Annotated in this window: 45 protein-coding genes and 3 pseudogenes (1 of these 48 running past the window's edge); 7 read left to right on the top strand and 41 right to left on the bottom strand. The window is 43.7% G+C overall.

Annotation, left to right across the window (positions count from 1 at the left end):
• From BC351_RS41300 to BC351_RS41265, 8 genes are all read right to left on the bottom strand, one after another.
• On the bottom strand, positions 1-1529 hold a 1529-nt coding region (locus BC351_RS41300; protein WP_167388061.1), incomplete at its 3' end, for an S-layer homology domain-containing protein.
• Positions 1530-1894: 365 nt separating this feature from the next.
• On the bottom strand, positions 1895-2746 hold the full coding sequence (locus tag BC351_RS41295) for a sugar phosphate isomerase/epimerase family protein (protein WP_079421501.1): 852 nt from the start codon (positions 2744-2746) through the stop codon (positions 1895-1897).
• A 44-nt stretch (positions 2747-2790) separates the two neighbouring features.
• On the bottom strand, positions 2791-3645 hold the full coding sequence (locus BC351_RS41290) for a sugar phosphate isomerase/epimerase family protein (RefSeq protein ID WP_079421500.1): 855 nt from the start codon (positions 3643-3645) through the stop codon (positions 2791-2793).
• A gap of 22 nt (positions 3646-3667) precedes the next feature.
• Entirely contained in the window at positions 3668-4828 is a 1161-nt protein-coding gene (locus BC351_RS41285) for a Gfo/Idh/MocA family protein (RefSeq protein WP_079421499.1), read from the bottom strand.
• A 46-nt stretch (positions 4829-4874) separates the two neighbouring features.
• Positions 4875-5717 (bottom strand): carbohydrate ABC transporter permease, encoded by an 843-nt coding sequence (locus BC351_RS41280; RefSeq protein ID WP_079421498.1) that lies wholly within the window; start codon positions 5715-5717, stop codon positions 4875-4877.
• The gene (locus BC351_RS41275; RefSeq protein ID WP_079421497.1) at positions 5707-6585 is read right to left on the bottom strand and encodes a carbohydrate ABC transporter permease; all 879 of its coding nucleotides are present in this window, start codon (positions 6583-6585) and stop codon (positions 5707-5709) included. The genes BC351_RS41280 and BC351_RS41275 overlap by 11 nt, the downstream gene beginning before the upstream one ends.
• A gap of 16 nt (positions 6586-6601) precedes the next feature.
• Positions 6602-7936 carry an extracellular solute-binding protein gene (locus tag BC351_RS41270; RefSeq protein ID WP_158082404.1) on the bottom strand — a complete coding sequence of 445 codons (1335 nt, stop codon included), beginning with the start codon at positions 7934-7936 and terminating at the stop codon, positions 6602-6604.
• An 82-nt stretch (positions 7937-8018) separates the two neighbouring features.
• The gene (locus tag BC351_RS41265) at positions 8019-9026 is read right to left on the bottom strand and encodes a zinc-dependent alcohol dehydrogenase (RefSeq protein WP_079421519.1); all 1008 of its coding nucleotides are present in this window, start codon (positions 9024-9026) and stop codon (positions 8019-8021) included.
• Positions 9027-9232: 206 nt separating this feature from the next.
• On the opposite strand from BC351_RS41265, the gene BC351_RS41260 reads away from it, so the two are divergent.
• Complete coding sequence (locus tag BC351_RS41260; protein WP_079421495.1) at positions 9233-10168, top strand: AraC family transcriptional regulator; 936 nt, start codon at positions 9233-9235, stop codon at positions 10166-10168.
• 4 nt (positions 10169-10172) lie between these two features.
• Here the strand turns inward: BC351_RS41260 and BC351_RS41255 are convergent, their stop codons facing one another.
• The 5 genes from BC351_RS41255 to BC351_RS41235 form a co-directional block, all read right to left on the bottom strand.
• Positions 10173-11207, bottom strand: a complete 1035-nt coding sequence (locus BC351_RS41255) for a TIM barrel protein (RefSeq protein ID WP_079421494.1) — start codon at positions 11205-11207, stop codon at positions 10173-10175.
• 183 nt (positions 11208-11390) lie between these two features.
• Positions 11391-11588: a hypothetical protein gene (locus BC351_RS41250; RefSeq protein ID WP_079421493.1), complete on the bottom strand. Its 198-nt coding sequence runs from the start codon at positions 11586-11588 to the stop codon at positions 11391-11393.
• A 102-nt stretch (positions 11589-11690) separates the two neighbouring features.
• Positions 11691-12575, bottom strand: a complete 885-nt coding sequence (locus tag BC351_RS41245) for an AraC family transcriptional regulator (protein WP_079421492.1) — start codon at positions 12573-12575, stop codon at positions 11691-11693.
• A gap of 142 nt (positions 12576-12717) precedes the next feature.
• The gene (locus BC351_RS41240; protein ID WP_079421491.1) at positions 12718-13089 is read right to left on the bottom strand and encodes a Rieske (2Fe-2S) protein; all 372 of its coding nucleotides are present in this window, start codon (positions 13087-13089) and stop codon (positions 12718-12720) included.
• Between the two features lie 2 nt (positions 13090-13091).
• Positions 13092-14216: an amidohydrolase family protein gene (locus BC351_RS41235; RefSeq protein WP_079421490.1), complete on the bottom strand. Its 1125-nt coding sequence runs from the start codon at positions 14214-14216 to the stop codon at positions 13092-13094.
• A 181-nt stretch (positions 14217-14397) separates the two neighbouring features.
• On the opposite strand from BC351_RS41235, the gene BC351_RS41230 reads away from it, so the two are divergent.
• Positions 14398-15381 carry a helix-turn-helix transcriptional regulator gene (locus tag BC351_RS41230; RefSeq protein WP_079421489.1) on the top strand — a complete coding sequence of 328 codons (984 nt, stop codon included), beginning with the start codon at positions 14398-14400 and terminating at the stop codon, positions 15379-15381.
• Here BC351_RS41230 and BC351_RS43775 read toward each other — a convergent pair.
• From BC351_RS43775 to BC351_RS42650, 4 genes and pseudogenes are all read right to left on the bottom strand, one after another.
• Positions 15288-16148 (bottom strand): annotated as a pseudogene (locus BC351_RS43775) (FGGY-family carbohydrate kinase); the annotation flags it as partial. The gene BC351_RS41230 and the pseudogene BC351_RS43775 sit on opposite strands and share 94 nt — an antisense overlap.
• A 233-nt stretch (positions 16149-16381) precedes the next feature.
• Positions 16382-16752, bottom strand: a pseudogene (locus tag BC351_RS43765) (FAD:protein FMN transferase); the annotation flags it as partial.
• Between the two features lie 76 nt (positions 16753-16828).
• Positions 16829-17545, bottom strand: a complete 717-nt coding sequence (locus BC351_RS41215; RefSeq protein WP_079421487.1) for a glycosyltransferase family 2 protein — start codon at positions 17543-17545, stop codon at positions 16829-16831.
• A gap of 169 nt (positions 17546-17714) precedes the next feature.
• A complete protein-coding gene (locus BC351_RS42650; RefSeq protein WP_158082403.1) occupies positions 17715-17882 on the bottom strand; it encodes a hypothetical protein in 168 nt (55 codons plus the stop codon).
• Between the two features lie 198 nt (positions 17883-18080).
• On the opposite strand from BC351_RS42650, the gene BC351_RS41210 reads away from it, so the two are divergent.
• Positions 18081-18428 (top strand): EamA family transporter, encoded by a 348-nt coding sequence (locus BC351_RS41210; RefSeq protein ID WP_079421486.1) that lies wholly within the window; start codon positions 18081-18083, stop codon positions 18426-18428.
• Positions 18429-18501: 73 nt separating this feature from the next.
• Here the strand turns inward: BC351_RS41210 and BC351_RS41205 are convergent, their stop codons facing one another.
• Entirely contained in the window at positions 18502-20451 is a 1950-nt protein-coding gene (locus tag BC351_RS41205) for a heavy metal translocating P-type ATPase (protein WP_079421485.1), read from the bottom strand.
• A gap of 301 nt (positions 20452-20752) precedes the next feature.
• Positions 20753-21412, bottom strand: a complete 660-nt coding sequence (locus BC351_RS41200; RefSeq protein ID WP_079421484.1) for a M13 family metallopeptidase — start codon at positions 21410-21412, stop codon at positions 20753-20755.
• A gap of 595 nt (positions 21413-22007) precedes the next feature.
• Between BC351_RS41200 and BC351_RS41195 the strand changes: the two are divergent.
• Both BC351_RS41195 and BC351_RS41190 read left to right on the top strand, forming a co-directional pair.
• A pseudogene (locus tag BC351_RS41195) lies at positions 22008-22190 on the top strand (hypothetical protein); the annotation flags it as partial.
• A gap of 126 nt (positions 22191-22316) precedes the next feature.
• Complete coding sequence (locus BC351_RS41190; protein ID WP_079421483.1) at positions 22317-22679, top strand: hypothetical protein; 363 nt, start codon at positions 22317-22319, stop codon at positions 22677-22679.
• 57 nt (positions 22680-22736) lie between these two features.
• On the opposite strand, the gene BC351_RS41185 is transcribed toward BC351_RS41190, so the two are convergent.
• A complete protein-coding gene (locus BC351_RS41185) occupies positions 22737-23171 on the bottom strand; it encodes an Rrf2 family transcriptional regulator (protein ID WP_079421482.1) in 435 nt (144 codons plus the stop codon).
• A 123-nt stretch (positions 23172-23294) separates the two neighbouring features.
• Positions 23295-23750 (bottom strand): GNAT family N-acetyltransferase, encoded by a 456-nt coding sequence (locus BC351_RS41180; protein ID WP_079421517.1) that lies wholly within the window; start codon positions 23748-23750, stop codon positions 23295-23297.
• Between the two features lie 209 nt (positions 23751-23959).
• On the opposite strand from BC351_RS41180, the gene BC351_RS41175 reads away from it, so the two are divergent.
• Entirely contained in the window at positions 23960-25696 is a 1737-nt protein-coding gene (locus BC351_RS41175) for an Imm51 family immunity protein (protein ID WP_079421481.1), read from the top strand.
• A gap of 32 nt (positions 25697-25728) precedes the next feature.
• Here the strand turns inward: BC351_RS41175 and BC351_RS41170 are convergent, their stop codons facing one another.
• The 8 genes from BC351_RS41170 to BC351_RS41130 all read right to left on the bottom strand — a co-directional run bounded on the left by BC351_RS41170 (position 25729) and on the right by BC351_RS41130 (position 32919).
• Positions 25729-26532, bottom strand: a complete 804-nt coding sequence (locus tag BC351_RS41170) for an ABC transporter permease (protein WP_244209358.1) — start codon at positions 26530-26532, stop codon at positions 25729-25731.
• 36 nt (positions 26533-26568) lie between these two features.
• Positions 26569-27363, bottom strand: coding sequence for an ABC transporter permease (locus BC351_RS41165; RefSeq protein ID WP_079421479.1), 795 nt, complete (start codon positions 27361-27363; stop codon positions 26569-26571).
• Positions 27356-28396 carry an ABC transporter ATP-binding protein gene (locus BC351_RS41160; RefSeq protein ID WP_079421478.1) on the bottom strand — a complete coding sequence of 347 codons (1041 nt, stop codon included), beginning with the start codon at positions 28394-28396 and terminating at the stop codon, positions 27356-27358. The genes BC351_RS41165 and BC351_RS41160 overlap by 8 nt, the downstream gene beginning before the upstream one ends.
• Before the next feature lie 893 nt (positions 28397-29289).
• On the bottom strand, positions 29290-29718 hold the full coding sequence (locus tag BC351_RS41155; protein WP_079421477.1) for an SMI1/KNR4 family protein: 429 nt from the start codon (positions 29716-29718) through the stop codon (positions 29290-29292).
• A gap of 539 nt (positions 29719-30257) precedes the next feature.
• Positions 30258-31070 carry a DUF4261 domain-containing protein gene (locus BC351_RS41145; RefSeq protein WP_079421476.1) on the bottom strand — a complete coding sequence of 271 codons (813 nt, stop codon included), beginning with the start codon at positions 31068-31070 and terminating at the stop codon, positions 30258-30260.
• Between the two features lie 73 nt (positions 31071-31143).
• The gene (locus tag BC351_RS41140) at positions 31144-31581 is read right to left on the bottom strand and encodes an SMI1/KNR4 family protein (protein ID WP_079421475.1); all 438 of its coding nucleotides are present in this window, start codon (positions 31579-31581) and stop codon (positions 31144-31146) included.
• A complete protein-coding gene (locus BC351_RS41960) occupies positions 31568-32644 on the bottom strand; it encodes a hypothetical protein (protein WP_144028709.1) in 1077 nt (358 codons plus the stop codon). The genes BC351_RS41140 and BC351_RS41960 overlap by 14 nt, the downstream gene beginning before the upstream one ends.
• 44 nt (positions 32645-32688) lie before the next feature.
• Positions 32689-32919: a hypothetical protein gene (locus BC351_RS41130; protein WP_079421474.1), complete on the bottom strand. Its 231-nt coding sequence runs from the start codon at positions 32917-32919 to the stop codon at positions 32689-32691.
• Between the two features lie 165 nt (positions 32920-33084).
• Here BC351_RS41130 and nfi point away from each other — a divergent pair, with 165 nt between their 5' ends.
• The gene (gene nfi, locus BC351_RS41125) at positions 33085-33804 is read left to right on the top strand and encodes a deoxyribonuclease V (RefSeq protein WP_079421473.1); all 720 of its coding nucleotides are present in this window, start codon (positions 33085-33087) and stop codon (positions 33802-33804) included.
• Positions 33805-33896: 92 nt separating this feature from the next.
• Here the strand turns inward: nfi and BC351_RS41120 are convergent, their stop codons facing one another.
• The 12 genes from BC351_RS41120 to BC351_RS41060 form a co-directional block, all read right to left on the bottom strand.
• Positions 33897-34415 (bottom strand): toxin-antitoxin system YwqK family antitoxin, encoded by a 519-nt coding sequence (locus BC351_RS41120; protein ID WP_079421472.1) that lies wholly within the window; start codon positions 34413-34415, stop codon positions 33897-33899.
• Complete coding sequence (locus BC351_RS41115; RefSeq protein WP_079421471.1) at positions 34408-34722, bottom strand: hypothetical protein; 315 nt, start codon at positions 34720-34722, stop codon at positions 34408-34410. Before BC351_RS41115 ends, BC351_RS41120 begins: the two co-directional genes overlap by 8 nt.
• Before the next feature lie 371 nt (positions 34723-35093).
• Positions 35094-35552: an SMI1/KNR4 family protein gene (locus BC351_RS41105; RefSeq protein WP_079421469.1), complete on the bottom strand. Its 459-nt coding sequence runs from the start codon at positions 35550-35552 to the stop codon at positions 35094-35096.
• A 13-nt stretch (positions 35553-35565) separates the two neighbouring features.
• On the bottom strand, positions 35566-36000 hold the full coding sequence (locus BC351_RS41100) for an SMI1/KNR4 family protein (protein ID WP_079421468.1): 435 nt from the start codon (positions 35998-36000) through the stop codon (positions 35566-35568).
• Entirely contained in the window at positions 35991-38918 is a 2928-nt protein-coding gene (locus tag BC351_RS41095) for an HNH endonuclease (protein WP_079421467.1), read from the bottom strand. Before BC351_RS41095 ends, BC351_RS41100 begins: the two co-directional genes overlap by 10 nt.
• A gap of 18 nt (positions 38919-38936) precedes the next feature.
• Positions 38937-39374 carry a DUF4280 domain-containing protein gene (locus BC351_RS41090; RefSeq protein WP_079421466.1) on the bottom strand — a complete coding sequence of 146 codons (438 nt, stop codon included), beginning with the start codon at positions 39372-39374 and terminating at the stop codon, positions 38937-38939.
• Positions 39375-39399: 25 nt separating this feature from the next.
• Positions 39400-39927, bottom strand: coding sequence for a hypothetical protein (locus tag BC351_RS41085; protein WP_079421465.1), 528 nt, complete (start codon positions 39925-39927; stop codon positions 39400-39402).
• Positions 39924-40547, bottom strand: a complete 624-nt coding sequence (locus tag BC351_RS41080) for a hypothetical protein (RefSeq protein ID WP_079421464.1) — start codon at positions 40545-40547, stop codon at positions 39924-39926. Before BC351_RS41080 ends, BC351_RS41085 begins: the two co-directional genes overlap by 4 nt.
• 17 nt (positions 40548-40564) lie before the next feature.
• The gene (locus tag BC351_RS41075) at positions 40565-41971 is read right to left on the bottom strand and encodes a type VI secretion system Vgr family protein (protein WP_079421463.1); all 1407 of its coding nucleotides are present in this window, start codon (positions 41969-41971) and stop codon (positions 40565-40567) included.
• Complete coding sequence (locus tag BC351_RS41070) at positions 41968-42567, bottom strand: hypothetical protein (protein WP_079421462.1); 600 nt, start codon at positions 42565-42567, stop codon at positions 41968-41970. Before BC351_RS41070 ends, BC351_RS41075 begins: the two co-directional genes overlap by 4 nt.
• A gap of 45 nt (positions 42568-42612) precedes the next feature.
• Positions 42613-43389: a DNA and RNA helicase gene (locus BC351_RS41065; protein WP_079421461.1), complete on the bottom strand. Its 777-nt coding sequence runs from the start codon at positions 43387-43389 to the stop codon at positions 42613-42615.
• Between the two features lie 42 nt (positions 43390-43431).
• Positions 43432-43888 carry the end of an acetate and sugar kinases/Hsc70/actin family protein gene (locus tag BC351_RS41060; RefSeq protein WP_079421460.1) on the bottom strand. It continues 2198 nt past the right edge of the window, so the window shows 457 of its 2655 coding nt (coding positions 2199-2655); the start codon falls outside the window, past its right edge; its stop codon occupies positions 43432-43434.

Below are 43888 nucleotides of genomic sequence, written 5' to 3'. Positions count from 1 at the left end.
TTATATACCTTCACGACATCTCCTGCGGTTACTCCGTTTACAGTAACTGTATCTGCTGTTCCGACAGGGTTATTCACCACTGCAATTTGTGCTGCACCCGGGGCAGATGAAACTTTGTCGCCATTACCTGAGTTATTAGAGCCACCTGAGTTGCCTGAATTGCCAGAATTTCCAGAGCCGCCATTTCCTGAACCACCGCTGGTGTTTCCGCTGCCAGTTGATTTATCTACTTTTTCGTTGCCTATAGTTACAGTAACACCTTCACCAAGAGTAAGAGTATCTGGCTTTGTAACCATCGATACGCCATTCACATTAATTGTTGCTTGCTTGATACTCCCTGGTCCTGATATCTGGGCAGCACCCTGCAGTGTGAGGCTATCAATACCCGTGCCTGTGCCAAGGGTTATCGCTGAGCCATTTCCGGAAGAAGGAACCGTCAATTTGCTTATCGTACCTTCTACTAATTCAAGCAACGATTTTCCCGTAAATTGAATAGCTTCAAAAGCACCAGCGAGTTGAACATTTCCAGAAGTAGAGATGTTTACATCCATAAATCCTTTTCCGGTTGAAGATAGATTACTTTCTTCTAATCTGGCCGGAGAAAATAACTCCGTTTGTTGAATAGAAGTGGAGCCCGTTGTAACAATGCGCACATTGGGTTTAACTACTTTTAATTGACCAATTCCACTATCAATAAAATGTATAGAATGAGCTCCGCCGCCCTTAATTACTGTCTTTCCTTTAACAGCGGTCTTGCTGAAATTAACGTTGCCTTCGCCAACTTCTTCGGCTACAACTAGGTTGCCGCTTATCTCAAAGTTTTTCAATTCTACGCCTGAAGTTGCAACAATAACATTGCCTTTAATCGTTTTATCAGAAAGAACTCCCGCTTTATCATAAACCGTTGTCTGGGACGACACATTTCCTGCACGATCCAAGGAAACAATTGCTTCTGCACGAGTAATGAGTCCAGCTGGCTTAAACAACTGTCCTGGATAGCCGTTCATATACCCTGCATTAACGACCGACTGAATCGAATCCTTACTCCAATTTGCAATCTGTGCAGCATCTTCAAATGTTGTTGGAACGTCGCTTGTACTAGGGAGCTTCTTAATCCGACTTAGGATGATCGCAGCCTCTTGCCGGGAGATCGTTTCCAGCGGTTTCATACTGCCATCTTCATAGCCTTCAATATATCCAGCAGCCTGTGCTTTTGCCACCTCTGCATAGTACCAGTCTGAAGTGGTTACATCTTTAAACTTAATATCTGCTTTCGTCGTATAGTTAAAAGTTCTATTTACTAATGCCATAAATTCTGCTCTAGTAACACTGTTGTCCGGCTTAAAGGTTCCGTCCGGGTAACCATCAGCTAAATCAAGAGCTGTCCAAATAGCAATTTGATCCTTAGCCCAATGCTTGGATACATCTGATACCGGTGCAGCGAAGCTTACATGGGGTAAGGCTACAACATTAGGAACGATAAGTGCGGCAGCTAGAGAAAAGTTAAGCGCCCTTCGAAATATTTTCAAGTGTATATCCCGCCTTCGAAAAATTTTGTTATGCATGCTCTAAAAAGTTAATAAGAATGATAATAGTTGCAGTCCTATTTAAGTTCGTGTGTTTGCCAGTTCCTCCTTATCAAATAAAATAGGAGTTTACATTTATCTGTCCATATGCCTTTTTAGAGATACTTATGGATTATACCAAGGAATAAACATAACACACGTTAAAAGTTTGTAAATAATTGTCGAAAATTGTTGTCAGATTAGTCACAATAATCTGGTTACATAGGCAGTAACACTCAGGCAGTTTCATTGCTTTTATAACCTAAATAAAACCGGAACCCCATTTCCTCTTGGAGTTCCGGTCTTATTCAAGCCTTCTTTTTCTGCACTTAATTCCTTATGTCTAAAGCAGCAAATACTTTGGCGAATCCATCTGCGGAACGCTGCAGCAGATTCTTATTCGGTTCTTTTGGCCGTTCCGGAGTCAGCACTTCCTGCGCGACGACACCTCGGTACCCAATCTGTTGCAGTGCCTTCAAAAACCCGGCCAAATCGATCACGCCTTCACCCGGATACAGTCGATCATTATCGATTACTTCTGAAATGGGTACATTCCTTGCATCGTTGAGATGAACGTGAACAATTTGCTCTGCGCGTAGAGCCAATATATCTTCAATAGTCGCTTCATTCGTATACCAATGATAAGAATCGAAGAGCAGCCCCACATTCGGCTCACCAATAGCGTCAATGAAATCCAATGTTTCCGCAATCGTCCAAATGAACGGATGCTTCCAATGCGTTCGATAATGGTGCGGGCCGACGAATTCAACTCCGAGAGAAATGCCGAACCTATTTAAAATTTGAGCGCAAGCGCGAAGCCGGCGGGTGGCTAATGCCATGAAATGTGCTGGGTTATAATCCGTTGAAGGTAAGATATAAGTGCAACAACGCGTACATCCCAGGTCAGCAGCAGTAGCAGCGTAAGTAGCCAGCTTGACTACACTGTACCTAAAGTCATCTTCTGAGGCTTGCCATTCAACCGGCAGCGATATTGCTCCTATGACAACTTTCCGTTCACTTAAATGTGCCTTTGTTTGCACGACTCCTTCTTGTTTAACCCAATTGTACAATTCTTTGGCGTCATAATCGATGGCCTCAAATCCGTACTCGGCCGCATGATCGACAAATTCGGCCAGACTAGGGAATGGAACAAGACCCGCTTGTGTTAATCCTTTCAACATTGCCTCACTAACCACCTTTCATTGATGTAAACTCCCCCAAATAATCAGCGAACGGGGATGCCTAATTGTTTCTCAACAAAGTCTCTGCAGATGGCAATACTGTTGTAGGGTGTACTGGTCGATTGATCAATTTCGACTGTCATCCAGCCATCGTAGCCTATCTCATTAATGGCTTCGAGGATCGGCTTGAAGTCAACGGTGCCGAGTCCCAATTCACAGAAAACGGGCAACGCTTCATTCCCAAGCAGCATGGGGAAATCTTCGACACGCGCTTCCTTCGAGGTCAAATCTTTCAAGTGAATATACGCGACCTTCTCTTTATACTTTCGGATGATTGCGGGCACATCCATATTGGCTCCGCTTAAATGAGCCGTATCAGGAGCAAAATAAACTTCTTTGTCCAACAGTTCCATCAAGTATTCCAGTTCGTCTTGTTCCTGTAATTCCGTCCAGAGATGCGGATGGACGCACGCTTTGACGCCAAACTCTAATGTTCTCTTCGCAGCTTCATTGATTGTGATGGCAGCCTGCTTCAATTGATCGCGGTCCGTTGGACCTTTCCGCGGTCCTCCAGGTCCAAAGACGATATGAGAAGCGCCTGTTTTACTCAGGATTCGGGCAAGTTTGGCATTATAGTCTATAATACTTTGTCTCATATCCGGATCTAGGAAACGTCTGCCGGGTCCTCCCGCAGCTCCTCCATAGACACCGGTCATCGTTAGGCCATATTGCTCGAGAATCTCAATCAACTCGTTCTCCCTGTTCTCGAACTCTTCGACGAAGGCCGGCCAAGGCTCAATCGCTTTGTAGCCGAGTTTGGCTGCCTCCTCGAAACCAAGCAAATAATCGTGCCCCCAAGTAATGGCATGGACAGCTATTTTCCCCTTGAATTCACTCATCGTTGTTCCTCTCCTCTTTCTATTATTCACTGATTGAAACCCATTTTTTTAATACTGCCGAATCGGATACCGCTTGCAGAACGAGTTGATTGCGATACCCGTCATCAAAGTTGGGCGACGGACTCTCTCCATGAGCGACACCTCGCATCAATTCATGAGCGAGATTAATAAACGTATGCTCGTATCCGATAATATGACCTGCCGGCCAATAAGCCTCGCTGTATGGGTGAACGGTTTCTGTACATGAAATTTTACGAAATCCCTGAATGCCTTGCGGATCTTCTTCAAGGTACAGTTCTAATTCATTCATTTGCTGCACGTCCCAACGGATTGAACCCTTCGAACCATTGATTTCAAAACGGTTGCTGTTGCGGTTTCCTTTACCGAATCGCGTTGCTTCGAATACGCCGACAGCACCGTTCTCAAATTTCGCCATGAAAGCGACTGCATCATCTACGTCTACAGTGCCCATAAGATCGCTCTCCGTCTTGGCAAGCAATCCGCCACTCATTTCGCCTAGCGGCCGCTGCTTGATGAACGTTTCCATCATACCCGAAACTTCGGAAATTTCTCCGACAAGATACCGGGCCAAATCAATGGAATGTGCCATGAGATCGCCATGTGTCCCTGATCCGCAAGCTTCTTTCCGCAACCGCCAGACAAGCGGAAACGCGGGGTCCATAATCCAATCCTGCAAGTAATTCGTTCGGATATGATAGATGTGTCCCAGTTTGCCTTGATCGATTAATTGCTTAGCATAACGAATCGCAGGGACAAAACGGTAATTGTGGCAAATCATATGCACGACGCCCGCTTTCTTCACGGCATCACGCATTCTGCGCGCTTCTTCCACATTCATGGCCAGCGGCTTCTCGCATAAAATGTGTTTGCCTGCCTCAGCAGCTGCTATAGCAATCTCAACATGCATGTTGTTAGGTGCTCCGATATCGATGAGATCGATATCCTTGCGTTCCAGCAGCTTCCTCCAATCCGTTTCGAAGGAGGCCCAGCCCATTTTGTTTGCCGCCGTTTCGACGCCTTCACGATCGCGTCCGGCAATTGCCTGCATGACCGGCTCCGCTTCCGGGTCAAAATAGAATGGCAAATCACGATAAGCATGGCTGTGCGCTTTTCCCATAAATTTATAACCGATCATCCCGATTCTCACTTTAGGTTTAAGCAATGGTATAGCTCCTCTCTCTTATCAATGATCCACGTTCCGAATCACTTCAGCCTTTTACGGCTCCGCTTGTCATACCAGTCATAATCTTATTACTGTAAAATAAGTACAGTAAGATCGTGGGCAGCGACACCATCACAAGTCCTGTGATTTTCCCCGTATAGTCTGTCGTGAATTGGTTGTTGAAGAAAGTTAACCAAATTGGCAGCGTGAAATAAATATTGGTCTTATTCAAAACAAGTGCAAACGAAAACTCGTTCCAAGTGGACAAAACACTTAATATGGTGATGGTGGACGTAATAGGAAGACAGATCGGAAAAATCACTTTGAATAAGGTATGATCGAACGAACTGCCGTCCATATAAGCCGCCTCTTCAATCTCTGAACTTATATCTTGAATGAAACTATCGTACAAAAATATGGCTATCGGCAAATTAAAACAAATATAAGGAAGGATCAACGTGAACCGGTTATCCAACATCCCGATCCATTTGAATTGTACGAATAATGGGACCAAAAGCGAATGGAGCGGAATTGTCATTCCTGACAGGAAGATGACATATAAAAGTTTTTTCCCTGGAAACCGGAATCGGGCAAAGAAGTAACCCATTATAAAAGAAACGATAACGATGATCGGAACTGTGATTACCGTATTGAAGAAACTACTGAATAAGGCGTAATTCATTTTTCCGATCCGAAACGAATTAATGTAATTTTGCAGGGAAGGATGGTGCGGCAAAGACAAAATGCTCAGACTGAATTCTTGATTTGTTTTTAAGGACGTATACAGCATCCATACGATAGGAAATAGTGCTGTAAGGGAAAATAAGATCACAGTCATATTCATAAGGATCTTCAGTACATTTACCAGCGGATTTGTCTTAGTCAGCATGTTTCTTACCACCGTCCATCAGTTTGAACATTACAAGCAGCGTACAGCCACTAAGGATCAGCATGCCAATTGAAATCGCGTTGCCATAGTTTATTTTGGCCATAGTGAAAGCATTATTATAAGCGTATTGCGCCATAACCATTGAGCTTGTGCCAGGTCCACCGCCGGTCATCACATAAATGTGATCAAATACTTTCATCGTCCCAGAGACGCAAAATATGAGAGCTACCCGTATCGTATTTTTCATAAGTGGAAGTGTAATAAGGAACGTCCTTTGCAGCCAGTTGGCGCCATCGATTTCGGCAGATTCAAAGATATCCTTGGAAATATTTTGCATGCCAGCCAAAAAGATAATCATGTAAAGACCGATAAATTGCCAGATTAACGGCACGGACACGGCGTACAGCACAATATTCGGTTTATCAAGCCAAGTCACGGGAGCGTAGCCCACTAATTTCAGCAGCCAGTTCAACAACCCAAAGCGATAGTTATAAATCAATGACCATATATAACCAGTCACGACTGGCGCCAATACGACCGGCAAAAAAATCGCAATTCGGTGTATATTCCGCATCAGTAAAAACTTGGAGTTTAACAAGGCCGATAAGAAAAAGGCAATGCCAACCTGACCCAGTACACAAAACAATACGATGACCATATTATTTCGATAGGATAACCAAAAATCATGGTCTTTCGCTAAATGAACATAGTTTTCCAAACCGACAAATTTCGTATTGTTAAAGTTCATTACGCTGTAGTATAAGGAAATCACCAAAGGAACAATGACAATGAAGATATATACGATCAAAATAGGAACCATATAGCGCAAAACCGGTCCTGCATTCAATCGAAATGCTTTATTCAGCATGGAAACCTCCCTGTTGTTATTTCATTGAGTCGCGAACCGTTTGAATCTTCTTGGCCAAAACTTCCGGTTTCACGGCCCCAGCCAGTAGATCCTGAATTCCCTTGTAGATCGCTTCTACTAGAGCGGGAGCTAATTGAATGTCATAAATTGGCGTGAACGTCTTGTCACTTATAAACTCTCTGTATTGCTGGCCGAGAGGAGACAACTTGCTTTTATCATAATTGGAAACTTTCACAGCAGGCTGGTCGTTGATCTCGACTTGTTGTTTGCCGTGTGATTCATCCGAAAGCTTTTTGATCAACTTCATTGCCGCTTCCTTTTTGGCTCCGTCCAATTTAGCATTGTAGGCGAATGACCAGCCTGAGCCACCAGCTACTGCATTAGGAGATCCTTTGCCCCCCGGAATTTGAGGCAATACGGCTAAAACCGTTGACTTCTTCACATCTTCCGGGGCTTGTTCAGAAAGCGATCCAACGGCCCAAGCGCCATCCACGATCATTGCCGCTTGTTTATTGTAATAAAGCGTATGTGCTTGATCCTGGTCGATGCTGTTAATATCCGGATTGAATGCACCTTTCTTGTTGAGGTCATCTAGGACGGTAAGCGCCTGAATAAATTCTGGATCTGTGAATTTAGCCTTGCCCTCTTTCTGCGCTTTGAACCAATCGGTTCCGGTAATACGATCAGCCAAAGTGCCGAATAAGGTAGAGCCGACGGGAACATTCGATTTATTCCCCATGGCGATCGGAATATATTTATTTTGCTTCAGTGTTTCAATTGCGGCCAAGTATTCGTCCCATGTCTTAGGAAAAGACTTTATTCCTACTTTGTCAAAAATGTCTTTGTTGTAATAGATCAGATGGACGGTGAACATCGCTGTTGGCACACCATAGATTTTGCTTCCCTCTGTAAATTCGTCAAAGCTGTTTGGCAGAAATCCGTTCTTCCAGTTTGAATCCGCTTCCAAATTATCGTTGAAAGTCCCTACCAATCCTTTAGGAATATAATCGATCAACATTGAACCATTGGCGACGAATAAATCCGGAAGCTCGCCGGATGCCCCCAGCGTCGTCATCTTGACGCGATACGGATCATGAGGAATGGCTTGTTCTTCCACTTCGATATTGGGATTTTCCTTACGGAAATCCGCAAGGGTTTGCCGGAACAATTTGTTGCTCGCCGTATCATCGACCCAAAAGTGTCCGAACGTTAGTTTTAACTTTGATGAATTCTTATCGGCATTAGCTGACTTGCCAACATCTTTCGTATCGCTGCTGCAACCAGACAGCACTAGCAAGACCACAAGCATGATGGACACAACAGCGTAGGATACTTTTCTTTTATTTCCCATTGAGGCTCCTCCTTGGTATGCAATACTATGTTTCCTTAATCTAGCTTTATACTGAACCAGAACTATCCTGTATGCGGTTTCATTATGACCAGTCGAACAGGACTCCGAAATACTCATCCTTGTAATTCCGTAGCCCCTCATAAGCTAATGCCGCTTGTTCCGGTGCCAGCACGTGACTGATAAGCGGCTCAACCTGAAGCTTAATTCGATTCATCAAATCGAATACGATGTTCGAGTTTCGCACTAAAGAGTGTTTGACGAACTCATTTGGTTCAATAGGAAAACGCCATTCGTGGGCACCCTTAAAGGTAATACATCCTCGATTGTAAAGATGGCAATAATTCAAAACATCCGTAATATCACCATTGAACTCCCCACGTGGACTTCCAAGGAAAACAATCTCCCCCAATTTCGCAATCCACTCTAGGCTGCCCACCCCTACTTGGGGAATGCCTGTCGCTTCGATATGTGTAGATACGCCCGCTCCGTTCGTCTTTTCCAGTACATGTACTTTGGCGCTGGACACATCACCGTTATGGAGATCGAATACTCCGCAACGCTCAGCAATCTCGAGCCTCTTGCCGGATAAATCGATGCCAATAACGTTTGCTCCTTGCAACTGAGCCAATTGCGCAGCCATATTACCGATTAATCCGAGCCCAGTAACACCCACATCGTCTCCAAATTCGATATTGGACACACGAATCGAAGTAGCCGCCACAGTTGCCATCCGAGTAAACGGGACCCATCGGAGATTCATCGTTTCTGGAACTTTCAGGACATTCCCTCGCACCGAAACTTTCTGATACTTCGAATGATCGCCGTAATGAAAGACAATATCCCCTTTTCGGAACGAATGCTCATCATCACCGACATCAACAATCTCACTAACTGCCGCATATCCGGGAGTGCCAGGCATTGAGAACCAGGATTCATTGCCAGATAAACAGGCTAATTCCGTTCCAGGACTGATTAGGGTATACAGCTTTTTTACTACGATTTCATCTTCTCGCAGAATCTGCGAATTGAAATCTTCCTCCAGCAATTCGACCTTCCAAGGACTACTGAAAACTACTCTCTTATTTTTCACCCAAAGCACTCCCTTATTCTTTTTTTTAATTATAGCTAATCGCTCAACAAGAGTATTTAACGAGAACTCTGATTTTTTATCAAAATCAACGTAATTAGTCTCATCCTCTACAAGCTTGACTTTCGGTACATCGTCTATGCTAAACTTACTCATAAATCTTAAGTGCTCTTGTACATGTCATTTCTAACAAGAATGGATGGTTAAACATGGATAATGAATTCGAGATCATTGCACACCCAAGAATAAAATACTTAAATCCGTTTCTCGTGAGTTTATCTTATCGCAATTCTCACTTGCACAATGATTTTGAAATCTGTTTGCTATTGAAAGGCAATTTGACCGTGTACTCCAAAAAAGAAATGTATCAGATCCCCCAAAATTCCATTATCTTATTTAACCCCATTCAACCCCATGAGCTTCATGCTCATGATGGAAACGCTTTAATTTTATCCATTCAAATTTCCAATAAATTTTGTCAAAGTTACTTTCCTTCCATGACCAATATCGCATTCGATTCCGTATTCGTTTCGGCTCTTCTATCAGAGGAAGAACATCAGCTTCTGACCTCCATCTTGCTTGAGATTACAATCTCTTACTTAAATCAAGATTTCGGATATGAGTTGATGTGCTTAAGCTCGTTGAACCGTCTTTTCTACCACCTATTGAAATTCGCGCCATATCATATAATCAGTGACGAAGAGCGGATCAAGAATACGAACCGTTTTCATCGCATGAACCGAATCCTGAGTTACATTGAGGACAACTTTTCAAGCAAGCTTCTTCTTTCAAGCATAGCTGAACGGGAAAGTCTCTCTCTCCCCTACCTCTCCCATTTTTTCAAAGAAAATCTCAATACGACTTTTCAAGACTATTTAAATCAAGTACGCTTTGAAAAAGCAAAAAAGCTCATTACTCAAACCGATAAAAAACTAATCGATATCTGCTTGGAAAGCGGCTTTTCAGATGCGCGTTATCTCAACAAGATGTTCATGAAACAATTCGGCTGCACACCCAGCCAATTCCTGAATCAGAAGGATCCAACGAATTCACAATCTACGCATACGAATCTAAAAAGCATTCAAAAATTCTATAACGATAGTGAAAGTCTTGAAATTCTCAACAAGTACCAAAGTGGAGAATGATGAACTATTCGATTCCCATCAGAAGCTTCATGACATACATTTCCAATCCTTCGAAGTCTCTTCTTTCGACGCATTGTTTCTGATAATCGTAATCGAACTTATTAACCTTTTCTTCCAAAGCTTTCACAATATTCAGACTGTTTTCCAAATGTTTGTAGCTATCCTTATCGATCGTAGATCGCATCGCTTTAACATCCAACCCAACGTATTCCCCGTTAGCGCCGTAATTATTTTCGACCAATACTTTAATTTGATTAAAAGCCTGACGAAGATTCTCTACGCCGAAGCTCTTATCCTGGTCAAATTTGAGTCCATTTTGATCGTTTAGATGGACGCTCCATAATTTGTTCATCGCCAGCGCAAATCCAATTTCATGAGAAGGATCAAGGCCAGCCAAGACAGCATGTGCCGACTCCAATAAACCACCGACTCTGGAAGGATCGATTGTAGCGGCAGATACAGCAAGTACGTGGCCCATGGTTCCGCAAATGCTTCTATCAATCGGTTCGTTCGGTTTGGGTTCGATCAGAATTTTGATCTTGCTGTCATATTGGAGCATCTTGTTAATGGCATCCACCAGTTGTTTGGTTGCCTCTACCGGACTTTTGCTTTCCGCGCAAAGCGTCCCTTCCCTAGCTAACCACAGTACAATTTTGTCGCAGCCTAATTCGTTGGCGATATCGATCGAACGATAAGATCTCCACATTGCAAATTGTCTGTCTTTCTCCGATGTCGACATGTAAGCGCCGTCAATCGTGTGCGGATCCATCCATAACCTTGGAGCAACAAATTCAGCTGCAAGATGATATTTATCCAAAATCTCCTTCACTTTTCTGGCTTCAGCCTTTATTTCTTCTTCTGTCAATTCATTGATATTAGGAACAGCATCATCATCATGAAATTGAATCGCGCTGAAACCCATTTCCGCAAATTTCTTAATTTTGTCCTCAAAAGAAATGGTCGTTCTTACTGCAGGTCCATACGTATCGGCACCATCATGAACATTCCAAGGACCTACTGAAAACTTAAATTTCGACATGCGATTAAGCTCCTTTACTGAGTTTTTCCTTGCATTCCTACTGTAATACGCCATTGCCTTTGACACATGTACAGTTTTACGATTTTCCAACTACAGTTTTAATGTGTTACAACATCGTTAGAGGGCTCCTTGGAAATCATCACAAAAAAACCGTCAGGGAAAACCTGACGGTCCTTTTGCATGTTATCCAATTTTTTTCATTTGAATGGTTCCGCATTTGGGGCATCCATAAAGTTCAACTGTTACTTTGCGTGAATTTTCCTTGATCGTAAAACGAGCGTAAGAATCATTAGGCTCAACTTGTACATGTATAAAGGGTTGATCTAGTTCTGTTTCAGCACCATATCCACACGCAAAACATTTAAGTACACTTGGATTCATAAACTAATTCATCTCCAGTTCCATTTAATTAATACATTTTAAGCAAGATAAACAATCTTACTGGTTGAAGTAAATTACTGTGGACATGGGGCTTGCTTCGGATTATCCCTCTCTACCTGGATGGGAATATGTAGCTTGGAATTGACTAGGTGTAATACCAACATTAGCTTTGAAAGAACGGCTGAACAGATGGATGCTCGAGAACCCCACTTCCTCTGCAATAACCGTCATCTTTCTTGTACCTTCAACGATCAATTGCTTGGCTTGTTCAATTCTTACATGTGTTACATACTTATGAATGGATACGTCCAACTGTTCTTTGAACAAAAACGATAGATGGTTTGTCGAAATGCCAACATGGTCGCTAATGGTAACATTATTTAAATTAGGGTCACCGTATTTCTCATTGATGAAATCAATGGATTTTTCAATGAGCGCCCATCCTTTGGTTTGCCTGCCTTCAGGATGCTTGGCATTGGATTGGCTTTTTAAGAACATGTACAAAAGCTCTATACATATAGATTTTAGATGCAGGAAGTAACCCTCATGTTTATCCTGATAAATTTTGTGCATCAATAGAAACCTTTTCTTCAAATCTATTTGATCCGCTGGCCGCAAGCGGGATATAGGCTGAATGGAAGCCAGCTTCATTTCTTTCTCGTAAACTTTCTTATGCTTTTCTTTGGTCACGTTGATGTCCTTCCATTCGCTTCTTTCCTCGTCAAAAAAAAGATCAAAATGAAAAATATATTGAATCATCGGAATGGTCGATGTCGTTCGGATAATATGGGGTGTAAAAGGGGGCATCAAAATAGCGTCTCCTTCACTTACATGATATTTAACCCCATTCAGCCAGAAGTCCGCGTCCCCCTGCTCGATATAAGTAAAGACATGATCATAATCGATCCACTCTCCAGAAAGAGAGGTAGTTTTCATAATCTTCACAATCCTAACAAATGGGGAAATGATGTTCATCCACGTCTCCATCGACTATACCTCCAGGCATTTGACTTCTTTCCTAATTTTAACCCGCTTCTTAAAAGAAGTCGATATCCCGTGCGCATCCACGAGAATACGTTTGTCATTTTGTAAGGTCTGCCCGTTCTCGGATAAGATCTCTTTGGCATTGCTACATCTCAATGTATACTTTTCCTTGCTCTACCGACAAATCAAACGTTTCTACGACAACCTCGTAGGTTTTTGTGCGGACTTTATGATCTACAACAAGATTGCCGGTTTTAATGTCAAATTCCCAATGGTGCCAGGGACAACGAACGATTTCCCCTTCTTGTTCATAAACAAATTGCCCGGGCAGCGGCGATGTGACCCATGAAGCAACCGGCCCTTCGCAAAGACTGGCCCCCTGATGAGGACAATAATTAAGAATGGCATGAAGCTTTCCGGATAATTGATAAATTCCTATACTCCGCCCTTTGACATCAACAATCTTCGGCCCACCCTCCGTGAATTCATCAACTGTTCCCAAATAATGGAGAGCCATCGTTATTCCTCCGTTTTGTCCGGCATAGGCAGCCCGTAGTATCTGGCAGCGTTATAGTAAAACACATGATTTGTTGTTTCTTTGTCCATTTTCGGGAAAACGAGCTTCGGCGAATCGAAATCCCAATGCGGGTAATCGCTGCAGAAGAGCAGCCTTTCCTTGGCGTGCATAGCTTCGAACAACGTATCGAAAGCTTGACGGTTCGGCGCTTCCTCAATCGGCTGGGAGCCGATGTACATGTTGGTGAGCAGATATTCGCTAGGCTTTTTCTTCACCCAAGGCGTCTGCTCGCGCAGTGCTTTCCAATCCTGGTCGAGACGCCACAAATACGGAGCGACCCAGAAGACGCCGCCTTCGATAAACGCCACCTGCAGCTCTGGGAATATTTCGAATACGCCTTCGAAAATAAAGCTGGCCATATGGGCCATATAAGCTTGCGTACGGGCAGCGCGGTATTCGATATAGTAAGAAGGATAACCGACATTCGTAGCGGGTGCGTTCATCCCATCGCCGATAGCTCCGACATGCATGGTGAAATTGATTCCATGCTTCAAGCAAGCCTCGTAGATCGGATGATACATTTTATTTCCGTAAGGATGATTCGAACCCGACGGAACATAAGCCTGAACCATTCCGGGATGGGAGCCGAGCCGTTCGATTTCCCGAACCGATGCAGCTACATCGTGAATCGGCAAGTAGATGGAGCCTCTGAACCGGGGCTCCTTATCGAGCCAATGCTCAATCGTATAATCGTTGAAAGCGGAACACAAGGCAGCCGAGTAATACGTATCGGCCGTGTTCGTGCACGCTATAAATTCACCGGTCAAAATCCCGTAGCGGATGTCGAAAGGATTCAGAAGCTGCTCGATCATGAAATCCAGATCTGAACCGGCAGGACCGCCGTTTGGAGGGAAAGAATCGGCTCTTTTTCCGATGTTGCCTCCGTTCAGCGTACCCGGCCCCCCGCCAAGACTCGGTCCCCACAGTTCAATACGCTCCCTGTATTTTCGCGGCAAGTAAGGGAACAGCTGCTTGATGTCCTTGAAAGTATGATGAATATCGCAATCGATAATTCCAACGCCTTTGCGTCCCTTTGTCTTCTTGGCCGCTGCTTCTAGTAAACTCATGTTTCATCTCCCCTTCTTTGTTTCGGCACGATCTGCAAGCGCATGTTTTACATCTCTATCATAAAACCTGAACGCCCCAGCCGAAAATGGTATTTCGCAAGCACGATTTGTCATTTTGTAAGGTCGATGCTATACTTTTTTCTACTGTCAACAGACCGATTACAAGGGGGCGGACGAAAACATGGGCAAGCGGCAGCATCCTGACAAATATGAGGAATCACGCCATTATGTTGTAGACGAGTTGGCCTTGAACGGCGGCTTATGGCCAGTGCGAATGGGACGCATCAAAGCAGGTCCGGATTATCGCTTCCCGCAGCGAATGATCGATTATTACGCATTGCATTTTGTTATGAACGGAAAGATTCGTCATCGCTACGGAGATCAGCAGGTCGAGCTAGCTAAAGGTGATGTTTTTTGTGCATATCCGGGTATCGTATACCACCATTTTATTATTCCGTCCGACGAGCCCTTGGACATGATTTGGGTTTCCATCGATGGCGGGCAAACTCCGCAGCTGCTCGAAAAAGCCGGCTTTCGTCCATCTGCTCCTTATGTCTCAGGTGTGATTGGGAAAGAGCTCGAAACTTCACTCGTTCATCTGTTCAGTCAACAAGAAGACAACAGCAGTCGGAGACAAGTCGAATTGATTGCGGCTATCTACCGTATATTCGGACTTATGATTCCGCAAAAAAACACCGACAAGTCGGATGCAGGACCTGTCGGCTGGATTCCCCGAAGCATAGAGTACATGAATATGCATTACACCGAAAATATTAACGTGCAAGATGTCGCTGCTTATATTTCGGTTCACCGAGCTTATTTCTCCAAAATATTCGCCGAACAGACCGGAATGACGCCCATCCAATATTTGCAAAAGCTCCGCATGGAGAGAGCACTTCAGCTTCTGCAGCAAACAAGCCATTCGATCACGGAAATCGCAATGACGCTTGGCTATCCCGATTTATATTCGTTCAGCCGGGCGTTCAGCAAGCATTACGCAGCATCTCCGAGTAAACTGCGCGCAAATGCAGCAAAGCAGTCTTATACTAACCTACCCTTTTTCAAACATATATCGACGAGCACGGAACGATTGCCGTTCCACCAATCCAATGCAAGTAAACCTGACTGTCCAGGTTTCAACTCACTTGCCAATTTTTCCAAATAAGCATGTACGCTGATGCCTTCATTCGCAGCTTTATCCTTAACATAACCTGGTACCCCCTGCTCAATGAACCAACGGAATACATCGCCAACTGCCGGTTGTCCCGCTTCATAGCCATACAACCCAGGAACAATCCCATCCTCTACGACTCCGCAAATTCCTTCCGCATATATTTCTTTATCACTCAGCAGCATGTGACATAAGGAAGTTCCCATTGCCATTACCATTTGGCCGGCGTGCACTGCCCCTGACCCCGCAACACCCACATGTGCGTCAATGATTCCTACAGCTACCGCTGTTCCAGGATAAAGCCCCATCATTGCAGCAGCGTGGACGGTCAGTTCACCCGCTTTAGAGCCAAGCATCGTAATGTCTCCTCGAAGTTTGGTTTCAACAAATGTTTCAAGCCTAGGGTCCAAGGTTCTAAAGAAATCCTTAGACGGATAGCCGTCTGTTGTATGCCAAAATGCTTTATATCCCGCACAGCAGCTGCTTCGAATGGCATTCGACGTTAGCTGTAGAACAACCCAATCCGCCGCTTCCATCAACCGATGTGTTTGTTCATAAACCAAAGGGGCTTCATTCAGAATCTGCCATGCCTTGGCCACCATCCATTCGGACGATGTTTTGCCGCCATACCGACTTAAGAAGGTCGCTCCCAGGCGATCCGCCGTCTCATTAATTCGATTTGCTTCTTCCTGCGCCGCATGGTGTTTCCACAGCTTGACATAAGCATGAGGCTCATCCCGAAACTCTTCTTGAAAACATAATCGGATGAAATCAAGATTCCCTTAAGATCAACTTGTTCTAGCAACGTTCTCCCCTGATCCAAACCCATTAAGTAGAAAGCCGTCGAGAAGGCGTCCGCCATCATCGCGTAAGGGGCAATAACACTGCAACTGATCCATTCGCTCGGTGAGTGTTTAGTTCTAGGGTCGATAACTCGTTTGCTGCCAAATCAATGGCGAATCCTTTAGCCACGGCACCTAAATCAATCACCAGCGGCTTCCGCAAATACAACGTACGATCCTGTTCATTTAAAATGATATCCCGATAGGTTGCGGAATCCGACGAGTAGCTTAGGATGATTTCCTCAGATAAATAATGCTGATTGAATCCTATATCTTCCATCGCTTTTCCCACCGCGGGATCAAATAAGCCATTCGTCCATTTCGCCACTTCCAAAGCAAATTTCAATGGCTCAAATAAAAACGGACTTATCCGTACGGGAGTCTTGATTTGTCGGCATGCCTCCATTAATTCACTGTCCAGGCTGAAACGACTGCAGGCATGTTCGACTTTCCGAAATGCTTTGAAAGCCCGATCAAGGGCTGCTTCTGTATGATCCTCTGATTTCCTCGTGACAACCTGTATTCAACATCTGATATTTTATCGCAAACACAAAAAGGCTTCCTGGCTTAAATGGAAGCCTTGCTTAATTGATTGCGTTTTAATCCCTTCGAGTAGCAATTTTCCTGAATTTATCTGTTCTCGCCAAAATCCGACTCCCCTTTAGTACATAGTCATCACTACCTTGCCATGTGTGGGACTTTTTGTGTTTTCTTCTAATTTGCACATAATTATAAGGAGTAGGTGCGTATATTCTATAACCTTTTGCCCGGCATCTGCTTAAAAAGGAAACGTCTTCTCCTAGAGACACATGGGGAAATCGTATTCGGTCGAACACACGTCTTTTAAATAGGATGGTTCCTCCCGCAACTAAACCAACGAACTTATTCTGTCGCTTAGGAAAGCGGAGGATGAGCAGCTTTCTTGCTTCCAGATAGGCCAAATATGCCCGTTTTCCCACAACATCAGCATTTGATCGATGCAATGCCTTCATCTGTCCGGTCAAATAAAACGGTGAGTAGAAATCATCATCATCGAACTTTGTGATGAACGGGTATTTCGCTTTGCTTACAGCATAATTCAGGCATCTACCTAAAGATTCCTTTTCAGGAATCTTATAGACTGAGACACCTTTATATTTTTTAGCTATTTTTCGGTACTTTGTTAAATCCATATTTTCTTTATTCAAGACAATTATCAGCTCTTTTACCGAGTAGTGCTGATTGTTGTAATTCGTAAGAATATTATTAAAAAAGTGTGGTCGATTTGTACTCGTGATGATAGATACTCCCTGTGAAGACTTAGAAAACTGGACCATTCTCTTACCTCCTTATCATAAGAGTTTGTAATCATATGATAACGGTATATGTTCCTCTAAATAAAAGTGCTTGTGTGTTTGTTGCGGCAACAGCTCAAAAATATCCATAATCTAAACACCTGTCTTCGAATCCAACGCACCAGCAGGCTCATCCGCCAAAAGATAGCGCCTAACCTTCAATATTTTCAGTTGAAATCGGTGAATAAACTTGCGGTTTATTGTCAACGCGACCTGCACTTTTAACCATAATTCTTCTATTATTTTCGATTGAAGTAAATATACAAAATGCTCCAAGAACAATCAAGATTATTGTAGTTATCGGAAACAGATAATTCATTTTCAAAACTCCTCACGGGATATAATAACGATAATCATTATCATTATTATATCCGATTTCCTCGAATATTCAATCTGTTCATTCCAACTGATTTTACATCCCTGCACGCGGATAAAAAAGTTGGCTTGAGGAAACATTAATAACGGATCCATGCTATTGTGAACACTACTCGATGCAAAGACAAAATTGGAGGATCTCATGTTCTACTTATACAGTTTCACACTCTTGTTCGGAGGTTTATCCGTTATTAACTTTATTTTTTCTTATCAAAGTAAACATATTGATGCGCACATTTGGTCTACTTTAAAGTTTCAACTGCTGATGCTGCCTCTTTTTTTAATTGCCAATATGTGCATCGGCTACGGTGTCAGGTTTGGTTATAAATCCACTGCAAATCTAGGCTATGTTCTTGTCGCTGCAAAGTGTTTGGAGATCTTGATTTCATTAATAATGGGATACTTATTTCTGAAAGAAATACCCAATTGGAAAACCTGGGTCGGTTTAGGTATTATTGTGTTTGGTATTGTAATCATGAAACAGAAATAACACCTATTAGGATGCAGGTCGCACGATACGTGCGCCTGCATCTGAAGGTTTTTCAAAGAGGCGACATTCTCATTTATCGTTGACGCAATAATCTCAATCCGTTAAGGATGACTAGGATCGTGCTTCCTTCATGCCCAACCACACCTAAAGGAAGCGCAATGCCTTGGACGAAATTGGCCGCGATTAACGTGATGATAACGGTCATAGCAAAAATAATATTTTGTTTGATGACAACCTTTGTACGTTTTCCAAGCACAATGGCATCAGCAATAATTGCTGTATCATCATTCATTAACACTAAATCTGCAGTTTCAAGCGCCGCGTCGCTTCCAGCCACGCCCATCGCAATTCCTACGGTAGCCGTTGCCAAAGCAGGAGCGTCATTGACGCCATCACCGACCATGGCAATACTGCCGAAGGTTTGCTTCAGTTCCTTGATTCGGGTCACCTTATCTTCAGGCAGTAAGTCGGCGTAAACCAATTCAATTCCCAGTTCTTTCGCAATTGCATGTGCCGTTTGTTTCTGATCGCCTGTTAACATGGCAACTTGAACACCTAGCGCTCTGAGCAAGGCGACTGCATGTTTAGCCTCTGCGCGGATTTTGTCTCGTAAGGCGATCACACCGACAACTCCCTGCGAATTGTGCATTACCGTTACGGTCTTGCCCTCACGTTCTAATCTATCAATTACTTCCTTCAACTCTTCAGTCCTAAACCGATTATCCAAAAAGGCAGGTTTTCCTATTTTCCATAAGTCACCCTTCCATTGTGCTTGAACTCCCCAACCCGTAAGCATTCGGAAATCTGATGGGCGATCAAGAACCACCCCCTGTACCTGAGATTCAAGTACAATAGCTTTCGCTAATGGATGCTCAGACAAGCTTTCCATCGATGCGGCAATTCTCAACATTTCGGATATGCTCATTTCCTGGAATGACAATATATCCGTGACTACGGGTTTTCCTGATGTCAACGTCCCCGTTTTATCAAATGCAATGGCCTTAATTGTAGCAAGATTTTCAAGATGTGCGCCCCCCTTAAAAAGGAGCCCCTTTCTTGCGCTATTGGATATAGCCGACAGCATAGCAGGCATAATGGAAGCGACCAGCGCACAAGGGGACGCGACCACCAGAAACACCATCGCTTTATAAAACGTTTGTTCCCATGCTAAGTGGAATAAAAGAGGCGGAACAACGATCAAAAGCAAGCAAATCAAAATGATGGACTTCGCATAGATCCGTTCAAACCTCTCCATAAATAATTGAGAAGCAGGCTTTTCGCTTTGTGCTTCCTGCACAAGACGAATAATTTTCGAGAACAAAGTGGATTCACTTAATTGACTGACTTCAATAAACAAAGCCCCTTGACCATTCAGCGTTCCGGCAAACACTTCATCCCCTTCGCCTTTGTCCACTGGAACCGATTCGCCCGTAATGGAGGATTGATTGACAGCCGATGCTCCTTCAAGCACGACACCATCAGATGGAATACGTTCTCCGGGTTTGACCAACACGATATCTCCAACTGTCAAAGCTTCAATAGCGACAACCGTCTCTAGTCCATCCTTAAATAGTACGGCAGTCTCCGGCTTCAAATCCATCAATGAAGAAATGTCACGGCTGCTCCGATCCATGGTGTAGGTTTCCAGAGCTCCGCTGAACGAGAAAATAAAGATAAGTACCGCACCTTCTGTCCAATACCCTATACTGGCTGCTCCGATAGCTGCAATGAGCATCAGCAAGTTAACGTCTAGATCATGCTCCGCGATAAGGGTATGCAAGCCTTCCTTAGCCTTCACAAATCCCCCCACAGCAAAAGCGATCAAATAGAAGATAATGGACCATAGATGGGAACCACCACTTCCTATCGCCCATGCAATAGCAATGAATATCCCACTTGTTAAAGCTGCGAGACCTTCTCCGTAACGATTAAACCATTCTCTTCCTTCATTGTGCTTTGTTTTAGAAAGTTTAACATCCTGCTGTTTAACACAGCCCTCTGCTGTATGAAAAACCTGTTTCATAATAATCACTCCTCCTTATTGAGAATGAAATCCATTATTAACTCCCTAAAAACGGCACATGCTGCTCCATAGAGGAGCAGCATGTTGAACGAGAATGATTCTCGTTTTTACTTCATTCAATTTTTTTGCCTATAACCAACTTTACTATAATGATTATAAATTAATTCGAAGGAAAAATAAAGTGAATTTTCTTTCCCAAGGGAAACTTTTTGTTGCAAAGGCAATTTTTTGATGTAGGATGATATTGTAGATATCAGGAAATACATATTTTTTTTGCCCTTAATTTTTCCTTAAGACAAAACTATTGCACAAAGGAAAGAAGGTTGTCCAATGGAACCGGTTGTTCAAGAATTTTTGCAAAATCGGCTAAACTTTTTATAGATTTAATTTTTGCGATATCCGCCTTGATTGCTTCATATCCCTGTTTATTAAGTTTCTCTCTGTCAGCAGCAAGTTTATAAAATTCAACCATGTTGCCGAGTTCGTTATCTGCTTTGCTGCGTCCTTCAGCTGCCATTTTTTCCATATCCTTTGACAACAGCTTTTTCACATCCGCATCGAGGCCTACTAAGCCACCTAGCAATACTTTATCTGCTGGCAATTCCGTAGACTCAAGCCATTTAGCATTTACAGCTTCATTAAAGTCGCCTTTTAGTCTAATTTTTGCAACTTCTTTGGTCGCATCTGTTTTATTTGCTTTTTCGTCCATTGTTTTTGGTTCGTTATCATCTTGCACCTCTCCTACATTTTTAGAGGCATTCTTACAGGCTGATGCAGAAATCACAACAGCTACACCTAAAGTTATGAGACCAAGCTTTTTATGCAAAACAAATAGAGTTGTTGCATCAATCTCCTTGAACCCCGTAACCATGGGATGTACGGAATGGTCTCGAAAGTTGTGACAGCTAGGGACAATCTTCTCAGGAACCACTCCTCCTGGATGTTCGAATAGGATGCTCATTTCCTATCCTAACAGCCTCATTGAAACGGAGCCTAAACGAATAGATGAACATCAGCTTAAGTTTACTCCCGCCGTTTAGGTTCTGTTAAAGTGAGAATGTTATGCCGCAAGGGGTGAAACGATGACAAATCTATCTGATATTAAAGTCGCAATCGTCATCGTCGAGCCCTCAATCGTGTTGCCCTGGTGAGCGTTTGGCCGGAAATGATTCTTTCCTATGTAAAATAGAGGCTGTCCCATAAGCCAAATTTATTATGTAAGCGTCGATAGATGATGGTGTTGATTACTATATAATTCCAGGTGGGATGAAGGGGCTTCTAGATCAGATCAGTTCAACCAAGTGTAAAAGCCTGCGAAAATACAGGAATTTCCGGGCGAATTCGGTTAAAAAGTGGAAATGCCTGCAATTGTGCAGGCATTTTTATCCTTTTCAGCTGATCATCTAGAAAAGGCCTCAAAAGCCTGCACAAACGCAGGAATTTAATCGTTGAGGCTCTTCCAAGAGCAAAAAAGATGCATAATTGCAGGTTTAGAGAAAGCAACTGGAGCTAGAGCTCAAGGCTGTGCGCCAGCAGTCAGGCGGATGATTAAACCGGCTGTATTCGGTGACATCAAAAACAACCGTGGATTCAAAAGATTCCTTCTTCGAGGCTTACCCAAAGTAAGTCTAGAGGTCGGGTGGCTTTCGCTTGCCCCTAACCTGCTAAAGAAAGCAGCAGAAGACGCAAAAAGCAAAGGAGTTAAGCAGATGCAAGACGGGGGTAAGCCCCGGACCTGAATCGTGTCTGCGATTTACGAGGAAGTTAGAACTCGGCAAGTTTGACAAGATCCTGAAATTATTATATAACCATAATAGTTATAACCACTATGGTTATAGGTATGTATTAAAATTTAGGAGGTTACTATGAAAATCACAGATCATTTTATCCCCGTCTTTACCAATGAACTGGATACAACCGTTGCATATTATGAATCTCTTGCAAACCAACCTATGGATCGAAGATGGGATATTCCCGAAGCTGGTTTGTCTTTAGCCACCGTATATCCTTACGTTATCGTATCTGGAAGTCCGGAGGCTTTGGAGCCTGCTAGATCACTCCGTGCCGTAGTGTACGTTGATTCTATGAACGAATTGAAGAACGTATTACAGCAGCAAAATACCCTCATCATAAGGGATCAGCACGGTCCTATTGGTCCTAGCATTTTTGTACAACATCCCGATGGCAGTTTTATTGAATATGTAGAGCCTGCAAAGGCTGCTGTTTAACTGGCGCAAATTTAAAACAAATAAATAAAGCTGCTCCACGGAACGTAGGGAGCAGCTTTATTTTGCATTCACTTTTGTCCGTAATTGCTCAACAATCTGAGCCAGAGTAACGGAATCCAGTTCGTTTTCCATTGCCTTCTGCGCATGAGAGAGTTGTGGCAAGAGAACCGATTCAATGTTCATGCCTACAGAGCAATTGGGGTCAGGTTCCTTATGAAAATTAAAAAGCTGGTTTCCTTCCACGGATTCGACGGCCCGGTAAATATCCAGCAGGGTTAATCTTTCGGGAGATACTCGAAGGGAGGCCCCTGCAACGCCAGATTTTGTTTCAATATACCCTGCTTTTTTGAGCTGAGCCATGATCCGTCTAATTACAACAGGGTTACTATTGATGCTGCGTGCTATTCGGTCGCCTGTACTATATAGCGGGTCCAACGCAATCATCGAGAGAATATGGACTGCCATCGAAAAACGACTGCTGATTTGTTTCATCTACTCACCCTCTTTGCTACACAGTATAGTTCCAATTAAAGATCAGGTCAATCGATGAACTTTTCAAGCGTCCAAGATATAGCTATTTCAATTAAATTAAAATTATCTGAACAAGAAATGAGTTTATAATTCTTTTGCCATTACGATGCTCGTTTCTTGATAGCCTAGCTTTTCATATAAACCACGCGCTATTTTGTTATGAGCAAAGACGTGAAGTCCCATACTCTTTATGCCAAGTTCTCTTGCCATCTTTTCAATTTCTTGCATCGCTTGCTTGCCAAGTCCACGTCCTTGATAATCTTCCCTAATCTTTATATCGTAGATAAACCCTTTGTTGTTCGGTTTCAATGCCAACCAAATCATTCCAACCTCTTGCCCATCTGAACGAATTGTTAATAATTTATTATTTGCGGTTTTCTCACCATCAGGCAAAAGTTGTGCGTATTGTTCTATTGCCTTACTGGTAGATTCATGTTCGTTCCAATTACCAGATTGGACGTTGCTGTTTGCGTAGCTTTTAATTGCAGAATTTAGGTACTCCTGGAATTCAGTCGAATTCATTAATTCTAATTTAATCATTTTTCCCCTCTCTAAAAACATGATAAAATATTTCACAGTATCAACTCTTAATCTTAACTCTACCATTAATACTAACACAAATTTGTGGACAACCAAGTCAAACAGGCCGAGGCAACCTTCGCAATCGCGGCAAACATTTCCATTCAGGGCCATCTCTCTGGTAAAATAGAGAAAATCATATTTTCACATTTGGGAGGCAGACGGCAACGATGGAACAAGAGCTAAGCGCACAGATCATGCAGTGGCACGAGGAGGATGAACACCAGCAAATCGTAGACACTCTAATGAAGATTCCTCCAGCGGATAGGGATTACGACATGATCAGCAGCATTGGTCGTGCTTATAACAATCTGAGTTTGTATGACAAAGCACTGGAACAATTTGCTCTCATTGCTGAGCAGGGAAAAAATGATCCATTGTGGTACTTTCGCGTAGGTTATTCCTATTATTATATGAAGCGGTATGAGAAAGCGGCAGGTGTGCTAAGCACCGCGCTGGTGCTGGACCCTGGCGATAAGCATTCAGCCAGATTGCTAGATTGGAGCCATAGCAAATGGGAAAAACAACAAAAGGCTGAATACCAGCGCAAACTCAGCAAACAACAGAAAGACCCGGGAGCGATCCCTTTTGAAGGTATGGATCTCGACAGTTTCTGGGAAGACAGTAACTATGCCAGAGAACAATATGTCTCTGATCCGCCTACGGATGAGCTGATTTCTTCTATAGAAGAAGAACTCGGCTATAAGCTGCCGGCAGCCTATATCGCTCTGATGAAGCATCAGAACGGGGGCATTCCCCATCATACATCCTTCCCGACAGATGAAGCTACCTCTTGGGCTGAGGATCATATTGCTATAACGGGAATTATGGGGATCGGCCGCGACAAAAGCTACTCGATCTGCGGTGATCTCGGCAGTCCGTTCATGATTGAGGAGTGGGGCTATCCGGATATCGGCGTAGTCATCTGTGACTGCCCTTCGGCAGGGCACGATGTCGTGATGCTGGATTACAGTCACTGTGGGAAGGACGGCGAACCTGCAGTCATTCATGTCGATCAGGAAGATGATTACGAGATAACATTCTTGGCGCCGGACTTCGAGACGTTCATCCGCGGTCTGGTCAATGATGAGGATTACGACACTTCCGAAGAAGATAAAGAGAACGATCTGCGCAAAGTGGCTGAAGGAAAATTCTCTCCACTGCTCACGGAACTCTGCAGTCAGGCCTCTGAGGTGGACGGGCTGGAGTCCAAAATACGCAGCGTCTGTACCCGGATCGTTCAAGAGAAGGGCCACTTCTCATTTCATGCGGATGAGCGGTCTCATCTCATGTACGATGTGCAGTTCTGGCTATACACCAACGCTTTCCCGACTGCCAGCCGTCAGCAGTATCTGGATACCTATGATCAAATGATCGCTTTCGGCGGCGAATTCGGCCAAGGAGGGTATGCTCCCGGCTTCATCAGCGATTGGCTGGATGGGCGGATCGGGGGAGGCCTTATCGTTCAGGAGAATGGAGTTCTCCGTTTCACGGACGAGGCACGCAGTGCGGTGATAGCAAAGTTTTCAGCAGAAACCGAAGCTGCACAGGCATTGACAACTGCAAGAGAACCGAAGGATGTCGCCCCCTTTATCCTCGTGAAACAGAACAATGGCGGCAAATCTGTCATCCTGACGGTCGGCAGCTATTTGACCGAGCTATTCAACAGCAGGGCGGACGAGGGGTTCGAAGGCAACGGTTACGATTGGGCATCACTGGCGGCGGTGTTCTTGAATGAGCGGATGCCGGAGCTCGCGGACACGATTCATTTTGACCCGGAAGCAGATATGTTCTGTGCCTACTCGAGTAATGGAACCGCTGTAGAACTGTTCGCATGGGCGTTCAAATCTGCCTGTGAGGATGAGGTACTTATTCACGATCTGTTCACTCGTGCAGAGTTGGACTGAGCTAAAGCCATATGTTAAACAAAGAGCGGGCTTCAACTCCCCGCTCCTTCGTATTGACTCAATCCTTTTCTAAATATAGCTATGCCTAAAACCACACAGTAAATTGCAGCCAACGGAGTCAGCAATCCTATCCAGCCCCAGCTCTGTTTGTCGAACAAGTAGGCCGCCGGAAAAAAGCTTACAAATGCATACGGAAGTATCAAGGAGAAAAATAACTGTACACCAAACGAATAGATTGTAATCGGAAATTTGGCGAATTCGGCCAAACTGCTGACCATCATTGGTAAGGAATTATTAGGGGCTTGTGTCCAGAAAACAAGCGAATTGGATATAAGGTTAATCGCAGTACGCGTAACCATAGCTGAGATAAATAACACAAAGCCAATTAGCGCCTTATCCCAAGTCCACTCGATATGAACATAACGAAGTGCATTTACAAGCATAATACCTCCTACCACCATGTTGCCTAAACCGTTCATTCCGACAGCACCACTAAGCACCTGAAGCACTGGCGATATGGGGCGAAGCAGCATTCGATCCAATTCTCCCGAGTTGACCAGAAATCCAATCCGCCATGTCCCTTCAAAAAAGAACTGAGAAACGCCTGTCGTAAAATTAATGATCGCATAAATAAAAATAACTTCCCAGAAATCCCAACCGTGGATTTGCGGTATTTTTTGATAGATGACCCATATAAAAATTAGCCCCATCACCTGCGTCAAACCTGCTGCAATAACGAGTAGCAGAAAGTCCGCCTGATATTCCAATATAGCTTTTAATTGCTGGCTCATCAGCCGTGTATATAAGTACATAGATCGACTAATCTTCCTCTTCAACCGGCCACCTCTTTCCCTTTTCAGCTTCGTCTCCTCTTAGCCGCCGTGTATCGTCACTTTTTTCACCGCTATGTTCCACAGCAATTTACCGAGCAGCCATAACACCACGCCCCATATCAGCTGGACCGCAACCATTCGAACAGCTTCCATGGAAGAAGTCTGACCCAAATAGATCGTAGCCGGAATGTGAACGATCCCCTGAAACGGAAGCAGCAGACAAAGCGATTTCAACCAATCAGGGAAAAATGCCAAAGGAGCCAATGCACCTGAAAGCAGGTTGGTGATAGCTGCTCTCGCCAGTGAAATACCATAGAAGCTATCCGTCCAAAAACAGCATAAGCCAGCGAGATAGACTACACCGAATTTCACAAGCAGCGCGGCAAGCAAGCTTATTGCAAATAATAGCCAGGCCGTGAAGCCTACAGGCATCTGAACTCCTGAGAAAAAGGCGAGCACCAAGATAGTCAGCACAATGGTCACCGTTCCTTCAAATAAGCTCGTCCCCAACGTTTCGGAGAAGCGTGCCTTCTGAAAGTCCAACGGCTTCAACAAATCCAAGGAGACGCTGCCATCGCGTATTTTCCCGGCAATACGGCCCTCCGAGGTAAAGGACAAAACTGAATTTGAAATAAACGTTATTAATAAATACGCTTTCATAGCTTCCCAAGTAAACCCGCCTACCTCTGTCCTCTCCGCGTAAATCGCTTTCCACAAATACATCATGGATACAAGGAGGAGAAGGCTGCCGACAATATTGATGATAAATGAACTGCGGTAGGCAATGCTGTTTTGCATAGACATTTGGGCTAGTGACACATATTTTCTAATCATTCGCCACCATCGCTTTCGGCGGCTCCGCATCCGTTAATACAAGCTCCCCTTCATAAACCCTGCGAATCACATGCTCGATCTTCGGTTCATCGATACGGAAGTCAATCACTTCACCCAATCGCATGACACGGCTCACGACTTCGCTGGCTGATACCTCAAACCGGTCAAAGCGGATCGCAATATGCTGACCATCCTTCTGTTCTACGACGGCTCCTGGCCAGTCAGTTAACAGATGTTCATTGCCCGATAGCGGCTGACTCAGCTGGAAGTGGATCGTCCTCTCCCGAGCAAAAGCGTCCTTGACAGCCTGAAGGCTCCCATCATAGATGATCCTACCCTGATCGATAATAACAAGCCTGCGGCAAATATCCTCGATGTCCTCCAAATCATGCGTCGTTAAAATAATGGTCGTTCCCTGTTCGCGGTTCATTTGCTTAATAAACTCTCGAATCTTCACTTTCACTGCAATATCCAAGCCGATGGTCGGTTCGTCTAAATAGACAATTCGAGGGTTGTGCAGCAGAGCAGCAGCTAAATCCGCTCTCATCCGTTGTCCCAGAGATAGCTTGCGTGTAGGTTGATGCAGAAATTCATCCAGCGAGAGCAGCTCGGTAAAACGATCCATATTGTACCGATAAACCGCTTCCGGAATTTCGTAAATATCTTTGAGCAGCGCAAAAGATTCTATGATCGGCAGATCGAACCACAATTGTGTTCGTTGGCCGAATACAGCCCCGATGGTTCTCGCATTGTCCGTTCTTTGCTTATGGGGAACCACGCCATCAACCATTACACTGCCGGATGTCGGCACCAAAATACCTGAGAGCATTTTGATCGTAGTCGATTTACCAGCTCCATTAGGCCCTACATAAGCTACGGCTTCCCCTGCTTCAATACTCAGGCTGATGCCGTTTACCGCCTGCTTCTCCCTGTATTTCTGGGTAAACATGTGTTTAACCGCGCCTACTAAACCTGGAGCTTTGACCGCTTGCCGAAATGTTTTGGTTAGATCCTGTACTTCAATTAGACTCATCCGTTCACCTGCCATCCTTATTTGGTCTTCCGAAAACTTGGAAAAATTTCCATACTACAGAATAATACCTTAAGGATGGATACTTCGACAATCACTATTTTATATGTAAAAGGCTAAATACGCAGCAGCGCTAGGCATAGTAGTGTCGGTAGGACCAATTAATACTGTACCACTCATACATTCACTGGAAAAATGTTTTGATAAGGATTAGTAATGAAATTTATGTAAGTACAACTGAGGGCTTAACGCCCTGCTTCGGCTCATCATCGTAGGGCGCAAAGGAGGTCCAGTCTGTACTACGTCCATGTACGCATTAGCGGCTTTGTTATTCTTAGTTAACCAGAAGTCGTTGTACTTCGTTTTCATATGCAATACCTTCCTTCTTGGGCGGCTGTGGAGTAGGAAGGCGGCTAGCCTAAGACGATACCTCACCTGTTCTATGTCAACTGGTCGTCACCAGATTGTTTTTTCACAGTAGTTATCGCGGCAAATGGCCAGATTGTTGCGAACATTTAACAGATAAGTCCTAACAATATTAATGGTAGAGCTATCTATCTCAAAAGATGCCTTGCCTTTTGATCCTCCCTATCGGGGCGGCGCATTCTACAGTTGCGAAGCATTTTCAAGAACCTGTGAGAAAGCAAACATAGCAAAAAACAGGTCAATCATGGTAGTATCTGACCATAATCGACCTGTTCATCGTAACGGAATAGCGTTATTTAGGTTATAAAATTAAAGCATCTGTGCATACAAACAATATAGAGAAATCTTCATACGGGTATTACATGGGTTAAATGTGTTCATGATTGAATGATGGATGATGGGTTCATTCGGCACTGGGTAGCGCCCCATTACCGGAAATGAAATAGTTAAGTGTTCTTTCAACTACACAATTATAGTTCAAAATATTCCTTTAGAAACTCATTGAAATTCGACCAACTCACTTCCAATTCTCCGTTCATTAGAAGGTCTTGACCCCCTTCAAAATCAACTTCATATACTTTATCAGTAATACTATCTAACACAAGTACTGCCCCAGTGGACAGTTCGCTTAGCACTAGAAAATTATGAAGAAAACCATGTTCCTTTCTACAAATTTCAGTATACACTTCTATGTTGTTTTTACCATCACATATATCAAGTAATTCATAAGGTACTGCCTCACTCCAAAATGCACCACTATACTTTTTATAAAATTGAATAAAAGCATTTGATGTAGTAACGTTTAGACGTGATAGAGCAGAAAGAACGTCACCTTCATTTTCTCGATTGTAAATTTCTTCTTTTAATGCAACTTCTAATCCTTTTGGTAAATTATCCATCTTAATACACTCCTCCTATTGTTGTGTCCCTCTCCATTTCCAATATTCAGGTGAATCAACCTTTTGGAACTGCTCTCTAAGAGATCCCTTACCTCTCCCCATAGGATAGTACGGGTGAGGCTTTCCACCATATGGATGAAGAGGAGATTTACTTATGTTAGTTATATTATGATATCTAGTACTAGCTTCAAACAAAGGTCCTATACCACTTTGACGTGAATGGTGTAAGGTGGCTATAAAGCCATCTGGTTAAATTGGGGCAAGTCCATGCCGTGAGGCAGCTTCAGCATTTGTTAAACCTATTCCTTGTTTCGCTCCTGTAGTTCGTTTCATGCTCCAATCAATATCATTTCTCTGAAAAACCTTGTAGGTTAAACCCGAACCACCAGATGCATTTGATGTATAGTGTACGGTATTTGTGAATACCTTAGGCTTTGAATCATCACCCGTCCCCTAAGTAGTAATCTTAAACTTAGGAATAAAAAGATGATAGTCGTTTTACCAACTATCACCATTATTTCAACTCTCAATTATTTGATTTATTTCTGCGGTTTTATATTAAGAACAACTCTTTTGGGGTTGAGTAATGACATCTCACGTTTGCAAATCCATTTTTGAATCTCCCCTGTTCCATCCAGGCTATCACCATCTTCAAAAATATCACCGTTCTCAAAAATATAGTTACCATAGCCGTACAACAAACTAGCTATTTCGGATGAGGTGATATTATTAAACCGACACTGTATATCTGGTAATCCCAAACCTGAAAGACCTACTGTATCCATTATCATCTCATCATTGGTTTGCTCCAATTTGAACATTCTAACATTCAATGCTCCATTTAAATACTCGCCATTTTCAAATCGACTAATAAATGATTCAGGGTCGGATATCTTTTGACTAGACTTCCAATTTACTGCGATACAGTTTGTATTTTTTAATATAGTCAATAAAACAATATTAAACAACTCTACTCTGCTTCGATAATCCAATTGTGAAGCGAAAACGTCCGAAAGCAAGCAACTATATTTCGCTCTACAAACTGTTTCATTTGCTTTTTCAAAATCCCAAGTTTGCTGCAAAGCAGGTGCGATTCTCTTATTATCTACTTGTGAATAGCTTCTGTTAAAAATGTATTGAACATTCAGTATGACACCTTCTTGTATCTCTACTTGGTAATCAGTAAAAGTAATTATAACAACTTCATTGTCATCATTATTCAAGACAATATTTATACCAAAATTTCGAAATAAATCTTTAGCAATTTTATCAACATCAACTATTGGAACTTCTTCGAACAGTAGTTCAACAGAGTATGTTGTATCTATCTGATTGACTAGTTCTTGCCCCATAATTATAACTCCTTCTCTTAATTCAATTTTTAGATTTGTTATGTGTAAAGATAGTTCTATTGTGTATGATCATTTATACATAGCCGCTCATTACAACATCTATTCCTATATTATTTATCAATAAGTCTCTAAGTGAGGGGGCAACTAAGACCGCATCTTCAACATCAATATTCCCAAATCCAACCATATACAATCCAAATCCCTCTTTACCTTCCATATAGATCAAGACATAACCACCCTCATCATCTCCAATAGCTAGAGATTCAGGGATATACTTTTGGATTCTGTGTGCTTCATTCATCTCTATACATCCTAACGGACTCCATATTCGGATGTACATTTGATTCTTTACGTTTATCTCTAATTCAGTTGCTATTTTGGACATCTCTTCATAATCATTAGGTACTTTTATAGTGGAAAAGTTTTGAAGACTTATAATATCCCCTTCACTCGCTGGTAAATCTTTTACTTCTACAAAAAACATATCACTTATTTCTTCAAAAATATTCATCTAGATTTATCCTCCGATACGGTACTTTAAGCTTGTCTAACATTTTATATTGTTGTTCCATTATTTTTTCTATAGTTTCTCTCGTAAAACCAAGCGCTTTAAAATCTTCAACAATAAAAGTAAGCTCCTCCTGTAAAGTAGAACTCCATTTCCCCTTCCCTTCAGCTATACGATCATCTCTTCTTTCTGACTGACGGTTGTTGAGTTCTGTATGTGGATGATCTTTATTTGCTCCAGGTATTTTACCTGTTTCAAGTGTCACTGTTGGTGCTTCTTTGTAATCATATCCATACTTTGCTAAATTTTCTTTCGCCCATTCACCTTGAAGTCCATGGTGTGATTCAAGACGCCCACCATTTGGTCCGAATCCTCTTGGTTTAGGAGCGGCATTTTTATGTGATTTATTAAATATTATAAAATTCGTTTCTACATTAGGCGGAGATTTTGAAGGAGCACCTTCACCCGTCCCCTTACCCCCCGAACTACCTCCACCCTTTCCAGAGCCGACTGAATCTCCCTCGCTTTTCAAATGATTCGATATCTTCCCTGATGATCCCTGCAAGATTTCCCTTAGCGTTGTTGTTACAGGTACTCTACCAGAAATTCCTACCAACTGCGAACTCTCAAACGGGTTAATAAATTTTACATCTAAAATCTTATTCATAGCCGCCTGGGTAAGCTTCGCGTAACTTTCACCCAGGGTAGTACCCTCTGCACTCAGTACTCGTATAGACTGATTGGATCTTGCGCTTATTCTTGTTGCCTTGGATGCTGCTCCTGCCTCGCCACCAACAAAAAAAGAAGCTATGGTAAGTACCAATTCCGTTCCATATTTACTTCGACTATAGGTATCTCCATGTATGACGTCTTCCTTGAAATCTTGCTTTACGCCTTCCCAGACTCCCGCCAATGTTCTCAGCAGCTCATCTCGATGCTCCTTGTTGGCATAATATTTGGCTGTAAAAGCGATTGGGTTCGTAACAAACTCCAAGGCTCCAAGAGGATTGTTGACGGCATAATCCAATCCCTTCCATGCCATGTTTGCCAGGATGCCAGCACTCATCGGATCGAAGTCCTTGTATGCTTCCCATGCTTTCTTGACGGGGCCTATAAGCGCACCAGATGCCGGAAGCTCAGTTTGAGCGACTCCCTGCTCCCGCCTGTCAGATGAATCGCACCTGGCAGCAGGGCGAGTTCACTTCCATGCTCCGTTCCAAAATACCGCAAGCTTATTGCATTTGGTCTGATTTTAGGTGTATATGGAATATGATTATCACCATTCTGAACTAGTTTTCCAGTCCACATTCTCATCGCCATATCTTGAACGGAAATACTCATCCCATTCTGGTCCTGTTCTTGGTATCTTTGTAGAATCACCCGCCCCTAAGTTGTAATCTTAAAAAATGAAGATAATAAAAAACAAGTCAATCACTTTAATGTTTATGATTGTTTTCCAGTACTACATGAGTCATAATATAATAAAAAACTACGGCTGATCTGTCTATGAAAGGAGTAAATTGTATCGAACCAGTTATTCAGCATTCTTGGGATTTAAACGAATCACAAGCAATTGTTCTACAAAAAGAACTTGCCTTAAAAGTAATAAAGGAAGACCAATTAAAGCAAGTTAACTATATTGCTGGTGTTGACGTTGCTTATAGCAAAAATAGTGATAGATTAGTAGCAGCAGTTGTGATACTTGATGCCACTACACAGAAACTAATTGAAAGCAATGTAGTTGAAGATATTTCTAATTTCCCCTATATCCCTGGATTGTTTTCATTTAGAGAATTACCTCCAGTTATTAAAGCATTCAGTAAAATATCTATAACACCAGATTTAATAGTGTGTGATGGACAAGGAGTTGCTCATCCGAGACGATTCGGGTTAGCAAGTCATTTGGGGGTACTGTTTAACACTCCAACAATTGGTTGTGGCAAAACCAAGTTACTTGGGGATTATGAAGATCCTGGTATTAAACGAGGGGATTATTCGACCTTACTAGATAGTAATGACGAAATCGGTATCGTATTAAGAACACAGAATAATGTAAAACCTATTTACGTCTCTATCGGACATCGAATTTCATTACCTACGGCATGCAAATGGGTTTTACAGTTAGCTCCTCGTTTCCGCTTACCCGAGACAACACGCCAAGCAGATCAATTGGTAAAAAAATCCTTAACTTTATTGGAAAAAATAAAGAAGGACAATAAGCGATAGAAACCTCCAAATGTTTATTCAATGGATGTTTTTGACGCTTACTGTCCTTTCTCTGGATCATTCGTATTTCCGCATGACCAAATCTTCTGTTACTAATTCTCAGTTTGCATGTTCCACTTATCGTATTTTTCTATCATACTTTTTTCAAAATCGTTTGGCTCTAGCATTTCATTTACCAATTCCCCTCCTATGTTCCACTCCCTATATATTATTTTAAACCCATATTTGTAACTCGCCATTGATTTTAAAATACCATTATCAAACCAAGACAGTGACTGACCAAATAATACACCCCTACACATTTCTCGGAAACTCTCTACTTTGCCATTCTCGAAAAAGTTAACATAATCGCCCTCAGCAATTCCGTTCTTATAATAAGAATAATAAGCTAAATTCCCATTCCGATATCTTTCATACACAAGCCCGGTTATTGGCTTTCCACCTTCTTCAATTGGTTTATCATATACTTCTTGCCCACTTTCCCCAGAAAAACATACGTCATCAGTAAATTCAATTCCTGTTAAGAAAACTTCATCAATTGTTAATATCGATTTTTGATAATTACTTCCTAACATCCTTTTTAAAATAACTTTTATTTTTTTATCATTCATTATTTTCACCTTCGAAGACAAGACCATGCATAATCATAAACTGATACCAATCATCTTCATCTATCCATGGGACAATTTCATAGTATTTGCGACCAAACACATAATTTCCAAGAAATTTATCAAGTGTGCCAAGGCATATCCCTTCATTGCTGTAAGGAATTTCTGAAAACCAATATACATTTCCATCCTGCTTATTTATGCCTAGTGGTTCAGACATAATTTTGCCCACACATAGCCAGTTAGTTTCCCAATCAGGCAGAAAGTCTAATAAATTTTGGTAATCTTTATTCTCCTGATATTCCAACATTACTATACTTCCTAATGAAAACCTGAGACTATTTGTACAAACTCAACATATTGTTGAATTTTTTGATTGGAATAATTAATTAACTCCTGATGAATGCTAAGTGCATTCTCTGTTATACCATCCTCAATAATCCCAAAGGTCATATTTGTTGTATTTGATCTTAAAACGTTCTTGGCAGTATTAATAATTTTCCTGAGTTCATTATTCATACATTTACGGATGCCGAAGGGTAAAAAGACCACAATACGGGTAACTAACTCTTATTGTGGCATTGTTAATTATATTGTACGATCTGATTGTTGAAATTTGAGAAAATATACACGAGAGAAATGATAGAATCCACTTACACACTGATTTCTTAGATGTTTTAATTAATTGGGTTTAAAGAGTGTATTTACAAAATCACTAAAACTAGGAGATATTAATCTAACGAACTCTTGTTTTAACTCTTTATCTTCTTCAATATAATCCATATCACAGAAATAAACGGACTCTCGCTCCTCCCCACTGACTGACAAGCATATAAGGCTATCTGCAGGGTCAAACCCAATAGGAACAAAGTTGGAAGGTACTATATTACCCAAATTGTATTTCGTGTAATAATATTCCAAATCCTCATCTCTTTCTTTACCAAGTGGAAGAAATAACATGATTGACGATGTTATTGTTTTGTCATTTGTTTCAAACCTTCTTCTAACCGTTTTTCCACCATTTTGACAAAGAAGAAACTTCTTATAATCATCTGGTAGGTTTAAATTATACGTTTCTTCAAAAATTTTAATCGCTTTATTTTCAATTGGTTTAAATGAAGACTCAAATTCTATATTCACAAAAATCCACCTACTATTCTATAGAATATAATCTATTTAAAAGTTCCGTAAAGGTCTCACAAATGGGTGTTATCGCTTCTTCCCCTACTTCTTCATGATCATAGAATATAACATATGGAATTTTTTTGGAGTAGCGATAGTCAAAACAGATTAAGTTACCAAATGGGTCTCTTCCAAATGGAATAATTTCTTTGTTAATCGAATCCTTTGCAATATCATGAAACATTTTTATGTTTAGCTCACTATTTGTAAAACTAATCAAATCATTGAATACTCCTTGTGCACCGTTGTTATAATCAAAGATATTAGGTTCGGGGTAACCACCATTAAATTTTTTGATGCAATCCTTATAATCTTGAGGGAAGGTCACTTCAAAAAGTTGTTCAACTAAAACTATAGTAGCATCATCAACTGACTCTTCTACAAAAATCCATTTTTTCAATCCCATGATAACAACTCCAATATTTCATTTTTCAATTTTCCCGATCGACCTGGTTTTCCGCCACCCCAAATCGCTCTACCCCCAGTATGTCCTGCAACTTGATGTTCAAAATAATCAACTATTTGCATTTTTCCTGAGTCTTGATGATGATGCCAGGTTAAAGTTTTTGGTACTTTTCCTTCTTTTAACAAAGCTATTTCAACTTCGCTGAAATTTCCAGCAAGTTTTGAGTTGCTAGTAATATCAGCATATAGTTTTTTTGAAAGATATTCAAACTGTACACCATCTGGTTCTAAGTAAAATTTTTCAGGTAAAGCAGTATCATATTTCGAACCAAATATCGGGAAACCTTCTTTATCAAAATTCACCTGATAATCTTTCCCATTCTTCATAGAAGTAAACGTATAAGTAGTAGTACCATCCTCGTTACGAACTTTCTTTTTATAGTTTTTGGGAGCATTAGGTTTCCTAGTATATGGTGGTTGGTTTTTAGCTGCATGTTCCATAGCCTTTTCGTAAGCTTCTTGCTGTTTAGCTTGGGATGTTTTACCCGTCCCCCCAGGATCAGGTTTTTCAATTTCAGGCAGTTTTTCTGGTGGCTTATCCGGCTTCTTCAAGAACTTCGACACAGCATCTTTCGTATCCTGCCATGCCTCAGCAACCGTCTTATTCGGCGACATATAGCCGTAAACAAGCGCTTCTTTAGATTGTGAACTAGGAATTTCTAAATCCCCAATTGTTTTCTTCAGAGCCTGAACTGAATCCCCTATTTCTTTCACTTCCTGCTTTAAGCCCTTAATTACCAATGTTCCTTTTTCTTTCAAGTAACTTTTACCTATGTTACCCCATTCACTAATTTTCCCTACAAACTTACCAAACTTCTCCGCTACGGCGCCCATCCCGTTAACCAACCATGGCGCTACCTTATTAGCTCCCTGCCCGATGTACTCGCCTACCGTTTTTCCTACGATCTTCGCATCCAGCAATCCGACCGTGGCAGCGCTAATTCCCGCGCTGAAGGCTACTTGCTTCCAGCTAAAGCCTTCTTCGTTATCCGTAAGCTGGCTTACAATACTTTCTGCCGCTCCGGATATACCATTTACAGCCATTCTCCCTAACAGACTTGCACCACTGCCAAATGGCCCGAATATCGCCCCAGAGGCCGCCCCGATCATCGATTCTCGGAAGGCATCCGCGGCATAATCCCCGAAGTCGCTTACTTCTCCTCGCCGGATATCCGATACCGCCTTCGCTCCTACCGCTATACCTCCGGCTGCCACAGCTCCCGCGACTACCGCGCCAATCACTACCGCACCTGCTCCTAGCGTCGCCACGGTCACTGCCGCTACAACTGCTACAACTGCTACGACCGCCAATGCGCCGAGCACATTGGCTGCCAGTTTCCCCCAGCTAAACTTCTTCTTTTTCTTCGGCGTTTCAGTTTCAGACGGCGTTTCAGGCTTGACACCTTGCTTCGGCTCATCGTCGTAGGGCGCAAAGGAGGTCCGGTCTGTGCCTGCCGCCTTCACGTTTGTCCCCAGAAAGTGGTAATCTCCTTCAATGGTAAAACCGCTTTGTGCCGCTAATTTCTTCGCCATCAGTTGACTTTGGGCACGAATCACCACACGTTTCGGCGTGTAGAGGGAAATGTCCATCTTCGCGTTCAGCGTCAGCTTCTTATGGCTCGTCATCGTAATGCCCGTCTCGTCATCGAAGCTCAGTTTGAGCGGCTCTTTGCTCCCGCCTGTCAGATGAATCGCACTAGGCAGCAAGGCGAGTTCACTTCCATGCTCCGTTCCAAAATACCGCTGGCTCGGATCGCCCATCTTGGCGCAGCTCGCCCCATTGCTTCGCACAGAGCCGACAACCAAGGCGCCTGCTCCTGATGCATCAGGTACATACAAGCTCGCTTGCGTGCCCACCTTGGGCATGCAGTACATGGCACTTCCTGTCGCTGGCGAGAAAGGATACCAATGCGCGCCTTCCTTCGCCTGCTTGCTGTCCACGCTCAGGTGCAGCTTCACCTGCTCTCCCTTGACCTCCAGCACTTCTCCGGACAGCGAAATACCTGTCAGCTTGGCATTGTTCGCACGCTCTCGGCGTATCCCCTCCGCCCTTGACAGACGATACGTGTAGACGAAATCTCCCTGCTTCATCCGGCCCTTCACTTCGCTGACGATGAGCGATTTGCCTCGAAAGGCCACTTCATCTCCAAGCGACATGCGCGCGGTACTCTGTATGTCATAATAAAAGAAATCCGTATCATGCAAACCGGCCTCATAACCGCCTGCACGCTGAAAAGCCAGCAAGTCCTTGCCCGCTAGATAGGAAGTATCTGCCGACAAACTCAGACTTTTTCCTGGCGGTATACCTACGAAAAGCTTTGGTCTTGCTTCCAATATATCACAGACGACTACGCTCTGGAAATGACTCGCCAAGCGCTTCAGCAGTTCCCAGTCGGTCTCGTCATACTGGATGACTGGCTCGACAATCGGGACGCCTTCCCCTACGCGATAAAGGACATCATGACCTGGGTACGCGCTCACAAGCTCGTCCATTACCTCGGCGTACGACATCGACGTATTCTGAAACGTACGACGATGTCTTTTTCCATCCAGCATCGCACTGCCCGATAGGCCCTCCAGCTCGATATGATACACCCCTTGGGTATGCGTCGTATGCGCTGCGCTTATCCACCCTCGGAACAGCGTCGTTTCCTGCTGGCCGTCGCTTTCATAGACACGGATCTCATCGCTAGCCAAGGCTTGCAGTGTTGCACTGACGTTGACAGCCTCATCTACGATGCCACGCACCAGAAGCCGTCCATGCTCATTCGGTTGCCAAGTGATCTGTACATCCTCAAGTTGATGAATCGGATAGATCGTTTGCACACGCAAATGCTTCTCTACCGCTACTTCGCCCATTCTTCCACCTCCGCTTCCTTACGTATCCTGCTGTCCATTCGTAATAAAGGTAATGCCCTCCTTGTCTTGCTGATCCCCGCTCCCCTGTTCCCCTTTGTTATTCTGATAGCCGCAGACCAACCGTGATACGGTCGTTAAGGCTGGCTTGCCATCCACGATGGCGTTCTCCTTGGCCTGCATCCATTTGCCCATCTGGAGCGGACAACAAGGCTTGCCAGAAATGGTCTGGCCATTCTCAGCAATCAAATAAATCGTTTCTCCGCTTGGATTCAACGGACTTGTACAAATGCCAAAATGCGGCACGTTCACATGAAACAGGTAATCCCCTTCATTCATCATCGGCTTGTCATTTACATACGACCCATGACTCTCCGGCAAATTAATCCGTCGCTTGTGGGACCCGCAGCTGCAAACCATTTGAGCCCCTCTCACAATGTAGAACTCGTTCTCAGACATCGAAGCTCCCTCCTTATGCAACCTGCTATTCTACCAGTACGCGTACCAGTTGAACGCCTTCGAAATCCCTGCGCAGTATACTTTCAGCAACGTCCAGTCTCACCACGATCAGCGGTTTTTCGCTTTCTTTGATCTTGAAGATCCTCTTGCCCGTGAGCTGATCTCCTTGCAGAACCAACTTCCGGATCACACGCCCGTCTCCCGCTAGCTCACTATTCGGACTCAGCGCGCTCACTTCCTCAAAGATTGGCAAATAATAATTATGCTGGCGGCGATGAGCCATATCAATTAATGGGGTCAACTTGAATATCGTGTCCGGCGCATACAGTTCTACCAAACGTTTTAATCGTTCCGAGATGAGATACAAATGACGATCCATCACATCAGGAAAGCTGCTTTCCTTCTCCGCCTTCACTTTGAAGAACATCGTATCCGCCAGTTTATGAGCACTGGTGAGGTGAATATCTCTCGAATTCACCTGTTTCCTTGCATCCAGCAGCTCAGGTGCGTCAGTGAGCCGTTCATCCTGCTTTAACACAAAGTAGTCCTTCATTGCGCTTTCGCTCCATCGTTTCCGTCATCTACCGGTGTGTTCCCGGACACAAGCAGCTCGCTCTGATCGCGGAATTCCCCTACCATCCAGTGGATATCAGGCGTTTTTCCCATACGTAGATATCCATTACTGGTAAGCAGTGCTGAAATTCTTGTTTTCATAAATTCGATAGCCAGCAGGTGATACTTCACGGCTTCGATCTGCTTAATTCTCGCTATATCCATCGAGGTGACTTTGCGCGCATACGCGGACTTCTGCTTCTCCAGCTCCTCCATCCTTCGAAACAACGGATCAAAGATAAAGTCAGCTCGCCATCCTCCCACACACGCTGCGGCATCCATAAACCAGTTGTGATCATACGCATCAATGCGATAATCAGGCCTATTCTCCATAATGCTAGTCCGCATCAGAGAGATATACACATACCGAATATCCCCCTTTAAACCTTGCTCCTGAAGCTCCGACACCTGTGTCCATACGGATTCAAAAGCATCGCTAAAGCTTTGTTCGATGCTCGAACGCTGCGCCTCCAGCGCTTGGTCAATCGGCAGCAGGTCCTTCAGCCATTGATCGAAGACAAAGCTCTCCAGGAAATCATCCAGCGCTTCTTGCTTATTCAAGCTGTCTCCCCCTCCGCTTAAACGATATTGACCTTGCCTCCGCTGATCGTCACCTGATCCGTTATCGCAAGGCTTGCGTCCGCTTGCTTCAAATCCACGCCTTGCTCGCCCTGAATAACAACTTTCGCCCCGCCGGTAATTTCAATATCGTCTTCGGCAGACAGCATAATTTTCTTGTCGCTATTGATTTCAATCCCTCCATCGTCGGTTAGCTTCATAAGCAGCTTGCCGCTGCCGATAATCTCAACCGAGCCTGGCTTGAATACAATTTGTTTACCATATTTGGTACTAATACTCTTCACCGATGGATCGCTTCGCTTCTGGGGATCAGATGACGCTGTATTCACGGAACTGGCTGCAAACGCATGCTTCTCCTGCTCATCCGGAAAATAGAGGCGCACCTCATCGCCCTCTTCAGGCATACAATACCAACCGCTCCCGTCCGGTGAGGAATATACGGTGGAATAGGCGAACCATAATCCTCCAGATTGCCCTCCATCGATATGCAGATTCACTTTTACCTGATCCTTGGATACCCCGGCAATCTTGCCAAAAAGTGAGACTCCTGCCAGCGCATAGGCATATTCCGTCGGAACACCAAGCCCCTCTCGATCCTTCAACACGTAATCATGGATCATGACACCTTTGTCTATTCTTGTCTCGGCTCGATATACGTACAACGTCCGCCGCTGGAACTGTACAGGGCTGCACAAGGTCAGAATTTTGCTGCTGCTTACTTCATAGCTGATGCTATTCTGTTCATTCAAGTCGCTCATGCCATTCTCGGACTTCTGCTTATAGCCCTTCAGATCTTTCTTTATGGCATAGTTATAGGCGTCTAGCTTCTGGGGTTCCCCTTGATCCGGCAAGCCTACCGATACTTTCACACCACTTTGCGTACAAATCGGCACCAAAGGAGCGTGAAACTGAGAGGCCACTCTTCGTGCAAATTGCCAGTCTGTTTCCTTGTACTGTACCAGCAAACCGCCTGTCCTTTTGCCGTTTGAAGCTCCATCCGTTACATCAGCCTGCGGATAATCGGCTACGAGCTGGTTAAACAAAGCGGAATACGCTAGCTGCGTGTTTTGAAACGAGCGCGTTTTCTTCTTCATGTCCATCCGCATCGTTTCGCTATACGCCTCCACCATGAGCTTTCTTACCCCATTAACGGCTTGTACCGTCAGACGGGTAACCATCCCTTGAAAAAGAATAATCGTCCGATCCTTATCCTGCACCGACACCTGAATCCGTTCTTCATCGTCGGCTCGCTCCACATACTGATCCAGCTTATCTTCGGGAACGATTCCGCTGAGCGTCAGGTGCGAATGTTCTCCTGCTTGCTGAACAAGTTTGAAATCCAGCAGACTTTCAAACTCATACGGGAAGACGACCATGTCCGTGTACGTATGCCTCTTTTCGCTCATGCGGATCCCCCACCTTCCTCCTCATGTATGATCCTTATCGTGCGAATGACTTGACGGGCGGCTTCTTGCCAATCCTCATAATCCCCATACGGACAGCAAAAAGTACCCATCACCGTCTTACCCTCAAATTCAAAAAAGAACATGATGTAATAAATAAATCCGTCCAACGCAGCCCCTTTGAAATCAAAATAGCCAATCGGCTTGCCGCCCGCTTCTTCCAGCCCTTCCGTATAAAAAACATGCGTCGGGTTCATTCTTTTAATCAAAGCCTTCATGCCCTCCGTCAGTTCCTGAACCGATTCATCATCCAGCTCCTGATCGATTTGGCTTAGCGTAAAATTGATCCCGCCTGTCTCATCGCTCTTAATAATTTGTGGACGCTGTTCATACGGGTATTTCAGCTTGCTTTGCTCCTCCGGCATATCTACGAAGTCGCTAGGCATAAGCACCTTTAGCTTTCCATCAAAAAAAGCCAACTCCGTAAACTCATAGTAGCGCTTGCCTACACGCACAGGCCCTGTACGAATGTCATTGGGCTGTTGGCTTTTCTCCACTTCATTGATGAAAGCAAGTATCCTCTCATCCGCATACTCCATCGTTTTCACGCCTCCCTTAGGTTGCCGAACATGACTTATAATCCCTCAATCCACAAGCATCCGACGTGGTCCACCCGATCTCAGATCAGGTCTCGCCCGCGTGCCCAACTGCGCCTCCTCCAGAATACGGGTTAAATATTTGTGAATCTGTACGTTGTCATATGCCTTATATTCCATTCCCAACCGACTCCCGATATAACGAAGAATCAATTCCCGATTCACAGTATTCTGATTCAGACACTGCATGGCAAATGCAATGTCATACGCATTCGTACTGCCAGCGCTTAACAATTCTGCGCCGTAATATCGCGTCAGCTGGGGGCTCAAACTGCTTTGACCTACCGCTGAATAGGGAATGTGAAGCCTATTCCACGTGTTATACTCCGTTGCGAAATCCGCAAAACTCTGGTAGTCCGAGCGCAGTTTGGCCCCTTCCTTCAGCTTGAATCTGCCGAGCTCCAGCTCGTTTCCTCGTAGGGAAACTTCGTGATCAAGCACAATATCTGCCTTGTAAAGGGTGAAATCAGACTGTTCCACCGCTTCCCCGAAGCGGATTTTCAGCACGGTCTCCCTACCGTTCGCCTGATACGGGAGCGAGTAGTCCTGCTCCAACGCATAGATTCTGCTCCCGAACTTGACAAGACCGCGGGACACAACAAGCTGCTCCGCTGTAATCCGCACCTCCGCCCCAGCTACGATCCCCTCCGAGTAAGCCTCGGTGGACAGCTCGGTGAAGCGCCTCGGAACATCCCGCAAACTTTCCAGCATATCCCCTTTGAGAATACGGCCTTTCGTAAAATTCGGATAAACGTTCGTGAACAATCCGCTCCTCCTCCTCTCTGCTCACCGGACTCATTGCCAGCTCTATTTCCAACCATCGAAGAAATCCAGCTCCGACAAATCGCCCTCAAAGGCAAAAAATTGCTTCGCCCCCCAATATAACTGCTCTTCCCGCCTAGCAATCGGCAGCACATGGAAGCCCCAAGCGTTCGACTCAGCGAATACGAATAGCTTCACTTCGCCGTTGATAATCGCGTCCGTGTCATCTTGCGGAATTTTCTCACCATACGCTTTCTTAATTTCCTCATAGCGAATCGGCTCGTAGCTGCTGGCATCGCTGGTGTATACATAGGTGTGCTTGATTTCTCCGTCGCTTCCCTTCAAATAAAGTTCCACCTCGACGGCGCTGAGCGGACGGGATACGGAGCCTTGTACGTGACTCAGCCTCTCCTGCATACGGATCAGCAGCTTTTCTTGTCGGCTGTGCGTAAAAGCAACAACCGAGTACGGCACCATCGGCGCCTCATTCGTCATGCTCGTT

This window comes from Paenibacillus ferrarius (genome assembly GCF_002027705.1).
In the GTDB taxonomy this organism is placed as follows: Bacteria; Bacillota; Bacilli; order Paenibacillales; family NBRC-103111; genus Paenibacillus_E; species Paenibacillus_E ferrarius.
This window is presented reverse-complemented; position numbering and strand designations above follow the sequence as displayed.

Bases quoted from the DNA above. Each gene is read 5' to 3' on its own strand.
- BC351_RS41295 (WP_079421501.1), bottom strand. From the start codon at position 2,746: ATGTTGAAAGGATTAACACAAGCGGGTCTTGTTCCATTCCCTAGTCTG.
- BC351_RS41290 (WP_079421500.1), bottom strand. From the start codon at position 3,645: ATGAGTGAATTCAAGGGGAAAATAGCTGTCCATGCCATTACTTGGGGG.
- BC351_RS41280 (WP_079421498.1), bottom strand. From the start codon at position 5,717: ATGCTGACTAAGACAAATCCGCTGGTAAATGTACTGAAGATCCTTATG.
- BC351_RS41275 (WP_079421497.1), bottom strand. From the start codon at position 6,585: ATGCTGAATAAAGCATTTCGATTGAATGCAGGACCGGTTTTGCGCTAT.
- BC351_RS41270 (WP_158082404.1), bottom strand. From the start codon at position 7,936: ATGGGAAATAAAAGAAAAGTATCCTACGCTGTTGTGTCCATCATGCTT.
- BC351_RS41260 (WP_079421495.1), top strand. From the start codon at position 9,233: ATGGATAATGAATTCGAGATCATTGCACACCCAAGAATAAAATACTTA.
- BC351_RS41255 (WP_079421494.1), bottom strand. From the start codon at position 11,207: ATGTCGAAATTTAAGTTTTCAGTAGGTCCTTGGAATGTTCATGATGGT.
- BC351_RS41250 (WP_079421493.1), bottom strand. From the start codon at position 11,588: ATGAATCCAAGTGTACTTAAATGTTTTGCGTGTGGATATGGTGCTGAA.
- BC351_RS41245 (WP_079421492.1), bottom strand. From the start codon at position 12,575: ATGGAGACGTGGATGAACATCATTTCCCCATTTGTTAGGATTGTGAAG.
- BC351_RS41240 (WP_079421491.1), bottom strand. From the start codon at position 13,089: ATGGCTCTCCATTATTTGGGAACAGTTGATGAATTCACGGAGGGTGGG.
- BC351_RS41235 (WP_079421490.1), bottom strand. From the start codon at position 14,216: ATGAGTTTACTAGAAGCAGCGGCCAAGAAGACAAAGGGACGCAAAGGC.
- BC351_RS41230 (WP_079421489.1), top strand. From the start codon at position 14,398: ATGGGCAAGCGGCAGCATCCTGACAAATATGAGGAATCACGCCATTAT.
- BC351_RS41215 (WP_079421487.1), bottom strand. From the start codon at position 17,545: ATGGTCCAGTTTTCTAAGTCTTCACAGGGAGTATCTATCATCACGAGT.
- BC351_RS42650 (WP_158082403.1), bottom strand. From the start codon at position 17,882: ATGAATTATCTGTTTCCGATAACTACAATAATCTTGATTGTTCTTGGA.
- BC351_RS41210 (WP_079421486.1), top strand. From the start codon at position 18,081: ATGTTCTACTTATACAGTTTCACACTCTTGTTCGGAGGTTTATCCGTT.
- BC351_RS41205 (WP_079421485.1), bottom strand. From the start codon at position 20,451: ATGAAACAGGTTTTTCATACAGCAGAGGGCTGTGTTAAACAGCAGGAT.
- BC351_RS41200 (WP_079421484.1), bottom strand. From the start codon at position 21,412: ATGAGCATCCTATTCGAACATCCAGGAGGAGTGGTTCCTGAGAAGATT.
- BC351_RS41190 (WP_079421483.1), top strand. From the start codon at position 22,317: ATGAAAATCACAGATCATTTTATCCCCGTCTTTACCAATGAACTGGAT.
- BC351_RS41185 (WP_079421482.1), bottom strand. From the start codon at position 23,171: ATGAAACAAATCAGCAGTCGTTTTTCGATGGCAGTCCATATTCTCTCG.
- BC351_RS41180 (WP_079421517.1), bottom strand. From the start codon at position 23,750: ATGATTAAATTAGAATTAATGAATTCGACTGAATTCCAGGAGTACCTA.
- BC351_RS41175 (WP_079421481.1), top strand. From the start codon at position 23,960: ATGGAACAAGAGCTAAGCGCACAGATCATGCAGTGGCACGAGGAGGAT.
- BC351_RS41165 (WP_079421479.1), bottom strand. From the start codon at position 27,363: ATGATTAGAAAATATGTGTCACTAGCCCAAATGTCTATGCAAAACAGC.
- BC351_RS41160 (WP_079421478.1), bottom strand. From the start codon at position 28,396: ATGAGTCTAATTGAAGTACAGGATCTAACCAAAACATTTCGGCAAGCG.
- BC351_RS41155 (WP_079421477.1), bottom strand. From the start codon at position 29,718: ATGGATAATTTACCAAAAGGATTAGAAGTTGCATTAAAAGAAGAAATT.
- BC351_RS41145 (WP_079421476.1), bottom strand. From the start codon at position 31,070: ATGGGGCAAGAACTAGTCAATCAGATAGATACAACATACTCTGTTGAA.
- BC351_RS41140 (WP_079421475.1), bottom strand. From the start codon at position 31,581: ATGAATATTTTTGAAGAAATAAGTGATATGTTTTTTGTAGAAGTAAAA.
- BC351_RS41960 (WP_144028709.1), bottom strand. From the start codon at position 32,644: ATGAGTGCTGGCATCCTGGCAAACATGGCATGGAAGGGATTGGATTAT.
- BC351_RS41130 (WP_079421474.1), bottom strand. From the start codon at position 32,919: ATGAGTATTTCCGTTCAAGATATGGCGATGAGAATGTGGACTGGAAAA.
- nfi (WP_079421473.1), top strand. From the start codon at position 33,085: ATGAAAGGAGTAAATTGTATCGAACCAGTTATTCAGCATTCTTGGGAT.
- BC351_RS41120 (WP_079421472.1), bottom strand. From the start codon at position 34,415: ATGAATGATAAAAAAATAAAAGTTATTTTAAAAAGGATGTTAGGAAGT.
- BC351_RS41115 (WP_079421471.1), bottom strand. From the start codon at position 34,722: ATGTTGGAATATCAGGAGAATAAAGATTACCAAAATTTATTAGACTTT.
- BC351_RS41100 (WP_079421468.1), bottom strand. From the start codon at position 36,000: ATGGGATTGAAAAAATGGATTTTTGTAGAAGAGTCAGTTGATGATGCT.
- BC351_RS41095 (WP_079421467.1), bottom strand. From the start codon at position 38,918: ATGGGCGAAGTAGCGGTAGAGAAGCATTTGCGTGTGCAAACGATCTAT.
- BC351_RS41090 (WP_079421466.1), bottom strand. From the start codon at position 39,374: ATGTCTGAGAACGAGTTCTACATTGTGAGAGGGGCTCAAATGGTTTGC.
- BC351_RS41085 (WP_079421465.1), bottom strand. From the start codon at position 39,927: ATGAAGGACTACTTTGTGTTAAAGCAGGATGAACGGCTCACTGACGCA.
- BC351_RS41075 (WP_079421463.1), bottom strand. From the start codon at position 41,971: ATGAGCGAAAAGAGGCATACGTACACGGACATGGTCGTCTTCCCGTAT.
- BC351_RS41070 (WP_079421462.1), bottom strand. From the start codon at position 42,567: ATGGAGTATGCGGATGAGAGGATACTTGCTTTCATCAATGAAGTGGAG.